General features: G+C 74.3%; 50 protein-coding genes (1 of these 50 running past the window's edge). 35 read left to right on the top strand and 15 right to left on the bottom strand.

What is annotated here, in order from left to right:
- Positions 1-213: 213 nt before the first annotated feature.
- From AB0I21_RS44395 to AB0I21_RS44420, 6 genes are all read right to left on the bottom strand, one after another.
- Positions 214-1329: a winged helix DNA-binding domain-containing protein gene (locus AB0I21_RS44395; protein ID WP_360569983.1), complete on the bottom strand. Its 1116-nt coding sequence runs from the start codon at positions 1327-1329 to the stop codon at positions 214-216.
- A gap of 105 nt (positions 1330-1434) precedes the next feature.
- Positions 1435-2703 (bottom strand): acyltransferase, encoded by a 1269-nt coding sequence (locus tag AB0I21_RS44400; protein WP_360569985.1) that lies wholly within the window; start codon positions 2701-2703, stop codon positions 1435-1437.
- Entirely contained in the window at positions 2700-2978 is a 279-nt protein-coding gene (locus AB0I21_RS44405) for an acyl carrier protein (protein ID WP_360570081.1), read from the bottom strand. The genes AB0I21_RS44400 and AB0I21_RS44405 overlap by 4 nt, the downstream gene beginning before the upstream one ends.
- Positions 2978-3961: a transketolase C-terminal domain-containing protein gene (locus tag AB0I21_RS44410; protein ID WP_360569987.1), complete on the bottom strand. Its 984-nt coding sequence runs from the start codon at positions 3959-3961 to the stop codon at positions 2978-2980. Before AB0I21_RS44410 ends, AB0I21_RS44405 begins: the two co-directional genes overlap by 1 nt.
- Positions 3958-4905 (bottom strand): transketolase, encoded by a 948-nt coding sequence (locus AB0I21_RS44415; protein WP_360569989.1) that lies wholly within the window; start codon positions 4903-4905, stop codon positions 3958-3960. The genes AB0I21_RS44410 and AB0I21_RS44415 overlap by 4 nt, the downstream gene beginning before the upstream one ends.
- Positions 4906-4943: 38 nt before the next feature.
- Positions 4944-6272 carry a DegT/DnrJ/EryC1/StrS family aminotransferase gene (locus tag AB0I21_RS44420; RefSeq protein WP_360569991.1) on the bottom strand — a complete coding sequence of 443 codons (1329 nt, stop codon included), beginning with the start codon at positions 6270-6272 and terminating at the stop codon, positions 4944-4946.
- Between the two features lie 372 nt (positions 6273-6644).
- Between AB0I21_RS44420 and lysW the strand changes: the two genes are divergently transcribed.
- The 27 genes from lysW (at position 6645) to AB0I21_RS44555 (ending at position 40370) form a co-directional block, all read left to right on the top strand.
- Positions 6645-6824 (top strand): lysine biosynthesis protein LysW, encoded by a 180-nt coding sequence (lysW, locus tag AB0I21_RS44425; protein ID WP_344509524.1) that lies wholly within the window; start codon positions 6645-6647, stop codon positions 6822-6824.
- A 98-nt stretch (positions 6825-6922) separates the two neighbouring features.
- A complete protein-coding gene (gene argC / locus AB0I21_RS44430) occupies positions 6923-7903 on the top strand; it encodes an N-acetyl-gamma-glutamyl-phosphate reductase (RefSeq protein WP_360569994.1) in 981 nt (326 codons plus the stop codon).
- Positions 7904-7995: 92 nt separating this feature from the next.
- Positions 7996-8994, top strand: coding sequence for an acetylglutamate kinase (gene argB, locus AB0I21_RS44435; protein ID WP_360569996.1), 999 nt, complete (start codon positions 7996-7998; stop codon positions 8992-8994).
- Positions 8991-10106: a M20/M25/M40 family metallo-hydrolase gene (locus tag AB0I21_RS44440; protein WP_360569998.1), complete on the top strand. Its 1116-nt coding sequence runs from the start codon at positions 8991-8993 to the stop codon at positions 10104-10106. The genes argB and AB0I21_RS44440 overlap by 4 nt, the downstream gene beginning before the upstream one ends.
- The gene (locus tag AB0I21_RS44445; protein WP_360570000.1) at positions 10103-10927 is read left to right on the top strand and encodes an SDR family oxidoreductase; all 825 of its coding nucleotides are present in this window, start codon (positions 10103-10105) and stop codon (positions 10925-10927) included. Before AB0I21_RS44440 ends, AB0I21_RS44445 begins: the two co-directional genes overlap by 4 nt.
- A gap of 48 nt (positions 10928-10975) precedes the next feature.
- On the top strand, positions 10976-15484 hold the full coding sequence (locus AB0I21_RS44450; RefSeq protein WP_360570002.1) for an amino acid adenylation domain-containing protein: 4509 nt from the start codon (positions 10976-10978) through the stop codon (positions 15482-15484).
- A 104-nt stretch (positions 15485-15588) separates the two neighbouring features.
- On the top strand, positions 15589-15813 hold the full coding sequence (locus AB0I21_RS44455) for an MbtH family NRPS accessory protein (RefSeq protein WP_344509536.1): 225 nt from the start codon (positions 15589-15591) through the stop codon (positions 15811-15813).
- Between the two features lies 1 nt (position 15814).
- Positions 15815-21229 (top strand): type I polyketide synthase, encoded by a 5415-nt coding sequence (locus AB0I21_RS44460; protein WP_360570083.1) that lies wholly within the window; start codon positions 15815-15817, stop codon positions 21227-21229.
- Positions 21230-21438: 209 nt separating this feature from the next.
- Positions 21439-22197, top strand: coding sequence for a 2OG-Fe dioxygenase family protein (locus tag AB0I21_RS44465; RefSeq protein ID WP_360570004.1), 759 nt, complete (start codon positions 21439-21441; stop codon positions 22195-22197).
- A gap of 12 nt (positions 22198-22209) precedes the next feature.
- Positions 22210-22857 carry a hypothetical protein gene (locus AB0I21_RS44470; protein ID WP_360570006.1) on the top strand — a complete coding sequence of 216 codons (648 nt, stop codon included), beginning with the start codon at positions 22210-22212 and terminating at the stop codon, positions 22855-22857.
- Positions 22854-23879, top strand: coding sequence for a BtrH N-terminal domain-containing protein (locus tag AB0I21_RS44475; protein ID WP_360570008.1), 1026 nt, complete (start codon positions 22854-22856; stop codon positions 23877-23879). Before AB0I21_RS44470 ends, AB0I21_RS44475 begins: the two co-directional genes overlap by 4 nt.
- Positions 23866-24738, top strand: coding sequence for a lysine biosynthesis protein LysX (lysX, locus tag AB0I21_RS44480; protein WP_360570010.1), 873 nt, complete (start codon positions 23866-23868; stop codon positions 24736-24738). The genes AB0I21_RS44475 and lysX overlap by 14 nt, the downstream gene beginning before the upstream one ends.
- Positions 24735-25445: a hypothetical protein gene (locus tag AB0I21_RS44485; protein WP_360570012.1), complete on the top strand. Its 711-nt coding sequence runs from the start codon at positions 24735-24737 to the stop codon at positions 25443-25445. Before lysX ends, AB0I21_RS44485 begins: the two co-directional genes overlap by 4 nt.
- 98 nt (positions 25446-25543) lie before the next feature.
- Entirely contained in the window at positions 25544-26806 is a 1263-nt protein-coding gene (locus tag AB0I21_RS44490; protein ID WP_360570014.1) for a cytochrome P450, read from the top strand.
- Positions 26803-27552 carry an alpha/beta fold hydrolase gene (locus AB0I21_RS44495; RefSeq protein ID WP_360570016.1) on the top strand — a complete coding sequence of 250 codons (750 nt, stop codon included), beginning with the start codon at positions 26803-26805 and terminating at the stop codon, positions 27550-27552. Before AB0I21_RS44490 ends, AB0I21_RS44495 begins: the two co-directional genes overlap by 4 nt.
- 30 nt (positions 27553-27582) lie before the next feature.
- Complete coding sequence (locus tag AB0I21_RS44500; protein ID WP_360570018.1) at positions 27583-29718, top strand: acyl-CoA dehydrogenase family protein; 2136 nt, start codon at positions 27583-27585, stop codon at positions 29716-29718.
- Between the two features lie 44 nt (positions 29719-29762).
- Entirely contained in the window at positions 29763-30344 is a 582-nt protein-coding gene (locus AB0I21_RS44505; protein WP_360570020.1) for a TetR/AcrR family transcriptional regulator, read from the top strand.
- A 37-nt stretch (positions 30345-30381) separates the two neighbouring features.
- Entirely contained in the window at positions 30382-31272 is an 891-nt protein-coding gene (locus AB0I21_RS44510; RefSeq protein WP_360570022.1) for an alpha/beta fold hydrolase, read from the top strand.
- 81 nt (positions 31273-31353) lie between these two features.
- Positions 31354-32628, top strand: coding sequence for a YqgE/AlgH family protein (locus tag AB0I21_RS44515; RefSeq protein ID WP_360570024.1), 1275 nt, complete (start codon positions 31354-31356; stop codon positions 32626-32628).
- A gap of 4 nt (positions 32629-32632) precedes the next feature.
- Entirely contained in the window at positions 32633-34654 is a 2022-nt protein-coding gene (locus tag AB0I21_RS44520) for a hypothetical protein (RefSeq protein ID WP_360570026.1), read from the top strand.
- 80 nt (positions 34655-34734) lie between these two features.
- Positions 34735-35082: a hypothetical protein gene (locus AB0I21_RS44525; protein ID WP_360570028.1), complete on the top strand. Its 348-nt coding sequence runs from the start codon at positions 34735-34737 to the stop codon at positions 35080-35082.
- A 46-nt stretch (positions 35083-35128) separates the two neighbouring features.
- A complete protein-coding gene (locus AB0I21_RS44530; protein WP_360570030.1) occupies positions 35129-36199 on the top strand; it encodes a radical SAM protein in 1071 nt (356 codons plus the stop codon).
- 261 nt (positions 36200-36460) lie between these two features.
- Positions 36461-36904, top strand: coding sequence for a hypothetical protein (locus tag AB0I21_RS44535; RefSeq protein WP_360570032.1), 444 nt, complete (start codon positions 36461-36463; stop codon positions 36902-36904).
- A complete protein-coding gene (locus AB0I21_RS44540) occupies positions 36856-37644 on the top strand; it encodes an Hsp70 family protein (RefSeq protein WP_360570033.1) in 789 nt (262 codons plus the stop codon). The genes AB0I21_RS44535 and AB0I21_RS44540 overlap by 49 nt, the downstream gene beginning before the upstream one ends.
- Positions 37645-37786: 142 nt before the next feature.
- Complete coding sequence (locus AB0I21_RS44545) at positions 37787-38389, top strand: hypothetical protein (protein ID WP_360570035.1); 603 nt, start codon at positions 37787-37789, stop codon at positions 38387-38389.
- 29 nt (positions 38390-38418) lie between these two features.
- Entirely contained in the window at positions 38419-39282 is an 864-nt protein-coding gene (locus AB0I21_RS44550; RefSeq protein ID WP_360570037.1) for a hypothetical protein, read from the top strand.
- Between the two features lie 152 nt (positions 39283-39434).
- A complete protein-coding gene (locus AB0I21_RS44555) occupies positions 39435-40370 on the top strand; it encodes a GNAT family N-acetyltransferase (protein WP_360570039.1) in 936 nt (311 codons plus the stop codon).
- On the opposite strand, the gene AB0I21_RS44560 is transcribed toward AB0I21_RS44555, so the two are convergent.
- Complete coding sequence (locus tag AB0I21_RS44560) at positions 40367-41563, bottom strand: FAD-dependent monooxygenase (protein ID WP_360570041.1); 1197 nt, start codon at positions 41561-41563, stop codon at positions 40367-40369. The genes AB0I21_RS44555 and AB0I21_RS44560 overlap by 4 nt on opposite strands.
- Before the next feature lie 127 nt (positions 41564-41690).
- Between AB0I21_RS44560 and AB0I21_RS44565 the strand changes: the two genes are divergently transcribed.
- A complete protein-coding gene (locus AB0I21_RS44565; RefSeq protein WP_360570043.1) occupies positions 41691-42626 on the top strand; it encodes a TetR/AcrR family transcriptional regulator C-terminal domain-containing protein in 936 nt (311 codons plus the stop codon).
- 25 nt (positions 42627-42651) lie between these two features.
- Here the strand turns inward: AB0I21_RS44565 and AB0I21_RS44570 are convergent, their stop codons facing one another.
- Positions 42652-44322, bottom strand: coding sequence for an insulinase family protein (locus AB0I21_RS44570; protein WP_360570045.1), 1671 nt, complete (start codon positions 44320-44322; stop codon positions 42652-42654).
- Entirely contained in the window at positions 44319-45269 is a 951-nt protein-coding gene (locus tag AB0I21_RS44575; protein WP_360570047.1) for a hypothetical protein, read from the bottom strand. The genes AB0I21_RS44570 and AB0I21_RS44575 overlap by 4 nt, the downstream gene beginning before the upstream one ends.
- A gap of 216 nt (positions 45270-45485) precedes the next feature.
- Between AB0I21_RS44575 and AB0I21_RS44580 the strand changes: the two genes are divergently transcribed.
- Together AB0I21_RS44580 and AB0I21_RS44585 are read left to right on the top strand one after the other, a co-directional pair.
- Entirely contained in the window at positions 45486-46439 is a 954-nt protein-coding gene (locus tag AB0I21_RS44580; RefSeq protein WP_360570049.1) for an Hsp70 family protein, read from the top strand.
- Positions 46440-46557: 118 nt separating this feature from the next.
- The gene (locus AB0I21_RS44585) at positions 46558-46782 is read left to right on the top strand and encodes a hypothetical protein (RefSeq protein WP_360570051.1); all 225 of its coding nucleotides are present in this window, start codon (positions 46558-46560) and stop codon (positions 46780-46782) included.
- Between the two features lie 49 nt (positions 46783-46831).
- Here AB0I21_RS44585 and AB0I21_RS44590 read toward each other — a convergent pair whose 3' ends face one another.
- From AB0I21_RS44590 to AB0I21_RS44600, 3 genes are all read right to left on the bottom strand, one after another.
- The gene (locus AB0I21_RS44590) at positions 46832-48043 is read right to left on the bottom strand and encodes a rhomboid family intramembrane serine protease (protein ID WP_360570053.1); all 1212 of its coding nucleotides are present in this window, start codon (positions 48041-48043) and stop codon (positions 46832-46834) included.
- Positions 48044-48136: 93 nt separating this feature from the next.
- Complete coding sequence (locus AB0I21_RS44595) at positions 48137-48862, bottom strand: hypothetical protein (RefSeq protein ID WP_360570055.1); 726 nt, start codon at positions 48860-48862, stop codon at positions 48137-48139.
- Between the two features lie 61 nt (positions 48863-48923).
- Positions 48924-49211, bottom strand: a complete 288-nt coding sequence (locus AB0I21_RS44600; protein WP_360570057.1) for a hypothetical protein — start codon at positions 49209-49211, stop codon at positions 48924-48926.
- Positions 49212-49292: 81 nt separating this feature from the next.
- On the opposite strand from AB0I21_RS44600, the gene AB0I21_RS44605 reads away from it, so the two are divergent.
- From AB0I21_RS44605 to AB0I21_RS44620, 4 genes are all read left to right on the top strand, one after another.
- Positions 49293-49838, top strand: a complete 546-nt coding sequence (locus tag AB0I21_RS44605) for a class IV adenylate cyclase (protein WP_360570059.1) — start codon at positions 49293-49295, stop codon at positions 49836-49838.
- An 82-nt stretch (positions 49839-49920) separates the two neighbouring features.
- A complete protein-coding gene (gene eccCb, locus AB0I21_RS44610) occupies positions 49921-52932 on the top strand; it encodes a type VII secretion protein EccCb (RefSeq protein WP_360570061.1) in 3012 nt (1003 codons plus the stop codon).
- A gap of 57 nt (positions 52933-52989) precedes the next feature.
- A complete protein-coding gene (locus AB0I21_RS44615) occupies positions 52990-53517 on the top strand; it encodes a SigE family RNA polymerase sigma factor (protein ID WP_360570063.1) in 528 nt (175 codons plus the stop codon).
- Positions 53517-54317, top strand: a complete 801-nt coding sequence (locus tag AB0I21_RS44620) for a hypothetical protein (RefSeq protein WP_360570065.1) — start codon at positions 53517-53519, stop codon at positions 54315-54317. The genes AB0I21_RS44615 and AB0I21_RS44620 overlap by 1 nt, the downstream gene beginning before the upstream one ends.
- Before the next feature lie 18 nt (positions 54318-54335).
- Here AB0I21_RS44620 and AB0I21_RS44625 read toward each other — a convergent pair whose 3' ends face one another.
- Positions 54336-55430, bottom strand: a complete 1095-nt coding sequence (locus AB0I21_RS44625; RefSeq protein WP_360570067.1) for a tetratricopeptide repeat protein — start codon at positions 55428-55430, stop codon at positions 54336-54338.
- 28 nt (positions 55431-55458) lie between these two features.
- Positions 55459-55620, bottom strand: a complete 162-nt coding sequence (locus tag AB0I21_RS44630) for a hypothetical protein (RefSeq protein ID WP_360570069.1) — start codon at positions 55618-55620, stop codon at positions 55459-55461.
- Between the two features lie 184 nt (positions 55621-55804).
- Between AB0I21_RS44630 and AB0I21_RS44635 the strand changes: the two genes are divergently transcribed.
- On the top strand, positions 55805-56968 hold the full coding sequence (locus tag AB0I21_RS44635) for an MFS transporter (RefSeq protein WP_360570071.1): 1164 nt from the start codon (positions 55805-55807) through the stop codon (positions 56966-56968).
- A gap of 88 nt (positions 56969-57056) precedes the next feature.
- Here AB0I21_RS44635 and AB0I21_RS44640 read toward each other — a convergent pair whose 3' ends face one another.
- Positions 57057-57671, bottom strand: the 3' portion of a protein-coding gene (locus AB0I21_RS44640) for an HAD-IA family hydrolase (RefSeq protein ID WP_360570073.1). Its footprint extends 39 nt past the window's final position; only the last 615 of its 654 coding nucleotides appear in the window; the start codon falls outside the window, past its right edge — the gene reads right to left on this strand; its stop codon occupies positions 57057-57059.

Genomic DNA, 57671 nt, shown 5'->3' on the forward strand with positions numbered 1-57671 from the left:
CCGAGCGCCCGCGCCCGCGCGCCGAGCGCCCGCGCGCCGAGCGCCCGCGCCCGCGCGCCGAGCGCCCGCGCGCCGAGCGCCCGCGCGCCGAACGCCGAGCGCCCGCGCGCCGAACGCCGAGCGTCGAGCGCCGAGCGCCGAGCGGGGAGCGGCGGGCGCCGAGCCGCGGGCGGCGGTGGCGGTCGTGGCGGTCGTGGCGGTGCGGGGTGGGGGTCAGACGACGCGGACCGTCAGGCCGCTGACGCCGTTGGCCTTGCCCACGTGGGTGGCCTCCTTCTGGAGGTCCTTCTCGGGCAGGACGGCGCCGTCGAACGGGGTTACCACGAGGTCCTTGCCCTCGATCTCCCAGACTGCCTCGATCCGGCCGTCGACGACGACGATGGGGGAGATCCAGCCGGCGGTGCGGCTCACCTTGCTGCGGTGCTTGGCGTCCAGCAGCACGTCGTCCTTGGTGCCGGGGCCGAGGATGTACTGGTCGAAGTGGCCGAGCAGCTTGACGCCCTGGCAGTCGGCGGAGCCGGCGAGGTCGTCGGCGTGCTCGGTCAGGATCATCGCCTTGCGGCCCTCGACGTCGACCTCGGTGAGCTTGTCGCCCATGTCGGCGAACCACTTGCGCAGCTTCGGCTTGCTGGTGCTGTTGAGGGTCAGCCAGCGGTCGAACGTGTCGGGGCTCGCCGGGCCGTACGCGCCGAGATATGCCTCGATCGCGATCGGGGCCGCCTCGTCGGGCTCGGGGATGCCCTTCCAGTCCTTGCCGAACTTCTTCGCCGGCGACGTGAACGTGATTTTGTTGCCCTGGTTGGGGCCGTGGCAGAGGGCGCCGCGCCAGGCGAGAGGCTTGAGCACCGAGCCCCACCCGGAGCGCAGCCGCTCCTCCATGCTCGCGAAGCGCTTGTCGGCGATGAGCTTCGTGACCAGCTGGTCGCGGGTGAGCTCCGCGCCGCCCTCGAGGATCTGCGACACCTCGTCGGTCAGCTCGTCCACCTGCTTGGGGCTGACGCCGGACGCCTTCGTCCAGGACGGCTTGAGCCAGCTGCCCGCGGCGGCCATGAGCGACAGGAAGGCGCCGGCGTCCTGCGGGCGCAGCAGGTGCAGCGTGCCGCGCATCGCCCAGGTCTTCAGCAGCGTCAGGTCGGCGACGTCCCGGTCGACGGCGTCACCGTCGGGTGTCGTCTGTCGCAAGGCGACGGCCAGCTCGGCGGCGCTCCACACCTGCGCCTGCACACCACACAGTCTGCCGACGATCTCGCTCGCGCTGGCCTTCGTGCGCGGATGCACGAACTGCCGCTTCATCCGCCAGGTCGCGACCTGTTTCCAGGTGACTTTCACGGTGCCCCCTCTGCAGTCAAATCTCACCCTACCCCGGGCCGAAAGACACTGCACGAAAGGCGACAAGGCCCCCACCCGCTCGGGTGGGAGCCTTGTCGAGGAATCTCAGCCCCGGTCCGCCTGTGCGGCCTCCAGGGTGTCGCGTTTCGCCTTGGGCCGGCTCCAGCGCCGCATGATCGGGCGTTCGACGAGCGTGTAGAGCAGCCACGCGAGCACGAGGCTCGTGACGATCGTCAGCCCCGAATAGGTCAGCACGGTGCCCCATGTGGTGGGTGCGTCGGCCGGGTTCGCGCCCCACGTGGGGGAGTGCCTGCCGATCCAGCCGTAGACGACCACCAGCCAGTGCACCAGGTACAGGGCGAAGGAGATCTCCCCCAGGAACACCATGGTGCGGCTGCCGAAGGAGCTGCCGCGGCCGTCGATGTCGCGGGTGGCGACGGCGCCGACGAGGAACGCGAGCGGCAGCGCGGAGACGGCGACGAAGCCCAGGATCGGCGGCGTGGCACCACCGGCGGCGATGAGCCCGATCGTCGCCACGATCACGGCGACCGGCAGCGGCCAGCGCTTGAGCCAGCGGCCGTTGATGACGATCAGCGCGGTGAAGATGCCCAGCACGAACTCCAGCATCCGCACCGGCGGGAAGAACGTCATGAACCACATGTGCAGCCAGGGCAGCCCGGTGCCGCGGTGGGTCCCGCCGGCGGGCAGCAGCAGCGCCACGAACGGCACGGCGCAGATCGCGGCGAACGTGATCCAGAAGCCGCGCCACAGCCGCTCGGGGCGGACCTTGCGCAGCAGGCTCAGCACGAACGGGAAGACGAGGTAGAACAGCAGCTCGCAGGACAGCGACCAGGTCGGCGTGTTGGACCACAGGTTGAACAGCAGCTGCTGGTCGGGGATCCAGGCGTGCACCAGGAACAGCGTGGCCAGGGTGTCGCGGGTCGACAGCGCGTGCGCGGCGGTGGCCGCGAGCAGGACCGCCGCGACCAGCGTCACCAGGTGGTTCGGGTAGATCTTGAAGAACCGGCGGCGCCAGAACTGCGGCACGGTGTCGATGTCGCGGGCGACCCACGTCAGCACGAACCCGCTGAGGATGAAGAAGAACGACACCCCGACGGAGCCGAAGCCGTAGAACACGTGGATCACGAAGACCTGGTCCTTGGCGACGAACGGCAGCAGGTTGATGCCGACGTGGCACAGCACGACCAGGAACGCGGCGATGAACCGCAGGCCCGTCAGCGAGTGCAGCTTCGCGCTCGACCGGCCGGGCGCGGGCCGGTCGGCGGCGGGGGACACGGACCGTGGCCCGCCACCTCCGGCCAGGTCCACCTCGGTGCTCGCCTCGGTGGCGAGTCCCGCTCTCGGTCGAATCATCGGGCACCTCCGTCTGAGTCGGTGGCGGGCGTCAGCTCGCCGGCGAGTTCGCGGACCACGGTCGCCTGGTAGAAGTTGCGCACCGGCAGGCGGCGGCCCTGTTCGGCCTCGATCAGGTCGATCACTTCCATTGCCGTCAGCGAGGTGCCGCCGAGGGCGAAGAACTCGTCGTCGGGCGTCACCCCCTTGTCGACCTTCAGCACGCGCTGGAACACGCTCTGCACGTAGCGGATCCGGTCCTCGTCGTGGATCAGGGCCGTTCCGGCCATCGTCATCACCTCGTCTTCCGGTCGGTGTTCTGGGTGTGGTCGAGCAGCCGGCCGGCGGCCTCCACGACCGCGTCGGCGCTCACTCCGTGCGCTTCGAGGGCGTCGCGCTGGCCGGCGACCCGCGCGCCGGGCCGGCCGCGCACGGCGACCCGGCGGATGGGCACGGCGAGCTCGGCGGACACCACCTCGGCGACCGCGTCGCCCGCGCCGCCCTGCGGCCGGTGCTCCTCGACGGTCACCACGCCCGCGCGCCCGCGGCAGCCGGCGAGCAGCCCGTCGCGGTCCAGCGGGTGCAGGGTGTGCAGCTCGAGCACCTCCGCATCGATCCCGGCGCCGGCAAGGCGCGAAGCCGCCTCCAGCGCGAACAGCAACGGCATCGCCCCGGTCGCCACGATCGTCATGTCGGTGCCCTCGCGCAGCGTCCGGGCCCGGCCGAGCCGGAAGTCGGGCGCGCTGCCCTGAGGCACCGGTGTCGCCGACCGCCCGAGCCGCAGGTACGCGGGGCCGGGCAGCTCGTGCAGCTGCCGGGTGGCGGCGCCGATCTGCCGGCCGTCGCCGGGGACCACGACGGCGAGGTCCGCGAGCGCCCGGGCGACCGCGAGGTCCTCCAGGGCGAAGTGGGTGGTGCCGAAGTGCGCGGCGGACAGCCCGCCGTGCGTGGCGATCACCCGGACGGGCAGCCGGTTGCCGACCACGTCGACCTTGAGGAACTCGGCGGCCCGCATGGTGGCGAACGTGGCCATCGTGTGCACGTAGGGGATGAAGCCGCGGCGGGCGAGCCCGGCGGCGACGGTCATCAGGTTCGCCTCGGCGATCCCGACGTTGATGTACCGGTCGGGGAACCGCTCCGCGAAGGTGTTCTCCAGGCCGCCGGTGTCGGAGTCCAGGCAGATGACCCGGGGGTCCTCGGCGGCGAGGTCGATCAGCGTGTCGCGGTACGCCGCGCGGGGATCCGGGCCGAGCTCCACCTCGGCGATCGTCTGCGTCACGACGGCTCCCCCTTCGCCGCCCGGGCGAGGGCCGCGAGGGCGCGCTGCACCAGGGCGGGCTTGAGCTTGGCGTAGTGCCCGGCGACCTTGCGCTCCAGGAACGGCACGCCGCGGCCCTTCACGGTCGTGGCGATCACCATGACCGGGCCGTCCGGCGACGGTTGCAGCGCCTCGTGCAGCGCCGCCAGGTCGTGCCCGTCGACGGTGCGCACCTGCCAGCCGAACGCGGCGAACTTCGCGTCGAGCGGCTCGAGCGCGACGCAGCCCTCGGTGCCGCCGGTGATCTGCAGCCCGTTGCGGTCCACGGCCGCGACCAGGTTGGGCAGCTTGCGGTGGCCGGCCAGCAGCGCGGCCTCCCAGACGCTGCCTTCCTGCAGCTCGCCGTCGCCGAGGACGGTGTAGACGCGCCGGTCGCCGCCGCGCAGCAGCTCGGCGAGCGCGAGGCCGATCGACAGGCCGAGCCCGTGGCCGAGCGAGCCGGTGGCGAACTCGACGCCGGGCAGGTCGTGCGCGGGGTGCCCGAAGAGCCGGCTGCCGGGCTGGGCGTAGCTGTCGAGCTCGTCGGCGGGGAGCCGGCCGAGCTGGACCAGCGCGCTGTAGAGCGCCGGCGCGGCGTGGCCCTTGCTGAGCACGAACGCGTCGCCGGGGCGCAGCAGCCGCGCGTGCAGCACGGCCATCAGGTCGGCGCAGGACAGGCTGCCGCCGGCGTGCGCGCCCTCGGGCCCGCCCGCCATCCGGATGACGTCCTGCCGGATCCGTTGCGCCATCGCCGCGACGGGCGCCTCGTCAAAAGCCCCGTCAACAGTCCCGTCAACAGCACCGTCAACGGCGCCGTCAACAGCACCGTCAACGGCGCCGTCAACAGCACCGTCAACGGCGCCGTCAGAAGCGCCGTCCTGAACGGCGGGGGAGTGCGGCGGGCCGGTCGTGGTCGGCGCGGCCATGTCTGGCTCCCTTCGGTGGGTGTGAATGTGTGCGTGGGTCAGCCCTTGCGGAGCGCGTCGCGCCAGCCGGGCGCGGGGCGCGAGCGGGCCATCTGGCGGATCAGGTCGAGGTGCCGCCACACCTTCTCGAAGGCGTCGGCGTAGCGGGCCAGCAGCGGCCCGGCCGCCGGATCGAGGTGGCGGCGTTGCAGGCACAGGGATCCGTCCACGACCGCGGCGGTCACCGGGAAGCGCTCGGCCACCCAGTCGAGGGCGTCGGCCTCGGTCATGCCGGCGGGCCGGAACGCGGGGTGCGCGGGCAGCGGCGCGACCTGGTACTGGGAGACCGGCACGCCCTCGGCGCGCAGCGCCCGGTGCAGGGCGGCGCGCAGCCCGGTGCGGTGCTCCGGCCCGAGCCCGAGCGCCTCCGGCTGCGGCATCAGGCGCAGGATGTGCCAGGCGTGCGTGCGGCCGGCGGGGATCCGCGGCACGCCCAGCCCGGGCAGCTGGGCCAGCCGGTCCAGGAACGCGCGGATGCCCGGCTCGCGCCGGCGGGCGTAGTCGTCGAAGCGGGCCAGCTGCGAGTGGGTGAAGGCGGCCGCCACGGGTGCCATCCGGGCATTGAAGGCGGTGTGATGGCTGATGTACGTGCGAGCCCCGACCGGCGCCCGCTCGCCGAAGTTGCGCAGGCTGACCAGCCGCTCGTGCAGCTCGTCGTCGTCGGTGGTGATGAGCCCGCCCTCGCCGCACGTCGGCAGGTTCTTGTGCGGGTGCAGGCTGAAGCAGCCGGCCGTGCCGAGCGCGCCGGCCCGGCGGCCCTCCAGCCGCGCGCCGTGGGCCTGCGCGGCGTCCTCGACGACCGGCACGTCCAGCCGCTCGGCGAGGCGGCGCAGCGCCGGCATGTCCGCCGGCAGCCCGTGCAGGTGGACGGGCAGCAGCGCCGCGGTGCGGGGACCTGCGGCCGCGGCGGCCGAGCGGGGGTCCAGGTTGTAGGTGCCCGGCTCGATGTCGCCGAACACGGCGGTGCCGCCGGCCGCGTGCACGGCGTGGGCGGTCGCGTTCATCGTCAGGGCCGGCACGACCACCTCGTCGCCGGCGCCGATCCCGCAGCCGCGCAGCGCGAGGTGCAGCGCGACGGTGCCGGAGGCGACGGCGACGCAGTGCCGCGTCCCGGTGGCCTCGGCCCACGCCGCCTCGAGGCGGCCGATCTCGGGCTCGCCGGGCGACGCGGCGTTCAGCGGACCGTCGCGCAGCACCCGGAGGACGGCCCGCTCGTCGTCCGCGGTGACGACCGGCCAGGTGCCGCCGCCGCTGTCCTTCGGCACGGCGCGGTCCCCGCCGAGCAGGGCCAGCTCCGCGGTCAGCAAGGTGTGGGTGGTCTCGGCCATGAACAGGCACCTCCGGACGGTGTGCTCGTCGGGTCGCCGCTCGGGAGGACACGCACGGAGCAGCCTTTGTTGCAGAGTATTCGTCGCCTCATCATGCAGAGTCTGCAACAGTGTCGAGGGTCAGCATCACCCTGTATGCCGCGATCCGCAACTCGATCATCGGTGCTTGTGCGAAGTCCTGTTTGGCAAAACCCGATGTGGGGAAGGGTTACAGAGTCGTCGGCGTGGATATTCCAACGATTTGCCGTGACCTGCGGGATGTCGCCTCGATGTTGCTTCCAAGTCGTCTCTCGAGATGTGCGACCGTGAAGCATGTGTTAGCTTCTGCAGTGTTGGCCAAACAGTAGTCATACAATCTGCAGGAGGCAACTGATGACTGTTGCAACGACCGTGCAGTGCCCGCAGTGCGGTGGCGCGGTGGACGTCTCCGACGAACTCATGGTTGCCGAGATCGTGATCTGCCAGCACTGCTCCAGCGAGCTCGAGGTGGTCACGACCGACCCGGTCGTGCTGGCGCTCGCGCCCGAGGTGGAAGAGGACTGGGGCGAGTAGCCGCCGGCTCGCCGGGGTGGTGGGTGCCTGAGGCGGACCCCACCCCACGGCGGGCACCGAACACGCGACAAAGACTGCAGACGGAAAGGGGCGGCAGGGTGAAGGTGAGCGTCGTCGGCGCGGCCGGCTACACGGGTGGGGAGCTGCTCCGGCTGGTGCACTCGCACCCGGAACTGGACCTGGTGCAGGCCGTCTCCCGCCGGCACGCCGGCCGGCCGGTCGCGGAGGTGCACCCCAACCTGCATCATCTCGGCCTGACGTTCCACCCGCCGCAGGAGCTGGCCCCGGTCGACACCGCTTTCCTGGCGCTGCCCTCGGGAGCCTCGGCGGAGCTGGAGGCCGGCGTCGCCGAGCTGGCCGGCACGATCGTCGACCTGAGCCCGGACTTCCGGGCCGGCGCCAGCTCCGCGTCCGGCGACGTCTACCGGACCGGGCTGCCCGAGCTGTACGCCGACGAACTGCCCGGCGCCGAGCGGATCAGCGTGCCCGGCTGCATGGCGACCGCCGCGATCCTCGCCCTGGCCCCGCTGAGCAAGGCGGGCCTGGTCGCCGGTGACGTGGTGGTCGACGCGCGGACCGGCTCGTCCGGCTCCGGCGCCGAGCCGGGCCCGTCGTCGCATCACGCGGAGCGCGGCAACGCGTTCAGAGTCTACAAACCCGCCGGGCACCGGCACGAGAAGGAGATCGCGGCGCACGCCAAGGTCCGGGCCCGCATGACCGTGACGGCCGTGCCGTCGGTCCGCGGCGCGCAGGTCGTCTGCCACGTCACGCCGCCGGAGCCGGTCGAGCGCCGGGACGTGCTGCGGGTGCTGCAGCGGGAGTACCGCGACCGCCCGTTCGTCCGGGTGGTGGCCCGCAGCCGCGGGGTGCACCGGCTGCCGGACCCGCAGTTCCTGTCCGGCACCAACTTCGTCGACGTCGGCTGCGCGGTCGACGAGGACGGCGGCCGGATCGTCGTGGTCGCCGCCCTGGACAACCTGGTCAAGGGTGCCGCCGGCGGCGGCGTGCAGAGCCTGAACGTGGCGCGCGGCCTGCCGGAGGACGCCGGCCTGGAGTTCCCGGGCCTGCACCCGGCCTGATCCGGCCTGCACCCGGCCTGATCCGGCCTGATCCGGCCTGATCCGGCACTGCACACGAAGCACCGGGCAAGCACAGAGGAGGTGAGCGGGGCATGGCACAGGATGCCGGACACACCCCCGGCGGGGTCATCGTGGTCAAGATCGGCGGCGGCTCCGACCCGGGACCGTTGCTCGACGAGGTCGCGGAGCTGGCCGCGGCCGGCACGCCCACCGTGCTGGTGCACGGCGGCGGCGCCGTCGCCGACCAGCTCGCCGACGAGCTCGGCATCGAACGTGAGGTCATCAGGTCACCCGACGGCACCCAGAGCCGGCGCACCGACCGCACCATGCTCTCGATCATCACCATGGCGCTGCTCGGGCGGGTCAAGCCCGAGCTGGTCAGCGGGCTGCGGGCACGCGGCGCGAGGGCGGTGGGCCTGAGCGGGGCGGACGGCGGGCTGGCGACCGCGTCCCGCAAGCCGGCCATCCGGTCGATCAAGGCCGGCAAGACCGTGCTGATCCGCGACGACCAGTCGGGGCGGATCGAGCACGTCGACCCCGCACCCGTCCGCGCGGTGCTGGAGCGCGGCGACGTCCCCGTGGTGTCCCCGCCGGCCAGCGACGCCGACGGCAATCTGCTCAACGTCGACGCCGACGAGATGGCCGCCCGGCTCGCCGTGGCGCTCGATGCCGACGCGCTGGTCCTGCTCACCGACGTCTCCGGGGTGTACGCCGACCCGGACGACCCGGGCAGCAGGATCGCCGAGGTCGGCCCGCAGCACCTCGACGGCGACACCGTCCGCGGGCGGATGCGGCACAAGGTGCGGGCCGGGCTGCGCGCCAGCCTGACCGTCGCCCGCGTCGTCATCGGCGCCGCGGGACAGCACCGGCCGATCCGCCAGGCCCTCGCCGGCAGCGGCAGCTCCCTGCACGAAGCCGCCAGCGGCAGCTCCCTGCACGAAGCGGCCAGCGGCAACGTTCTGCGCGAAGCCGCCGGCGGCAGCTCCCCGCGCGAAGCCGCCAGCGGCAACGTCCTGCGCGAAGCCGCCGGCGGCAGCTCCCCGCGCGAAGCCGGCAGCGGCAACGTCCTGCGCGAAGGCAGCGCCGCATGACCGCCGGCTGGGCCGTGCGCCGCACCCGCCCCGGAGTCCTGCGCGAGGACTACCCGGCGTGGCTGCTGCGCGCCGCGCTGAGCATCCCGTCGGTGTCCGGGCAGGAGCTGCCGCTCGCGGGGTTCCTGGCGGAGCAGATGGACACGCTCGGCTTCGACGCGCACGTCGACGAGGTCGGCAACGTCCACGGCGTCATCGGCCCCGCCGACGCCCCGACCGTGATGCTGCTCGGGCACATCGACACCGTCCCCGGGCAGGTCCCGGTCTGTCAGGTCGGCGATCTGCTGTACGGGCGCGGCTCGGTGGACGCGAAGGGTGCCTTCGTCACGATGATCTGCGCCGCCGCGCGCAGCCGGGACGTGCGGGTGCACGCCGTCGGCGCGGTCGGCGAGGAGGTCGCCGGCTCGCGGGGGGCACGGCACGTGATGGAGACCGTCCCGCGCCCGGACGCCGTGGTCATCGGCGAGCCGAGCGGCTGGGACGGGGTCTGCCTGGGGTACAAGGGGCGCATCGGCCTCGGGTACGAGATGCACCAGCCGCCGCTGCACACCAGCAGCCCGGAGCCGACCGCGGTGGAGCGCGCCGCCCGCTGGGCCGGCGACGTGCAGGACTACCTGCGCGGGCTGTCGCCGGACCCCGATCCGGACCCGGTCGCGTTCGGCGTCGCCGCCGGCACGCTGATCCGCCTGTGCGGTGACCTCGCCGACGCCGAGGCGTTCCTGACCTGCCGCGTGCCGCCGGGCTTCGACTTCGCCGCCCTGGAGCGCTTCGCCCGCAGCCGCACGCACAGCCGGATCTGGGTCGACGAGCGGGTGCCCGGGGTGACCCGCACCCGGTCCGACCCGGTGGTGAGCCAGCTGCGCGCCGCGATCGCCGCGCAGGGCGCCCGGCCGACGTTCAAGCGCAAGGCCGGCACCTCCGACATGAACACCCTCGACCCGTGGGGCGTGCCGATGGCCGCATACGGCCCCGGCGACGCCCACCTGGACCACACCACCGACGAACACATCCCGATCAGCGAGCTGTACCGCGCGATCGACGTCCTGACCGTCGCCCTGCCCCGGCTCGGGCGCCAGCTGGCCGCGAGAACGCCCGAACTTCTGGAGGCATGATGCTGCTCGACGGGAACGTCGCCATGATCACCGGCGCGGCCCGTGCGCTGGGCCGTTCCCACGCGCTGACCTTCGCCCGGGAGGGCGCCGACCTCATCCTGGTCGACCACTGCGACCCGCAGGCCGGCCCGTACGAGATGTCCGGCCGCCGCGACCTCGAGGAGACCGCCGACAAGTGCCGGCGCTACGGCAGCCGCGTGTTGACCGGCGTCGCCGACGTGCGCGACCAGGCCGGCGTCGACAAGGTCGTCGACGAGGGCATGGAGGAGTTCGGCCAGATCGACGTGCTGCTCAACAACGCCGGCGTGCTCGGCCCCGGCGGTGTACGGGCGCACGAACTGACCGAGGAGCAGTGGCAGCTCTCGCTGGACGTGAACCTCAGCGGCACCTGGCGCTGCTGCCGGGCCGTGCTGCCGCACATGGTGGAGCGCGGCGGCGGACGGATCGTGAACACGGCGTCGACCGGCGGCCGGGTCGCGTTCGAGATGTACGCCAACTACGTCGCGTCCAAGCACGGCGTGGTCGGGCTGACCAAGTCGATCGCTCTCGAGTACGGCCGGCATGGGATCCGCGCCAACGCCGTCAGCCCCAGCACGGTCGCCGACGACGCGGAGCTCGGCACCCGCAGCACCCGCGCGGTCGCCGAGTCGCTGGGCTCGGGCCTGGACGACTACGAGCGCCAGTCGGCGTCGCTGCACGCGCTCGGCCGCCTGGTGACCGCTTCGGAGGTGTCGGCCGCCTGCCTGTGGCTGGCGAGCCCCGACTCCGGCGGCGTCACCGGCACCGAACTGGTGGTCGACGGCGGCTTCACGGCCCGCTGACGCACGACGTCCCCCGAACGGAACCAGACGGACAAGGAGTTGCCTGCCATGGACCAGCAGACCGACGTGCAGACGCGGCCGGACGCCGCGCCGGCCGACCTGGCCGCGCTGCGGTCGAAGCTGGCCGCGCTGCCCGCGCAGAAGCGCCGGCTGGTGGAGCGGATGCTGGCCCGTCAGGGCACGGACCTCGGGATCACCCGCCGCGCCGCCGGCAGCGACGAGGCGCCGTGCTCCTTCGAGCAGGAGCGGCTGTGGTTCATGTACGAACTGCTCACCCGCCGCGAGATCTTCCACGTCCCGGTCGCGCTGCGCATCGACGGCGACCTGCACGCCGAGTCGCTGCGCCGGGCGCTGCAGCAGCTCGCCCTGCGGCACGAGTCGCTGCGCACGGTCTTCCGGCAGCGCGACGGAAAGCCCTACCAGCTGGTCCTGGACCGGATGACGCTGCCGCTCGACGAGGTCGACTGCACGGGCGAGGAGGACCCGGCCGGCACCGCCCGGCGGCTCGCCTCCGGCCTGGTCGTCGAGGACTTCGACCTCGCCGAGGGGCCGCTGGTGCGCTGCACCCTGTTCCGCATCGACGACACCACCCACCTGCTCGCGCTGGTCCAGCACCACATCGTGTCCGACAACTGGTCGCTGGGGATCCTGCTGGACGACCTCGGCCGGCTCTACGCCCGGGAGCGCGGCGTGCCGGTGGAGCTGGCCCCGCTCGACGTGCACTACCCGGACTTCGCCGAGTGGCAGCGGGCCACGGTGGACGGCGCGTCGATGCAGCGGCTGCTGGAGCACTGGCGCGAGCGGCTCGACGGCGCCCCCGAGGCCCTCGACCTGCCCACCGACCGGCCCCGTCCCGCGATCCGCGGCAGCCAGGGACAGTTCCAGTACGTCCGGTTCGGCGCCGACCTCGTCCAGGGGCTGCGCGACCTCGCCAAGCGGCACGACACCACGCTGCTCGGCGCGTTCCTCGCCGGCTACATCGCCTTCCTGTCCCGGCTGGTGCGCTCGGAGTCGCTGGTGGTGGGGGTACCGGTGGCCGGCCGCCCCCGCGCGGAGACGCAGCGGATGATCGGCTACTTCCTGAACTGGCTGCCGATCCACGTCCGGGTCGGGGACCGGCCGGACCTGAACACCCTGGTCCGCCGCACCGGCGCGGCGCTCGGCGAGGCCCTCGGCCACCAGGAGATCCCGTTCGACATGCTCGTCCGGGAGCTGCAGACGTCGCGCCGCCCCGGCGTGACCCCGATCTTCCAGACCTCGTTCTCGCTGCGCGACGGCGCGCCGACCCCGCCGAGGATGCCCGGCGTCGAAGTGTCCTTCGCCGAGCTCGACGGCGGCGCGACGCACTACGACCTGATGGCCGAGCTGTGGTGCGAGGGCGACGAGGTCGTCGGCTACCTGCCCTTCGACGACGAGCTGCTCGACGCGTCCACGGTCGCGCGCTGGGCCCGCTGGCTGGAGACGCTGCTGCGGGCCGGCCTGGCGAACCCGGACGTCCCGGTCGCCGACCTGGAGATCCTCGCCGACGGCGAGCCGGCGGTCATCCCGGCGAAGGGGCTCACCGCCGCTCCCGCGCACGAGACCCTGCACGGCGCGTTCGCCGCCCAGGCCGCGGCGCGGGCCGGCGCGGTCGCCGTCGCCGACGACCAGGACCGGCTGACCTACGCGGAGCTGGCCGGCCGGGCCGACCGGATCGCGGCCGCACTGCGCGAGCGCGGCGAGGGGCCGGGCAGCATCGTCGGCCTCGTCCTCGACCGGAGCGTGGACCTGCCCGCCGCCGTCCTCGGCGTGCTCCAGGCGGGTGCGGCGTACCTGCCGATCGACCCGGACAACCCGGCCGAGCGCACCGCCGACCAGTTCGCCGAGTGCCGGGTGAGCACGGTGATCGTGACGCCCGCGACCGCGAAGGCCGTCGAGGGGCCGCGGCCGCTCGTGCTGGACTGGTCCGAGCTTCCCGAGGCACCCGGGCCGGTCACCGTCGACGTGCCCGCGTCTGCTCCCGCGTACGTGATCTACACGTCCGGCTCCACCGGCAAGCCCAAGGGCGTCCTCGTCGCGCACGGGCACGTGCTGCGGCTGCTGTCCGCCTGCGACGAGCACATGCGCTTCGGACCGGACGACGTGTGGACGCTGTTCCACTCCTACGCGTTCGACTTCTCCGTCTGGGAGCTGTGGGGTGCGCTGCTGCACGGCGGCCGGCTGCTCGTCGTGCCGCAATGGGCGACCCGCGCCCCGGACGTGTTCGCCGAGCTGGTGCAGACCGAGGGCGTCACCGTGCTGAGCCAGACGCCGTCCGCGTTCGGTCAGGTGAGCGCCGCGCTGCTGGAGCGCGGCGGTGAAACCGCCCTGCGGTACGTCGTGTTCGGCGGCGAGGCGCTCAACCACGCCGCGCTGCGCCCCTGGGTCGCCGCGCACGGCGACGCCCAGCCCGAGCTGATCAACATGTACGGCATCACCGAGACCACCGTGCACGTCACCTACCGGCGGGTGCGGGAGGCGGACCTGGCCGAGACCGCGTCGCTGATCGGCCCGCCGCTGCCGGACCTGTCGCTGTACCTCCTCGACGGCTCGCTGCACCCGGTCGGCCCCGGCGTCCCCGGCGAGATCTTCGTCGGCGGCGACGGCGTCACCCACGGGTACGTCGCCAACCCGGCGCTGACCGCGCAGCGCATGCTGCCCGACCCGTTCAGCGGGCGGTCCGGCGCCCGGATGTACCGCAGCGGCGACCTCGCCGTGCACCGCGACGACGGCGAGCTGCTCTACCTCGGCCGCGGCGACGACCAGGTGAAGGTGCGCGGCCACCGGATCGAGCTCGGCGAGGTGCAGGCCGCCCTCGCCGCCCTCGACGACGTCGCCCGGGCCGCCGTCGTCCTCGAACGCGACCGGGTCGGCGCCGCCACCCTCGCCGGGTACGTCGTGCCCGCCGGCGAGGCGAGCCCGAGCGGCTCCGCGATCCGCCGCGCGCTGCTGCGGACCCTGCCGGAGTGGATGGTGCCGGCGACGGTCACCGTGCTGGACGAGCTGCCGCTGACCCGCAACGGCAAGCTCGACCGGCAGGCGCTCGCCGGCCGCCGCGACCAGGGCGCGAGCATCGGCCCGCGCGGCGGGACACCGGCGGACGGGACCGCGAAGGAGCTCGCCGCGATCTGGCAGGACCTGCTCGGCGTGCCCGCGGTCGGCACCGAGGACAACTTCTTCGAGCTCGGCGGCCACTCGCTGATGGTGATGCACATGGTCGCCCGGATCCGCACGTCGCTCGGCGTGGACATGCCGATGGAGACCCTGTTCCGCACGCCGCAGCTGCAGCCTCTCGCCGAGGCCGTCGACGAGGTCCGCGCCGGCACGACCGTGGCCTCCGCCGCCGGTACCGGCGACGACATCGCGACGATGCGCGCCGAGATCGCCGGGCGGGTCGCCGCGATCCCGCGGCCGGGGGAGCGCCCCGCCGCCGACCCCGCCGTCGTGCTGCTCACCGGCGCGACCGGGTTCGTCGGCCGGTTCGTCCTCGCCCGGCTGCTCGACGGCGGCGACTGCGCGCGGGTCGTCTGCCTGGTGCGCGGCGGGGAACGCCGCCGCGACGACCTGGTCGACGGGATGACCGCCCTCGGGCTGTGGCGCCCCGAGCACGCCGCCCGGGTGGAGCTCGTCGACGGCGACATCGCCGCGCCGCGGCTCGGGCTGTCCCACGCCGACCACGACCGGCTCGCCGGCGAGGCGGGGCGCATCGTGCACACCGCCGCGTGGGTCAACCACGTCTACCCGTACGAGCAGCTGGCCGCCGCCAACACGCACAGCCTGGCCGGCCTGCTCGAGCTGGCCGCCGCCGGCCGCCGCGCCGCGCTGACCGTGGTGTCGACCAGCTCGGTGTTCGACTCCGCCGGCTACCCGGCCGGCGGGACCGTGCCGCCCGGCCCGCTGCACACGCTGCCGTCGGCGGCGAACGGCTACGTGCGGTCCAAGGCGGTCGCCGAGCTGTACCTCGAGCACGCCGCCGAGCTGGACGTGCCCGCCGCGGTGGTGCGGATCCCGAGCGTCTTCGGCGACCAGGAGCGCTTCCAGATCAACGCGGCCGACGCCGTGTGGAGCTGGTCGCGGGCGATGATCGAGACCGGTCGGCACCCGGAGAGCTTCGCCCTGGAGGGCAACGAGCTCTTCCAGGCGCTGCCCGCCGACGCCGCCGCGGAGGCGGTGCTGCTGGCCGGCGACGGCCACGTCACGGCGGGCGCCCGCTACGTCGACGCCGTCCCCGCGACCGTCGGCAGCACCCGGGACCTGGTGGACGCGATCCGCGCCGCCGGACACGAGCTGCGGTCCTGCCCGGACCGCGAATGGTACGAGCGGGTGGCGGGCCTGGACCCCGACCGGGTCTGGGTGGCCGGCATCGCCGGTCCGGTCGCCGCCCAGCTGGCGGCGGACCCGTCCGCCGCCGCGCCCCGGACGCTGCGCCGCTGCACCGCCCCTTCCGGTGCGGGCGAGCTGAGCGAGCTGCTGCGGACCCGGGCGCTGCACACCCCGGCGCACCTGGCCGGGTACATCCGGACGCTTGACGCGTCGTGAACTGCCGGCCGGGACCCGTGTCCCGGAACCGGAACACACAGGAACGGACCGGGAGGATGCCCAGCCCCTGCACGGCCGAAACGGACGAGACCGAAACGATGGGAGTGACAGTGAGCACGGACGAGCGCACGTATCTCGTGGTGCGCAACCACGAGGACCAGTACTCGATCTGGCCCGCCGGGCAGGACGTCCCGGACGGCTGGGCCACCGAGGGCTTCGACGGCCCGAAGGACGACTGCCTCGCGCACATCGCCGAGGTATGGACCGACCTGCGCCCGCTGAGCCTGCGCCGCGCGGTCGTCGCCGAAGGAGGTGTTCACGTTGGCTGAGATGGTGCACACGCCGGAGACCACGAACCCCGGAAACACCGAAGAGCCGCTCGCGGTGATCGGCATGAGCTGCCGCTTCGCCCCCGACCTCGACACACCCGGACAGCTGTGGGAGTTCCTGCGGGCCGGGCGCAGCGCCGTCGGCGAGATGCCCGCCCGGCGGTGGGACCCCTACGAGGCCGACCCGAAGAGCCGCGCGATCCTGCGCCAGACGACCCGCAAGGGCTCGTTCATGCAGGACATCGAGGGCTTCGACGCGGAGTTCTTCCAGATCACCCCGCGCGAGGCGGAGTACATCGACCCGCAGCAGCGGATCATGCTGGAGATGGCCTGGGAGGCGCTGTGCGACGCCGGGCTGCCGCCGACCTCGCTCGCCGGCACCGACGCCGGTGTCTACGTGGCCGCGAACACCAACGACTACGGCCGCCGGCTCCTGGAGGACCTGGACCGCACCGGCGCCTGGGCCGTGAACGGCACCACCTTCTACGGCATCGCCAACCGGATCTCGTACTTCCTCGACGCGCACGGGCCGAGCATGGCGGTCGACACCGCGTGCGCCGGGTCGCTGACCGCGCTGCACGTCGCGTGCCAGGCCCTGCGCACCGGCGAGACCAGCGTCGCGATCGTCGGCGGCATCAACATCATGTCGTCGCCGGCGCTCGTGGTGGCGCTCGACGCGGCGTCCGCGACGTCGCCGGACGGGCGCAGCAAGGCGTTCGACAAGGCCGCCGACGGCTACGGCCGCGGTGAGGGCGGCGGCGTCGTCGTCCTCAAGCGCCTCTCCGACGCGGTTCGCGACGACGACCCGATCTACGGGCTCGTCATGGGCAGCGGCGTGTTCCAGGACGGCCGCTCCGACGGCATGATGGCCCCCAACAGCGAGGCCCAGCAGCGGATGCTGCAGGAGACCTACGAGCGGGCCGGCATCGACCCCAACACGGTGCAGTACGTCGAGGCGCACGGCACCGGCACCCAGCTGGGCGACACGGCCGAGGCGAAGGCCATCGGCAGCGTCTTCGGCCCCAGCCGGGACAGCGACGACCCGCTGCTGATCGGCACCCTCAAGCCCAACGTCGGGCACGTCGAGGCCGCCTCCGGCATCGCCGGCGTCATCAAGGTGCTGCTCGGCATGCGGCACGGTGAGCTGCCGCCCAGCCCGCACGAGGAGGTCAACCCCGAGCTGGGCCTGGACGACAACCGGATGCGCCTGGTCGGCGAGCCGACCCCGTGGCGCGCCGGTGCGCACGGCCGCCGCGCCGGTGTCTCCAGCTACGGTGTGGGCGGCTCGATCGCGCACGCCATCCTGCAGCAGGCCCCGGCGACCCGCCCGTCCGCCAACGGCCACGGCGGCGACAGGACCGCCCGCCCGTGGGTCTTCCCGATCTCGGCCGCCTCGGAGCAGGGCGTGCGCGGGCTCGCCGGCGCGGTCGCCGACTGGGTCCGCACCAACCGCGGCGCCGACCTCGACTCGCTCGCCCACACGCTGACCGAGCGCCGCTCGCACCTGGCCCGCCGGGCCGCGGTGGTGGCCGCCGGCACCGACGAGCTCATCGAGGCCCTCGACGCGCTCGCCGACGGCGAGCACACGCCCGACGCCGTCACCGGCGCCGCGCGCACGTTCGGCGACAGCGGCGCCGCCGGGCCCGTCTGGGTGTTCTCCGGGCACGGCGCGCAGTGGGCCGGAATGGGCCAGGAGCTGCTCACCACCGAGCCGGCGTTCGCCCGCGTGATCGACGAGCTGGGCCCGGTCTTCGCCGAGGAGCTGGGCTGGACCCCGCGCGAGGCGATCGACGCCGGCGGCCCGTGGACGGTGACCCGCACCCAGGCGATGACCTACGCGATGCAGGTCGCGCTCGCCGAGGTGTGGTCGGAGCTGGGCCTGGTCCCCGGCGCGATCATCGGGCACTCCGTCGGCGAGATCGCCGCCGCGGTCGCCGCCGGCAGCCTCGACCGGATCGACGCGGCCCGCTTCGCCTGCCGCCGGGCCAAGGCCCTCGAGCAGGTCGCCGGGCAGGGCGCGATGGCGATGGTGCCGATGGCGTTCGCCGACGTCGAGCAGCGGCTGGCCGGCCGCGACGGGGTCGTCGCCGGCATCGCCGCCAGCCCACTGTCCACAGTGGTCTCCGGCGACATCGACGCGGTCGAGGCGTTCGTGGCGGAGCTGTCGGGCGAGGGCATCCAGGCCCGCAAGGTCAACACCGACGTCGCCTTCCACTCCCCGCACGTGCGGGGCGAGGTCCTGGCGGAGGTCGGCCGGGCCGCGGCACAGCTGCACGCCCGCCCGCCGCAGGTGACGCTGTACAGCACGGCGATGGCGGACCCGCGCTCCGGCGCCGCCCGCGAGGGCGACTACTGGGCCACGAACCTGGCCGACCCGGTGCGCTTCCACCAGGCCGTGCGGGCCGCGCTCGACGACGGCGCCCGGGTGTTCCTGGAGGTGTCCTCGCACCCGGTCGTGGCGCACTCGATCAGCGAGACCGCGATCGACGCCGGCGTCTCCGACGCGCAGGTCGCCATCACGCTGCGCCGGGAGCAGCCGGAGCAGCGCACCGTCCTGACCAACCTGGCCCGCCTGCACTGCCTGGGCAGCCCGGTGCGCTGGTCGTACGCGGGCGAGCTCGTCGACGTGCCGGCCGTACGGTGGCAGCACAAGCCGTTCTGGATCTTCCCGGACACGCCGTCCGAGCACGCGGGCGTCGGCCACGACCCGGAGAAGCACACGCTGATCGGCGGGCACACCACCGTCGCCAGCGCCCCCGTGCAGCGGGTCTGGCAGACCGAGCTGAACATGGACAACCGGCCCTACGCGCAGTCGCACAAGGTCGTCGGCGTGGAGACCGTGCCGGCCTCGGTGGTGCTCAACTCGTTCATCGGTGCCGCCGCCGGCGACGGCGACGTGCCCTACGGGCTGCGCGACATCGTGTTCCGCATCCCCCTCGCCGCGCACCCGACCCGCATCGTGCAGGTCGTCATGGAGCAGGACAAGGTCCGGCTCGCCAGCCGCATCAAGCGCGAGGACGGCGCCGGCGGTGCCGGTGGCGGCGTCCGGGACGACGAGTGGCTGACCCACACGACCGCGACCGTCGTGCCGGAGCCCGAGGTCGGCACCACGCCGTTGGAGGACGTGGACACGATCCGCGCCCGCTGCCCGGTGTCGTGGACGTGGGCGAAGGTCGACGGCATCTTCCGCGCGATGGGTGTCGACGGCTACACGTTCCCGTGGGTCGTCGAGGAGCTGCTGCGCGGCGACGACGAGCAGATCGCGACGGTCACCGTCGACCACACGCCGAAGCTGCACCCGTCGAGCTGGACCGCGGTCGTCGACGCCGCCCTCACCGCCAGCGGCGTGCTGGTGATGACCGAGGACTCGACCGTGCTGCGGACCTGCTCGCACCTGGAGTCGTTGCAGTTCAAGGGCGCGCCGCCGGCGCGGATCTTCGTGCACACCACGCGGGACCCGCGCACGCCGGACACCATCAACATGCAGGTGGCCGACGAGACCGGCACCGTCGTGTGCGAGGCCCGCGGGCTGCGCTACGTCAAGGTGCAGGACATCGGCTCCGGCGCGGTCGGCCCGCGCGACCTGGTGCAGGAGCTGACCTGGGAGCCGGTCGAGGTGCGCGCCGACGCGCCGCAGCCGCGGCAGGCGCTGCTTCTCGGGCAGCCTGAAGGCGGTGCCGCGCTCGTCGACGCGCTCAACGCCCGCGGCGTCGAGACCCGCGCGACGACGGACCCGGCCGCGATCGGCGACGGCCTGCTGGCCGGCGGCGACGTGGTGATCGTGGCCCCGCCGGCGCTGCTGCCGGACGAGGCGCCCGAGCAGGCGGCCCGGCGCTGCGCGCAGGCGCTCGTCGACGCCGTCCAGCGGGTCGCCGCGATCGAGGACGAGCAGAAGCGGCCCACCGTCTGGGCGCTGACCCGCGGGGTCCGGCAGGGCGGCACGGAAGGCGCGCTGGCGCACGCCCCGCTGTGGGGCGCGGGCCGGATCGTCGCCGGTGAGCGGCCCGACCTGTGGGGCGGCACCGTCGACGTGGACGGCGGCGTCGATCTGGCGTCGGTCGCCGGCGTCATCGGTGCGCTGCCGCCCAACGAGGACGTGCTGTCCAGCACGGCGGACGGGCTGTTCGCGGCCCGGCTGCGCCGGTTGGAGCGGCCCGCCGAGCGGGAGCCGGTGGACTGCCGTCCCGACGGCACCTACCTGGTCACCGGTGGTCTCGGCGCGCTCGGTCTGGAGGCCGCGCGGTACCTGGTCGAGCAGGGCGCCCGCCGCCTGGTGCTGGTCGGCCGCCGCGGGCTGCCGCCGCGCTCGGAGTGGGACGGCGTGACCGACCCGGCCGTGGCCGCACAGATCGCCGAGGTCGTCGCCCTGGAAGCGGCGGGTGCCACGGTACGGGTGCTGCGGCTGGACATCTCCGACCCTGAGGCGACCGCCAAGGCCCTCGACCCGGGCTCGCTGGACATGCCCGCCGTGCGCGGCATCGTGCACTGCGCCGGCGTGGTCTCCGACGCCCTGGTGGAGAAGACCGGCCCTGAGAACCTGGACACGACCATGGGGCCGAAGGCCGACGGCGCGATGGTCCTGCACCGGCTGTACCCGGCCGGCACGCTGGACTTCTTCACGATGTTCTCCTCGTGCGGGCAGTTCGCCCGGCTCACCGGCCAGGTCAGCTACGCCTCGGCCAACTCGTTCCTGGACGCGCTCGCCGCGCTGCGGCGCTCGCAGGGCGAGATCGGCTCGACCAGCTTCGCGTGGGCGCAGTGGATCGGCCGCGGCATGGGCGAGACCACCGGCAAGGCCACGATCCTCGAGGCCGAGTCGCGCGGCCTGGGCGGCATCACCGTCAGCGAGGCGCTGCGCAGCTGGAGCTACGCGGACCGCTACGCGCTGCCGTACGTCACCGTCATGCGGGTCATGCCCGGCCACACCCTGCCCGTGTTCTCGCAGCTGTCGGTGACCGACGCCGCGGCGGAGAACACCGGCGGCGGCGCGGTGGACTGGGCGACGGTCCCCGCGGACGAGCTGGTGGAGAAGGTGACGGCGGAGACGCACGAGCAGGTCGCCGCCGAGCTGAACCTGGCGCCGGAGGACATCGCGATCGACCGGCCGCTGCTGGAGCTCGGGGTCGACTCGGTGCTCACCGTGGCGCTGCGGGTGCGGCTGCACCGCACGTTCGCGGTGGACCTGCCGCCGACGATCCTGTGGAGCAACCCGACGGTCCGCGCCCTCGCCGAGTTCCTCGCGGGCGAGGTCGGCGGCGCGGCCCAGGAGCCGGCGCAGCAGCAGGAGGCCCAGGACGCGGCTGCCGGGGACGCCTCGGAGACGCCTCCTGCCGAGGGGCCCGGGACCGCCGGGACGCCGAGCCTGACCAGGCAGGTGCCCCCGGTCCGGGCGGAGACCCCGGTAGCCGCCGTATGAGACGGGACCGGGACGGTGATGACCTCGCCGTCCCGGTCCCACCGGGCCCGGGACGGTGCGACCCACCAGTCCCGGGCCCGTCGTATCAGCGAAGATGCTCCGACAGTCAACAAGACACGATGTAGAGTTCATAGTATTCTCTAGGTATTGACTGTAGAGCCCCCGAGTGTGCGTATACGCCCACGTCGACCCATCGAGGGGAGCCACCGATGGACAGTTCCGAGGACCTCCGCGCCGGTGACGTCGCGCGTCACGGTTGGGCACACGGCCGGCTGCCGCTGCCCACCGAGGGAGATGACTGGCAACACTTCACGGCCGCCTGGGACGACCTGGTCCCGGACGCCTACCTCGGCCCCGCGCGGTGCCGCCGCAACCGCCGCTACGGCCGCGTGCTCGCCCACCGCGACGGCACGCTGGAGCCCCTGCTGGGCACCGAGTTCTTCCAGAGCAAGCAGATCAACCGGGCGTTCGGCGACCAGCTGCGCGTGTTCGAGCCGCTGACCGACAAGGCCCTCACCAGCTGCCGCTTCAGCGAGATCCTGCAGGAGTCGGTCGGCCTGGTGAACGAGGCGGCCGGCGACCGCGACTGGGAGCTCGGCGTCCACTTCATCCGGGTGATCGCCGAGCCCGACGAGGGTTCGGAGCCCGCGCCGGAGGGCCGGCACTCCGACGGGCACGAGTACGTGGCGATCCACCTGATCGGCCGGCACCACTGCGTCGGCGGCGAGAGCCAGGTCTTCCGGCGCGGCGAGGAGCGGGTCGAGCACCGCGTCACCATGACCGAGCCGCTCGAGGCGCTGGTGCTGTCCGACACGACGATGGAGCACGCCGTCAGCGAGATCCGCACCGAGGACCGGTCCGTGCCCGGCTGGCGCGACACGATGATCGTCGACTTCAACACCGTGCAGGACCTCGCCGAGGTGAACGGGCGCACGCACAGCTCCCTGCAGGCACTGTCGCTGTTCTGATTGGAGGGTTCGATGAGCAGCCAGGTTTCCAGCGCTCCCGGCCGTGTCGTGCAGCGGCTGCCGGCCTCGACGGCGCGCCCCGAGTTCTGCCTGATCGGCATCGACGACCTGCTCAACAACCGGGCGACGACGAGCGTCGAGGACCTCGGGCTCGGCCGGCTCAACGCGTGGGGCAACTCGTTCCCCGCCGGGGAGCTGCCCGCGCCGCGCACGGTGATCGAGGTCGCCGGCATCCCGTTCGTGTGGCCCGATGCCCACGCCGGCGGCGACAACGTCCGCGCCGAGGGGCAGGTCATCGAGGTCCCGCCGGGCCGCTACGACTGGATCTACCTGCTGGCCGCCTCCGAGCGGCGCAGCGAGGACATCCTCTGGGCGCACTACGAAGACGGATACGCCGACCCGCTGCGGGTGGGAGTCTCGGACTTCCTCGACGGCACGCCCGCGTTCGGCGAGGAGCCCGCGTTCAAGACCGGGAAGATGCACTACCCGCACCACGTACAGCAGGGGCTGCCGACGACGATGTGGCTGTCGCGGATCGGGATGCCGCGCCACGGCGTCGCCACCGCGCTGCGCCTGCCGCGCCTGGTCGCCCTGCACGTCTTCGCGGTCACCCTGGTGACCGGCGTCGACGTCCGGCTCGCGGGCGGTGTCGCCGCATGATGCCGACCCGCACCCTCGACGAGGTCCGGCTGTGGACCCGCGACCTCGGCAGCTGCCTGCACGGCACGCTCGCGACCGTGCTCCTGCACGACGGGCACGACCCGGTCACCGTGCTGGGCGCGCCGTGGGAGTTCCGCCGCAAGGCCGGCGCCTGGACCACCGAGGAGTACTACTACCACGCCGAGCCGGACTCCCTCGCCAAGCGGCTCGCGCTCTTCCACCCCTTCGAGTCGAGCTGGCACAGAAGCCCGGGCCTGGACGAGCTGCGCGACGCGCTCGCCGCCGGGGTGCTGCCGATCGCCGCGGTGGACAACTTCCACCTGCCGTTCCGGCCCGCCTTCCACGACGTGCACGCCGCGCACCTGCTGGTGGTGTGGCGGATCACGGACACCGAGGTGTTCGTGTCCGACGCCCAGCCGCCGGCGTTCCAGGGCCCGATCCCGATCGCGGACTTCATGGCGAGCTGGGGCTCGGCGAACCCCGCCGACGACGGCGACGTGTTCTTCAGCGCCAGCCCCAGCGACCGCCGGTGGCTGCACGCGAGCATGCGGGGACCGGTGCCGGAGCCGGACCGCGCATGGACCGCGGACGTCATCCGGGAGAACGTCGCCCGCTTCCGGCGGCCGTCGGAAGGCGACACCCTGTCCGGGGTGGACGGCCTGCGGGACTACCTCGACGAGCTGTGCGCGCTGCCGCCCGGGTCCGGCGCGGCCGAGGTCGCGCTCAGCGAGCTGTACGTGATCAGCTGGAACATCCAGGCGCAGGCGGGCCTGCACGCGGAATTCCTGCGACGGCAGGGCCTCGCCCTGCGCAGCCTCGACCTCACGGAGGCCGCGGCGCGGGTGAACGCCGTCGCGCACGGCTGGACCGGCGTGCGGATGACCGGCGCCCACTCGCGGGTCTGGGACCGGCACCGCCCCGCGGAGCTGCGCGCCCACAGCAGCGAGCTGGTGCGCCGCCTGGAGGTCGCGCTCGAACAGCTCGAAGTCACCGCGGAAAGGCTGCATCGTGGACATCACTGACATGCCGATCGCCGTCGTCGCCTCCCGGGTCCGCCGGGAGGAACGGCTGATCCTGCAGACCCTGCAGGCGCGCGGGGTCAACCACGAGCACGTGGACCCCCGGAAGCTGACGGTCATGCTCGCCGACGGGCGCCCGCCGTTCCGTGCGGCGCTCATGCGCGAGGTGAGCCACAGCCGCGCCGCGTCGGTCGCGTCCACATTGGACGCGCTCGGCGTGCCGACGCTCAACCGCCCGCCGGTGCTGGAGACGTGCGGCGACAAGCTGCGCACCACCCTCGCCTTCCACAACGCCGGCCTGCCGATCCCGCAGGCGGCCGTCGCCTGGGGTACCGACGCGGCCCTTGAGGCGATGCCGAAGCTCGGCTACCCCCTCGTGGCGAAGCCGGTGACCGGTTCCTGGGGCAACCTGACGGCGCGGGTCCACGACGAGGAGCAGGGCCAGGCGATCCTGGAGCACCGCGCCGCGCTGCCCAACCCGCAGCAGCACGTGTACTACCTGCAGGAGCACATCGACAAGCCGGGCAAGGACATCAAGTCCTACGTCGCCGGCGACCGGGTGGTCTGCGCGATCTACAAGAACGCGGTCGACGACTGGCGCACCAACACCGCGATCGGCGGCGCGCCGACGCCGTGCCCGGTCACCGACGAGCTCAACGCCCTCGCCGTCGCCGCGGCGGACGCGGTCGGCGGCGGCTTCCTCGGCGTCGACATCCTCATCGACCAGGAGGGCCGCCTGTACGCCAACGAGGTGAACCACACGCCGGAGTTCCACGGCGCGATCGACGCCACCGACGTGGACGTCGCCGGGCACATCGTCGACTGGGCGCTCGGCACCATCGAGGAGGTCGAGTCCACATGAGCGGACTGCTCGCCCTGTGGAGCGCGCCGCGCTCCCGGTCCACCGTGTTCTTCCGGATGATGCTGGAGCGCGACGACCTCGTCGCCGTGCACGAGCCGTTCTGCAACATCGCCAACGACGGGCGTACCTCGATCGACGACCGGCCGGTCGACTCCTACGACCAGTTGATGGACGCACTGCTCGACGTTTCGACAAAAGCGACGGTCTTCTTCAAGGACACCACCGACTGCCGCTATGACGAGGTCTTCGCCCGCGAGGACTTCCTCAAGGGCGCCAGGCACGCGTTCCTGCTGCGCGACCCGCGGGAGATCATCCCGTCCTACGCGGCGATCCGGCCCGAGATGGCGCTGCACGAGGTGGGCGTGGAGTACCTGCACCGCATCCACCAAGCCGTGCTCGACGCCGGCGGCGAGCCGATCGTCATCGACTCCGACGACCTCGTCGACCGGACGGAGGCGACGGTCCGGGCCTACTGCGAGACCGTGGGCCTGCCCTTCGACGCCGACATCCTGCGGTGGCAGCCGGGGGAGCGGCAGGAGTGGCGGCAGTCCGCGCGCTGGCACACCGACGTCAGCGAGAGCTCCACGGTCCGGCGCACGGAGCGCGCGTACGAGCGGACGATCGAGACGGATCCCTTGCTGCGCCGCTATTACGAGCACCACCTGCCGCTGTACGAGCAGCTCAGGGATCGGCGTATCCGGATCTGACGGGCGGCGCTCGCGTTGCCGCGTGCAGACTGCGCAGTTACTGTTGCCTTGGGCGACAGTCGACACATACGACACTCCGCCAGCGAAAGGCATGGTTGATGATTATCTCAACGCCGCCGTTCTGTCCGGTGCAGTTCGACGACCCCGATCTGCTCGACTCCGCATTCCACGCCGTGACGGACATGCATGCGCTGTGGGCGCACCTGCGTGAGGTGGCGCCGGTCTACAAGGCGGACCCCGGCGGCGGCCGGGAGCCGTTCTGGGTGGTGACCCGGCACGAGGACGTCACCCGCGTGCTGCGCACCCCGACCGAGTTCTCCTCCCGGCGCGGCACGATCCTCAGCGTCCTGGACCTGAACACGCCCGACATCGCCACCGACGACATGCTCGCCGACACCGACCCGCCGCGCCACGGCGAGCTGCGCAAGCCGCTCAACCCGGCGTTCGCGCCGGAGCTGGTCGAGACGCACGACGAGCTGATCCGCGGGCTGGCCCGCGACGCGATCCGGCGGGCGATCGACAAGGACGTCCACGACATCGCCCACGACACGATGATGTTCGCGATGTCGATCACCGGCACGCTGATGGGGCTGCCCCCGCAGGACTGGGAGCACCTCATGCACGTGGTGATGATGACGATCGCGTACGAGGACCCGACCTACGCCTCCGGCAACGCGATGTCGACGGTCCGGCAGGCCCGGCACCAGATGTTCGAGGCGTTCCGGGAGCAGTTCGCGAAGCGCGAGCGCGGCGCCGAGAACCCCGACGCGATCGGCAGGATGCGCAACATGGACCTGTCGGAGGGTCCGATGTCGGAGCAGCAGGCGATGGTCAACGGGTACGTGCTGCTCATCGGCGCCAACGTGACGACGCCGCACACGCTGTGCACCCTGTTCAACCAGTGGGCCGAGCACCCGGAGCAGTTCGAGCGGCTGCGGGACAACCGCGACGACATCCAGATCGCCCTCGCCGAGGTGCTGCGCTGGGCGTCGCCGGTGACCGCGCTCATGCGCTACGCCATCCAGGACGTGGAGCTGCAGGGGCAGACCATCAAGGCCGGCGACCCGGTCAGCGCGTGGCTCGGCTCCGCCAACCGCGACGAGCGGGTCTTCAAGGACCCGTACACCTTCGACCTGACCCGCCGGCCCAACCGGCACCTCGCGTTCGGTGTCGGCCCGCACTACTGCATCGGTGCCGGGATGGCGAAGGTGACGCTGCAGATCTTCATCGAGGAGATGCTCGACCTGGTCGACACCGTCGAGATCGCCGGCGAGGTCCAGCACGTCGCGTCGCACTTCGTGCCCGGGTACAAGAGCCTGCCGGTGCGCTTCACGCCGCGGAAGGTGGCGGCCGCGCTGTGAGCATCCCGCAGACAACCGCGCCGTGGTTCGACCAGCGGTTCCGGTCGGTCACCGCGACCCACAGCCTCTACTGCTTCCCGTTCGCGGGCGGCTCCGCCACCTACTACGCCGCCTGGGAGAAGTACTTCACCGGGCGGATCGAGCTGGTGCCGGTGCAGCTGCCGGGGCGCGGCGCCCGGATGGCGGAGCAGCCCGTCAGTGACCTGGCCGGCCTCGCCGACGACCTCGCCGAGGTGATCGACGGCGAGCCGACCGAGACCGTGCTCTTCGGGCACAGCATGGGCGCCATCCTCGCCTTCGAGGTCGCCCGCCGGCTCAAGACCGCCGGGCGTCCCGTGCGGCACCTGTTCGTGACGGGCCGGCCCGCGCCGCCGATCGTGCGCCCGCGGGAGCCGGTCAGCGACCTGCCGCGGGCCGAGTTCATCGAGATGCTGCGCGATTACGGCGCCGCCGACAACGCGGTCTTCGAGCACGACGACCTGCTGGACCTGCTGATGCCGATGCTCCGGGCCGACTTCTCGATGATCGAGCGCTACCGGATGGCGCCCGGGCCGCGGCTGTCGTGCCCGGTCACCGCCTGGTGCGGCGACAGCGACCCGGGCGTGCCGCCGTCGGCGATGGCCCCGTGGGGCGAGCAGACGTCGGGGGCGTTCGCGCTCTCGGTCCTGCCCGGCGGGCACTTCTTCCTCACCGAGCACCACGCCCGGATCGTGCGGGAGGTCCACGCCGCACTCCGTGGCGTCTGACGCGTTCTGACGTTGCTAAGGAGCCTGAGCATGGATTTCGATGTTCCCCAGGAGACCGCCGACTTCGCCGCCGAGGTCGAGCGGGTGCTGAGGTCGCCGGAGACGGCGCGGCTGCTGCAGGACGTCCATGCCCGCGCCGACGGTATGGACGGCGACGTCCGCCCGCTCTACCGGCACCTCGGCGCCGCCGGCATCCTCGCGCCCTCATGGCCCGTCGAGTACGGCGGCCGCGGCCTCGACTACACCGCGACCGTGACGCTGCTGGAGCAGCTCGTCGCGCACGGCATCCCGCAGAACCTGTACTGCATCTCGGTGCAGAACGTCGGCTCGCTGATCCTCGCGTCCGGCGACGAGCGGCAGCGCAAGACCCTGCTGCCGGCGATGGCGAGCGCCGAGACGACCGCCTGCATCCTCTTCACCGAGCCGACCAACGGCTCCGACCTCGCCGCGCTGCAGACGACCGCGGTCCGCGACGGTGACGGCTGGGTCATCAACGGGCGCAAGACGTACAACCTCAAGAGCGCCTACGCGGACTTCGCGCTGATCGCGGTGCGCACCGACCCGCAGAGCAGCCAGTACGAGGGCATCACCCTGTTCCTCGTCCCGCTCGACGCGCCGGGTGTGGTGATCCGCCCGATCCCCAGCCTCGCCAACGAGCAGTTCCACGACATCTGGTTCACCGACGTGCGCGTCGGCGACGACGCGGTGTTCGGTAAGCCGGGCGCCGGCTGGTCGCTGATCACGCAGATGTTCGCCGCGGAGCGCACCGGCCTGGACTACTACGCGCGCGGCCGGCACTGGCTCAACATGATCGCCGAGCGGCTCGACGCCGACGGCCGCCGCCCCGGCGACGTCACCCGGGTCGGCCTCGCCAAGCACCGCACCCGCCTCGCGGCCAGCAAGCTGCTCAGCTGCCAGGTGATGCAGAACCTGCAGGACGGCAACGCCGACATCGCCGAGTCGTCGTTCGCGAAGTGGCACTGCAGCGAGACCGGCCAGCGGATCGCCTGGTGGGCCCTGGACGCGCTCGGCCCCGACGTGCTCGTGCCCGGCCCCGGCGCCGGCGACCGCATCCTCGAGGCGGCGCTGCGCGAGTCGCCCGGCGTCACCATCTCCGGCGGGGCGTCCGAGGTCATGATCGACATCCTGAGCAGCGCGCGGGTGTACGACGCCGGCGGTGCCGCCGCACCCGCGCCCGGACCGGCGCTCGACCCGGTGCAGGAGCGGCTGCGGGAGGCGGTCGACGCGGTGCTCACCCGCACCGGCGACCTGTCCGAGCAGCTCGGGACGATCGGCGTGCCGGCCCTCAGTGCGCCCGCGAGCCTCGGCGGCGCCGCGCTCGGCCTCGGCGCCGACATCGTCATCAACGACCGGCTCGGCCACGCGCTGCAGCCCCTCGCCTGCTACCGCGACACCGCGTTCGCCCTCGACCTGCTCGACGGCGCCGACGTGCCGGCCGACATCCTCGGCGGGCTCCTCGACGGCACCAGCCACGGCGTCGTGATCGGCGCCCGCGGCCCGTCCGGCGTGCGGGTGAAGGACGACGGCACGCTGTGGGGCGAGTCGGAGCCGCTGCCGCGCGGCACCGCCGGGCTGTGCGTGGTGCGCACCGACGAGGGGTGGCACCTCGTCCTGCCGGAGCCGGCCACCTGCCTGGTGGAGGCGTTCGAGCACTTCGGCACGCCCGCCACCCGGATCCGCTTCGACGGCGCGCCAGCCGAGCCGCTGCCGGTCACCGAGGAGCGGTGGCGGCGGGCCCTCGACGCGGCCCGGCTCCGGCAGGCGGCGCTGCTGCTCGGCATCGCCGACCGCATCCTCGAGGTGGCCCGCGCGCACGTCAACACCCGCGTCCAGTCCGGCCGGCCGCTGGTGGAGCGGCAGACGGTGGCGCACCGGCTGGCGACGCTGGTGGGGGAGGGCGACGGGTGGCGGCTCGTGCTGCACCGGGCCGCCTGGCAGTTCGACCGCGACGAGGACGCGTCGGCGGCGTCGGTACTGGCGGCGCTGGCCGAACACGCGCAGCTGGCCAGCCGCACGGCGCTCCAGCTCCACGGCGTGCGGGGCATGCTCGCCCATTCGACGACGGCCACCGCGTATCGACAGGTGTCCGTGGAGTCGACCCGGCTCGGCAGCCCCGCCGACCTGTGGCTGGCCGCGGCCGCCTGAGCCGATCGCTTGCGTGATCCGCACGGTCGTGCTTTTCTTGGCGCATGGGGAAGGGTGAGGAGACCCGGCTCGCCGTGCTGGACGAGGCCGCGAGCGTCGCGCGGGCCGTCGGTCTCGGCGGGCTGACCATCGGCACCCTCGCCGAGCGCACGTCCCTGTCCAAGAGCGGGCTCTTCGGGCACTTCAAGTCCAAGGAGTCACTGCAGGTCCAGGTGCTGCAGCACGCGCGGACCCGGTTCGTCGACCACGTGGTGCGCCCCGCGCTGGGCGCGCCCCGCGGCGAGCCGCGCCTGCGCGTGCTGTTCGACGGCTGGCTGCGGTGGGAGGCGACGCCCGGCGGCTGCCTGTTCGTCACCGCCGCCGCCGAGTTCCACCACCAACCCGGCGTCGTGCGCGAGGAGGTCGTGCGCGGCGAGCGCGACATGATCGACATGATCTCCACCATGTTCCGGGCCGGGATCGCCGACGGCGCGTTCCGCGCGGACCTGGACCCCGGCCAGGCCGCGTACGAGTTCAACGGCATCCTGCTCGTCTTCCACCAGGCGTTCCATCTGCTCGAGGACGAGCGCGCCGAGCCGCGTGCCCGGCTCGCCCTCGACACCCTGCTCGACCGCGCCCGTAGCTGACCTTCCCGCCCGTAGCTGACCTTCTCGAGGAGTCGTCATGACCGCTGTTTTGGCCGCACAAAAAAGCACGAACGATCGGTTTTTTCGAGCGCCGCGGCCGCTGCGGCTCGCGTTCGGCTTCCTGGAGCGGGCCGCGCCGTCGGCCGGCGCGCGGTGGGCGGAGCGGATCTGGTTCCGCCTGCCCAGGCAGACCGCGCGGCTGTCCACCGCCGGCAGCCCGTTCACCGTCCACGCCGGCGGCGTCGCCGTCGAGGACGCCACCTGGGGCGCGGGCCCCAACGTGTACCTGCTGCACGGCTGGGCCGGGCACCGCGGCCAGCTGGAGCCCTTCGTGCCGGGGCTCGTCGAGCGCGGCTTCCGGGTGATCGCCTTCGACGCGCCCAGCCACGGCGCGTCGGCACCCGGCAGGTTCGGGCCGCGGTCCTCGTCCATCCCGGAGTTCGCCGACGCCCTGAACGCCGTCGTCGCCGAGCACGGCCCCGCCGAGGCGATCGTCGCCCACTCGCTCGGCTCGGTCGCGGCCGCGGTCGCCCTGTGCGACGGGCTGCGCGCGGGGCGGGTCGCGATGATCGCCCCGATGGCGAGCCCCGCGTCCTACGCCCGCCACTTCGCCCGGGTCCTCGGCTTCGGCGACCGGACCCTGACCCGCCTGTCCCGGCGGGTCGAGCGGCGGGTCGGGGCCCCGATGCACCACTTCGACGTGCCGGCCATCGGCGGCGCCGTACAGATGCCGCAGACGCTCATCGTGCACGACCGAGCGGACCGGACGGTTCCCGTCACTGACGGGATCGCGATCGCCGAGGCGTGGCCGTCGGCGCGGCTGCACGTCACCACCGGGCTCGGGCACCGGCGCGTGCTGGGGGAGCCCGTCATCGTCGCCGCCGTCGTCGACTTCGTCGACGGGAAGGAGCCCGACCTGACGGGATGACGGAGACGGGTGACGCGCACCCAGTGGCGCGGATCATATACTCTCGGTGCCGACGACGAGGGTCTATGAAGGGTCGGTGCCTTGACGCAGCTCTCCGACGCGCGGCGATCGCGCGTGGTGCTCGTCGGGTCCAGCACCTACGACAACTTCCCGGCCATCCCCGCCGTCACCAACAACCTCACCGCCCTGCGGGACGTGCTGATCGACCCGCACCGGTGGGGGCTGGACCCCGACGCGTGCCGCGTCGTGCACAATCCGGAGACCACCCGCGACGTCCACGCCGTGATGCGGCGCGCCGCCGCCGAGGTCGACGTGTCGGGCCTGCTGCTGCTCTACTTCGCCGGCCACGGCGTCATCGACCCCGACACCGGCGTGCTGCACCTCGCGGTCGGGCAGACCATGCCCGACTCCGCGTACTCCAGCGCGGTGCCGTTCGACTGGGTGCGGCGGCTCGTGCAGGGCAGCCGCAGCGCCCACCGGGTCGTCATCCTCGACTGCTGCTACGCCGGACGCGCCATCCCCGGCCTCGGCGCCGACGACGACGCCGCGCTCGCCACCCAGGTCGAGATCGACCGCAGCTGCGTGCTCGTCGCCGCGTCCGGCAACCGGATCGCCCTCGCGCCGCCGGACGAGCCGCTGACCGCGTTCACCGGCGCGCTCGTCGAGCTGCTGCGCGACGGCGTCGCGGGCGGTCCGCCGCTGCTGGACCTCGGCACCCTGCACGACGAGATCCGGCGCGTGCAGCGGGCCCGCGGCCGCCCCATCCCCGAGCTGCGCGCCCGCAACGGCGGCGACCGCATCCCGATCGTCCACAACGCCGCCACGCAGCGTCTTCCCGCTGTACCGCCGGAGCCTCCCGCCCCGGAGACGCCCCGCCTGGACAGCTCGCTCATCGGACGGGTGCTGCGCGGCGCGCCGGGCGCGGCCGATCCTGAGCTGGCGGGCGACGTCGCGATCCTGGCGCACTCGCCGATCGAGGGCGCCATCGGCGTGCGCCTGGACCGGCCCGCGACGCGCTCCCCGGCGCACGTGCTCGGCGAGGAGCTCGCCGGGTCGCTGCACGTCCACGCGGTCCTCGACGGCGGCCCCGTCCGCGACGTGATCCTGCTGCTCGGGCTGCTGCGCCCCGGCTACACCGCGCCCGACGGCTGGCGGGTGCTCGGGCGCGGGCTCGTCGTCGTGCCTCTGGACGCGTACCCGGCGCTCGCCGAGGCCGTGGTCTCCGCCGCGTACCTCTTCGTCGGCTACCTCGGCTGGCGCCCCCAGCAGCTGGAGACCGAGCTCGCCGCGGGCCACCTGGCCGACACCGGAACCGACCTGGTCACCTGGTTCGCCGACCCGCAGCACGCGCGGTGAGCCGATGACGGGAACTGAGCAGAGCCTCGTCAACCGGCTCGTCACCACCATCCGCAAGGGCCGCGACATCACCCTCGTCCTCGGCTCCGGCCTCACCGCGCGGGTGGTGCCCGGGGTGGACCGGATGGTCGACCTCGCCGACGAGTTCGTCGCGCAGGCGCTGCAGAACAGCGACCTGCAGGCCGCCCTCGCCGGCCTGCGCGCCACCCGGCGGGACGCCGCCCTCTACGCCGCCTACCGCAGGACGTTCGCCGAGTGGCTGTCGCCGGTCGAGTTCGACATCGTCGTGCAGCGGGCCACCCTGGAGGCCTACCGGCCGGACCGCGCCACCACGGCGAGCTGGGAGCGCGTCGGCTACCACCGCGGCGTGCAGCTCGAGGAGGACCGCGACGCGTGGTCGCTGCCACCGGGGGTGATCGCCGTCGGCGAGCTCCTCGCCGGGCTGCCCGACCGCTTTCAGCGCCGGGTCATCACCACCAACTTCGACCCGCTGATCGAGATCGCCGTGCGCCGCGCCGGCGGCACCGCCCGCGCGCTGACCCTCAACCGCGACGGGACGTTCGCCGGCCCGCTCGGCCCCGCCGACGGCATCGACGTGCTGCACCTGCACGGGTACTGGCGGCCGACCTCCGAGTCCGACGAACGCGCCCTGCTGCACGACCCCGAGCCGCTGCGCGCCGACGACCCCGTCATCCTGAGCGCGCTGCACGAGGCGCTGCGCGGCGACACGATCTGCGTCGCCGGCTACCCGCCCGGCCGCAACGACGCCCTCACCCGCGCCGTGCACGAGCAGGCCGACGTGCTGTGGGCCCGGCACGACGACGACGCGTCCCCGGCCGGCGCCGCCCTCATCTACACCGGCGTCGACGTCGACCGGCTCTTCCCGGCGGTACGCCGCGGCCTCGCCACCCTGCCGCCCACCCCACCCCCGTCCGCGGCGCCCGCCGCCCCCGCACCGCCGGGCGTCGCGCCCGCCGGGACCGCGCTGCACCGGGTCCACCTGCCGACGCTCGAAGCGGTCCTCGGCACCCGCCCGTCGGCGGTGGAGCTGCTGCGCCAGCTCGACTACGAGTTCCGCTGGCGGCGCTTCGACGACACCCCCGACACCCCGCTCGACCTCGTCTTCTGGCCGGTACGCCTGCGCCAGCCCACCCTCATCTACGCCGTGCAGGCGACCGTCGCGGCGGCGCTGTCCGCGCGCGGCGTCCGGGTCGTGCTGTGCTTCGACGACCTCGCCGGCGACCAGCACACCCGCAGCTGGCGGGCCCGCTTCACCGACGAGGTCGAGCGCTGGTTCGCCCTCGTCGAGGGAGCCCGGCCGCCCGAGGTCGACTCGCTCATGTCGTTCTGCTCGCCCGGCCGGGTCGCCGAGCGCCTCCAGGACCCGGAGCTGCTGCGCCGCCCCACCCACCCGTGGGCGGTGCAGCTGGAGTACTACCGCGGCGACCGGATGATCCTCGACGTCGCCCGCGCCGCGAAGGCGTTCCCCGGCGCCGTCGACCTGGAGATCGACGACGCGATGGCCGGCGCGCAGATCCGCACCACCCGCGCCGAGCGGCTCATGAGCACCCCGGCGATCTGGGCGTACCTGCAGTACCTGCTGCGCGACATCCGCCCCGAGGCGGTCATGACCCTCGGCGGGGAGGACGAGTCGGTCATGTGGGACCAGTGGCACGACACGTTCCCCGACGCCGTCGGGCACCTCTTCCACCCCGTCATGGCCAACGTCCGCCAGGACGCCCGGATGCTCGGCGCCCGCAGCTTCCGCGAGGTCGAGGACCATCTCCGCAAGGCGATGCGCCTGGACAGCTGGGACCGGGAGGACCACTACCTGCACTGGATCGTGCAGCACGCGGTCGTGCTCCACCGGTACCTGCGCAACCGCCCACCGCTGTCCTACGACGGCCGGCTGCTGGACTCGTGGGAGACCATCCGCGCCGCGCTGCTCGACCCCCGCCTGCGGGCCGGCACGGTCAGGCTGCTCGCCCGCGAGGTGGCGGCGTTGCTCATGCACGAGGCGGTCTGACGGCCCGGTGGATGGCGCCTCGCGTGAGTCGGGCTGATCGGCCCATGCGGCGCGGCGCGGGCGAAGGTACCGTCGAGGACATGGGCGCTTCCCCCGCCGACGTCGACGACCTCGCCCTGCTCGACACCGCGGAGCAGGTCTGGGGGCCCGACCTGCTCGCCTACCTGCTCGGCGCCGGCCTCACCGCGCCGCTGCCCGGCTGGTCCGCCGAGGCCGCCCTCCACGACCCCGCGACCCGCCGCCGGCTGCACTGCGTCCTGGAGGTGCAGCGGCTCTTCGACCTGGGCAGCGTCGCCCGGGCGTGGGCCCGCGACCTGCACCCGGCGCTGGGCTTCCGCAGCCCGGCGAGCGTGATCCGCACCGGCGACGACGACGAGCGCCGGGCGGTGCTCGAGCTCGCCGAGCGCGACTCGCTCAAGCCGCGCTGACCGGTTCGGCCACGGACGGCCCCGGGACGATGGCATGATTCGCCGCGTGACCCGGCTCTCCGCACCGGCGCCCGCCGCCCCATCGGCGGCCTCCGCACCGGCCGCGCACGCTTCGGACCTCGGGCTCGCGGCGTCGGACCTTGCGCCCTCCGCCGCGGACCCCGGGCTGTCGGCGTCGGACTTCAAGCTCGACAGCATCGACCTGTACATCACCTCCCGGTGCAACCGGCGCTGCTCCTACTGCTTCCTGCCCGACGCGTACTTCGACCGGACCCAGCACATGACCCCGGCGGCCGTCGCCGCGATCGTCGCCTGGGCGGCCGGCGCCGCCACCGAGATCACCGTCCTGGGCGGCGAGCCGGCCCTGCACCCGCACTTCACCTCGATCGTCCGCGACACCGCCGCCACCCCGATCCGGGTCCGCACCGTCACCAACGGCAGCCGCCAGTTCCGGGCCGCGCTGCCCGAGGTCCGCTCGTCGCTGAGCCGGGTCGCCGTCAGCCTCGACGCGCCGTCCGCCGCCGTCGTCGACCGCCTGCGCGGCCGAGGCGCCTTCGCCGACGCCGTCGCCACCGTCGCCGACCTGCGCGCCGCCGGGGTGCCGTTCGACCTCAACTGCACCGTCCTGGCCGACACCGTGGACCTCGTGCCGGAGATGCTCGCCTACGCCGAGGACTCCGGCGCCGGCCGGCTCAACATGCACTGGTTCTCACCCGTCGGCCGCGGCGCGGCACACGCCGCCGATCAGTCCGTCCCGGCCGCCGCCTGGCGCCGCGAGGTCCTCGACGTGGTCGCCGCCTACCGCCCGGCCCGCCAGTCCTTCACCGTCGACTGCCAGATCGCCTTCGACTTCCCCGTCCCCGGCGCCGACCCCGGCGCGTGCGCCGTCCGGGAGCGCACCAACCTGCAGTTCCTCCCCTCCGGCGCCGTCTTCGCCTGCGGCATGCTCCTGGAGGACGAGACCCTGGCCGCCTACCACTGGCACGACGGCGTGCTCATGCGCCGTTCCGGCGACACGGAGCTGTCCCGCACCGCTGCGGCGTGCGCCGGCTGCCCGCTGCGCCCGTCGGACGGCGACCACCACCCGATCTGCATCTACAACCGCCTCGCCGTCTGAGCCACCTCCGCCCGCTCGGTGGCCTTACCGGCCGGTCGGGTGCATGCCGAGCGCCGGGGCGAGGCCGACCAGAGCCGCCGTGGTCAGTGCGGCACCGCGGTGGGCGCAGAGCCGCTCCAACGGTGTCCCGTCCATTCGCGCAACGTACAGCGCGCACCGGCTGAGGGCCGACGGAGATCCGCGCCGGTAACCGTCTCGCGGGCGTGCAGAACCCGCCGTTCGTCGGAGGACGGCGCGCTGTGTCATCAATACGCTGCGCGGATGGGCGTGCACCTCTCGGTCGACTACGGCACATCGAGCACCGTCGCGCTGCTGGCGTGGCCCGACGGGCGGACCCAGCCGCTGCTGTTCGACTCGTCGCCGCTGCTGTCCTCCGCCGTGTACGCGGAGACGGACGGGCGGCTGCTGACCGGGCGGGACGCCGTGCGGGCGGCCCGGCTCGACCCGAGCAGGTTCGAGCCCAACCCGAAGCGGCGCATCGACGAGCCGGAGGTGCTGCTCGGCGACCGTGAGGTGCCGGTGGCGGAGCTCGTCGCGGCGACCCTGCGCCGGGTGCTGGGCGAGGCCACCCGGGCCGCCGGTGGCCGCCCGGCGTCGGTCACCGTCACGCACCCGGTGACGTGGGGGCCGGCCCGGCGGGCGATCCTGACCGATGCGTGCTCGGAGGCGGGGCTCGGCGACGTCGACCTGTCACGGAGCCGGTAGCGGCCGCCACCAACTTCGCCGCGGGGACGCGGGTCGAGGCGGGTCAGGCCGTCGTCGTGTACGACCTGGGCGCCGGCACGTTCGACGTCAGCGTCGTGCGGCGCACCGGGTCGGCGTTCGAGGCGCTGGCGTACCGCGGCCTCGACGACCTCGGCGGGCTGGACCTCGACGCGCTGGTGGTGGCGCACGCCGCCGGCACCGTGACCGACGGTGAAGCGTCCGCGTGGCGGGGGGTGACCGAGCCGGGCGACGCCGACGGGCGCCGCCAGCACCGGGCGCTCTGGGACGACGCGCGGGAGACCAAGGAGGCGCTGTCGCGCCAGCCGTCGGCCGGGTTCCACGTCACCGCCCTGCGCCGTGACGTGCTGGTCACCCGCGACGAGTTCGAGCGGGCGGCGGGACCGCTGCTGCAGCGCACGGTCGACCTGACGCTGGACACGATCCGCGAGTCCCGCGCCAAGCCGGACCAGATCGCGGGGGGTGTTCCTGGTCGGCGGGGGGAGCCGGACACCGCTGGTGGCGACGCTGCTGCACCGGGCGACCGGGATCGCGCCGACGCTGCTCGAGCAGCCGGAGCTGGTCGTCGCCCAGGGCGCCCTGCCGGCCGCCGCTCCCGCCGCGGGACCGGATGCCGGGCCGGCACCGTCGGACCTCGTCTCGGCGCCGCGTACAGACGCAGCCCCCGCCTCCGCGCCGGTCTCCGCCTCCGCGTTCGCGCCGGTCTCCGCACCACCGTCTGAGCCGGTCTCCGTGCCGCCGTCCGGGCCCGCTTCCGCGCCGCCGTCCGGCCCGGTCTCCGTGCCGCCGTTTGAGCCGGTCTCCGCTCCTGTCACGGCGCCGCTGTCCGGGCCGCTGTCTGGGCCGGTTGGTGCCCCCGCGTCCGTGTCGGCCTCCGCGCCGCTGCCGGTGCCGGCGCCCTCGGCGGCGCCCGCCTCCGTGGCCGGCGACGGGCAGGAGTCGCCGGGGCCACAGGAGCGGCAGGGGCCGCAGGAGCGGCAGGGGCCGCAGGAGCGGCAGGGGCCGCAGGAGCGGCAGGGGCCGCAGGAGCGGCAGGGGCCGCAGGAGCGGCAGGAGCGGCCAGGGCGGCAGGAGCGGCCAGGGCGGCAGGAGCGGCACGGTGCGGGCGTGGGCGACGCCGGACGGGACCGCACCGCGCCGGCCCCGGGCGCCCTGCGTGCGCTCAGCGTCGCCGCCGGCGTCGCGTCGATCATCGTGTGCTGGGTGATCGTCAACCAGTACTCGACGCTGCGCACCCCGACGATGATGCTGGTGTACACCGTCCCGCTGCTGCTCGCGGCCGTCGCGGCGTTCACCTGGGCGGCCCGGCTCATCGGCCCGGTCGCCGGCGCCGTCTGCTGCGTGGTGACGGCGATGGGTGTCGCCACGAACTTCGGACCCAGGTTCGACCCGGCGGTCACCGCGTACTACTCGCTGCTCGTCGTGCCGGCCGCGCTGCTCGCCATCGGCATCCGCAAGAAGGCGTGATCAGCAGCTGGAGGTATCTTTCACAGATCATGAAGACGGTGACGCGGCGGCTGGCGGTGCGGCGGGCGGACCTGGACGCCGGCGTCTTCGACGTGCCTGAGGAGTGCGTCGAGGCGCTGCGGCACATGGTCACCGTCCCCGTCGCGCTGGAGCACAAGGCCAAGGGGATCACGACCGCCAGGCAGGTGTTCTGCGCGCCGCTCCAGCAGGACATCGGCTGGCAGTTCGGCGGGATCGAGTGGCCCGAGGACGTGCGGCCCGGGGTGTTCGTCACGCTGATCTGGCGGGCGGCGAAGGACGAGGTCGTCCTGCGCACCGCGCCGCTCGCCGAGCCGATGCGGGTCGACAACGCCGTCTACTACCACGAGTACGACCCGAAGGTCGTCACCCGCGACTACAAGCCCGGCGCCGCGAACTGGTCGAAGGTCCTGCACACCATCCGGCACCTCGGGCACGTCCTCGACGACGGCAGCGCCGTGTTCGCCGAGGCGGACCTGCCCAGGCGCAGCGGCCTCGGCAAGGGGTCGCGGGGCACGTTCCTGCTGCGCAACGCCGTCGACCAGCTGCTCCGCGAAGGCTACGTCACCAGGGTCGACGGCAGCGTCGACGCGACCGGCCACCCGTCCTACCCGGCGCTGGACGGCGACGAGCCCGCGGAGATGCTCCTGTACGCGCCGCTGGTCGAGCCCGCCCCGCACCCCGACGAGCCCGGCGAGCCCAGCGACCGCCGCGAGCACTGGGTCAACGGCTTCCTCCGCCGCCTCCCACCCGGCGCCCACGCCTCAGAGCGGCAGCTCTCCCTGCACCAGCAGACCGTCGAGCAGGAGGAGCTCGACGAGGCGGAGCTGCCGCCGGGGTACACCTTCGTGAAGAAGCACCACCGCAACGGCTGAGCACGTCACCGCGGGGTGAGGACGCCCTCCGGGTCGGCGGGCACCGCCCACGGCACGTGGCGGGCGTCCATCGCAATCCGTACCAGTCGCGTCGCCATGCCCCGACCCTGAGCCGGCGGCAATCCGGTTGCGGGGGTGCGTACGGTGGGGCAGTGACCGACTTCTCTGTGCGCCCGTACGCGGCCGACGACGCGGCGGCGGTCGCGGAGCTGATCAACCTGCTGTCGGAGGCCGGTGGCGGGCACGCCGGGCACGTCGCCGCCGAGATCGAGGACTGCGTCAACAACGAGGTCAGGGACGCCGCCCTGGACACCCGGGTGGTGACCGACGGCGCCGGGCGCCTCGTCGCGGTCGCGCTGGTGCCGCTGCCGCCGGAGGGCGGCGACCGGCTGGAGCTGATCGGCGGGGTGCACCCGGACCGGCGCGGCGCCGGCCTCGGCCGGGAGCTGCTCGCCTGGCAGCTGGAGCGGGCCGCCGCCCGGCACGCCGAGCTCGCGCCGGACGCGCCGTGGCAGGCGCAGGTCATCGCGGGCGACGGCGACCCGTCCCCGACCCGCCTCTACGAACGGTTCGGCTTCACCCCGTCCCGCTACTTCCTGGAGATGTCGGCGCCGACGTCAGAGGCGCCGGCCGTGTCGCCGCCGCCGGGGGTGGAGCTCGCGCCGTACGACGCCGCGAGAGACCACGAGCTGCACGCCGTGCACACCGCGGCGTTCCGCGACCTGTGGGGCTACCAGGAGCGCACCTTCGACACGTGGGCGCCGCTGACCGTGCGGTCCGAGGCGTTCCTGCCGGAGCTGTCCAGGTTCGCGCTCGCGGGCGACGAGATCGCGGGCTACGTCCTCGCGTACAACAGCGAAACACCCGGCGGGATCTACATCGGGCAGGTCGGCACCGCCGTGTCGTGGCGCCGCAAGGGCGTCGCGGGCGCGCTGCTCGCCGGCGTGCTCGGCGACGCGGGGCGGGCCGGGCACACGACCGCCGGGCTCGACACCGACGCCGACAACCCGACCGGCGCCGCCGGCGTCTACGCGAAGGCGGGGTTCGTCGTCGACCAGCGGGTCGTCGCGTTCCGGCGGCCGGTCTAGACCGGCACCGCCGGGCCGAACGCGGGGAGCTCGAACGCGCCTGCCTTCGCGAACTGGGCGGCGAGCATCTGCTTCATCGGCCAGCGGGTCATCATCCGCATCGACATGGCCCGCAGGCGGATCATCGTGGCGGAGTTCGGCGCGTACGCGCGGATACCGCCGGGCGGCAGTTCGGTGCCGGCGTCCACGTACCGCTGCAGCCGGCGCTGGTAGGCGAGGCACGCGGCCCGCGCGTCGCCGCCGGACGCCGCCAGCTCGCCGGCGAGGACGTAGGCGCCGACGAGGGCCATGCTGGTGCCCAGGCCGGCGAGGGGCGAGCCGCAGTAGCCGGCGTCGCCGAGCAGGACCACGCTGCCGCGCGACCACTGCTCCACGCGCACCTGGCACAGCGCGTCGAAGACGAAGTCCCGCGCGTGCGGCATCGCCTGGAGCAGCGCCGGCACCCGCCAGCCGACGTGCGCCAGCCGCTCGTCGAGCAGGCGCTGCTGGTCGGCGACCGGGAGCCGTTCGAGGCCGCGCTCGGCGGACCTGAAGCTCAGGTACGCCTTCGCCGTCCCGCCGTTCTCCGGGCGGATGCCGGCCGCGATGCCGCCGGGCGCGTTGTACATGAGGTACCAGTGCCGCAGGTCGCCCGGGTCGGGGATGCTGAAGAACGCGGTGTAGCCGCCGAGCGGCCGCACGAAGTCGGTCTCGGGGCCGAACGCGAGCGCCCGCACCCCGGAGCGCACCCCGTCGGCGCCGACGACCAGGTCGAACTCCTCGGCGCCGCCGCTCGCGAACCCGGCCTCGACCCGCGGCCCGTCCTGGCGCAGCGACGTGATCCGGTCGCCGAAGCGGTAGTCGACGTCGTCGCGGGTCGCCTCGTGCAGCACCCGGGCGAGGTCGCCGCGCGGCAGCTCGATCTCCGCGACCATGCCCTCGCCGCCGAACGCGTCCGCCGCCATCGTCGAGGTCCACCGGCCGGCGGCGTCGACGGTGGCGATGCCGCGCTCGTCGACCCGCTCGGCCCTCACCCTGGCCATCAGGCCCATCCGCTCGACGACGTCCTTCGCGGCGCCGCGGATGTCGACGGCCTGGCCGCCCGGGCGCGGCGCCGCGGCCCGCTCGACGACGGTCGCGGCGATCCCGTGCCGGTGCAGCCAGAACGCCAGCGCCGGCCCCGCGATCCCGGCCCCGGAGATGAGCACACGCATTCTTCGCTCCGTTTCCGCTTGTGTACTGCGTACGCAGCGACGCTAAACGGACCGCTCGCCGTGCGGCAATCGCTACTAGTACACCGGCACCCTCCGGCTCGGCTCCGGCGTCTGGTGTACTAGTACCGTGGCCGACCTGGAACCGCCGTATCGCCGCATCGCGGCCGACATCCGCCGCCGCATCGGCAGCGGGGAGCTCTCGCCCGGCGACCCCGTGCCGTCCGCCCGGCAGATCACCCGCGACTGGGGCGTCGCGATCGCGACCGCGACCAAGGCCCTCGGCGTGCTCCGGGAGGAGGGCCTCACCATGGTCCGGCCCGGCATCGGCACGGTCGTCACCGGCCGGACCGCGGGCGCCCGCCCCGGCCGGACCGCGCACCGGCGCGCCGCACCGGACCGCGGCGTCCCCGAGCTGACCCGGTCCAGGATCGTGGCGACCGCGATCGGCATCGCCGAGGCCGAGGGGATCGCGGAGGTGTCGATGCGCCGCGTCGCCGCCGAGCTCGGCGTGGCGACGATGGCGCTCTACCGGCACGTGCGCGGCAAGGACGAGCTCACGCTGTACATGATCGACGCCGCCTTCGGCGCCGTGCCGCTGCCCGCCGTGCCGCCCCCGGGCTGGCGGCCGCGCCTGGAGCTGGCCGCCAGGCTGCTGTGGCAGCTCTTCCGCCGGCACGTGTGGCTGGCGCCGACGATGTCGCTGACCCGCCCCCAGCCCGCGATGAACGGGCTCCGCTTCACCGAATGGGTCCTCGCCTCCCTCGACGGCACCCCGCTGTCGCTCACCGACCGGCTCCACGTCCACCTGCTGCTGTTCGGCTACGTCCGCGGCCTCGCCACCACCCTCGAACCAGAGGCCGAGGCCGAACGCGAGACCGGCATGACCGGCAACGAGTGGATGGACCTCGGCTTCGGCGGCGCCGCCGTCCCCTCCGGCGTCCCCGTCTTCGAGCGCCTCATCGAGATCGACGACTTCGACCTGGACCTGGACCGCCTGTTCGTCTTCGGCCTGGACCGCCTCCTCGACGGCCTCGCCGTCTTCATCGACACCCGTCGAGGCTGATGTGTCGCCGCCCGCGCCGTGAGCGTCAGGGGCGGTAGCGGCGCCACATGCGGACGCCGACGACGACGGCGGCGGCCAGGAACGACCAGGACCGCAGGGCGATGGCCAGGATGATCGCGGCGGCGCCGGCGAGGCCCAACACGACGGTCACCACGACCCGGCCGGTGCCCCCGCTGGGCAGCAGGGTGAAGCCGGCCAGCCGGGCGCGCAGGCGAAGCCGGGCCCGGCGCCAGCGCAGCCGCAGGCCGGTGGTCCGGGACAGGCGCGGGATCTCGCCGGGGGCGCGGGCCGGCAGGTCGACGTGGCGCTCCGCGGGGACCGCCGACTCGATCGCGGCGGTGACGGACGGCGGCAGGGGGAACAGCGTCGGTTCGATGTGGACGCTCATGCCGTCGGCGCCGAGCAGGCGGCGGGCGCCGTCGGGCCAGCGCAGGAGGGCGACGCATTCCTCGTACAACACCGTGGAAGCGCCGGGCGGGGTGGTGAAGCTGACCCCGTCGGCGGCGTGCACCAGCGCGACCTCCGGGTCCACTTTGGACCGCAGGCGCTTGCCGACGACGCTGAACCGCGACAGTTGCGGCGCCGCCTCGAACCCGGTGGGTGGGCGCTCGACGCCGCGCGGCAGCATGAGCAGCGCCGAGTCGTGCACGGCGCGGGCGACCTCGCGGACGTCGGCGGCGGTGACCCGGCGCAGCTCGTCGGCGACCTCGGCCATGCTGCTGGAGGGGAAGCCGGTGAGCAGGTCGAGGGCCCGGCGGGGGAGGCGCTTCGCTTCCGCGTCCGGGGCGTCCGCGCCCTCCAGCGCGAGGGCGCGGATCGCGTCCAGCTCGCCGGCGTCGAGGTCGACGTCCCGCAGGCGGCGCAGCTGCGCGGTGAAGTGCTCGGCGACGGCGGCGGCCTCACCGTTGCGGGAGTCGGCGACGGCGGTGATGGTGGCGGTCGGGCGCCCGTCGACGCCGTAGTCGGTGGCCGTCGTGTACGACAGCCCGCGTTCCTGCCGCAGCTCCCGGAACAGGGCCCGGCCCAGCGCCTGTGTGTAGACGCCCGCGGCGGCGGTCCGCGGCGCCACGGCGTCCAGCACCATCGCGGCCGAGCCGCCGGCGAACGCCGCGGGCTGCAGCGGCAGCGCCGACGACGCGGCCGGCAGCGGGCGGCGCGGGCCGTCGGGCAGATCGAGCCGCAGCCCGTCGGGCAGCTCGTCGGCGGTGAGCCACAGCACCGCGTTGCCGCGGGTGAAGTGCGCGGCGGCCCACTCGGTGACCCGCGCCGCGGTGGCGGTGTGGATGCCGTGCTCGGCGATGCCGACGAGACCGTAGTCGCGGGCGCCGTGCCGCCACAGCGGCATCAGCAGGTTGACCGGGTCGGAGCGCCCCGCCGCCTCGGTCTCGATGAGCTTGCACTCCACCGGCAGCCGGTCCACCGGCAGCGCGCGCAGCCCGGCGCACACCCCGTGCAGGAAGGCGACCACCGCCTCGGGCGTGCCCTGCGTGACGAACTGGGTCGTGGTCGCGCCGGTCATGCCGTTGTAGTGGTAGTCCGCGACGCCGAGGCGGTGCAGCGCCAGATGCTCGACGAGATGGGTGATCCCGGCGGTGGCCGCGGTCTCGTCGGCGACACCGACGCGGAACATCAGCCCCGCCCGCAGCGGCCCGGGCGCCGCGCCGAGCAGCACCGGCACCCCGTCGACGTCGGTCATCGTGCGGCCGCCTTGCTCCGCGCGGCCCGGAAGTCCGACTTCCAGCTGTCGCTCATCATGTCCCATCCGTACGGTCGCACGAGGTTGCCCAGCGCCGCGAAGTGCCGCGCGGACCGGGGAAGGTCGCCACCCTGGAAGAGGGCGAAGGCGAACGCGCTGTGCGCCGCCACCCACCCGTGGCCGGGCTCGTAGTCGGTGTGCAGCACCGTCCGCGCCGCGGCGGCGCCGAGCTGGTCGCGGACCTTGCGCTGGCCGAGGTAGTCGCGGATCCGGCTGATCCGGTCACTGGTGAACGCGTGCTCGATGTGCGCGTCGGCCACCACCGCACCGGCGAGCGTGCCGGGCGGCCCGGCTTTCAGGCACTCCTGCGCGAAGTCGTGCATCGCCTTCGTCGACCCGCCCCACTTCGGCGCCAGGTTCTGGATGAGCCGTCCCTGCGCGCGGTACGGGACGTCGCAGTGCTCGGCCGCCTTGTCGTACCGGCGGCGCGCCTCGGCCGGCTCGAAGCCCAGCGCCCGTGCGGTGACGATCCGCTCCGTCCACGCCGCGGCGTTGCCGGGGTCGATGGCGACGGCGTCGGTGAGGAGCCGCTCGGCCCGGCCGAGGTGGTCGTAGAAGACCCGCCACTGCGCCTGGCTCACGTTTGCGGCCCGCGACGTGGTCCGGGCCTCCCAGCCCAGCACCACGCACCTGCTCCCCAGCAACGTCCGCGCGAGCGACGAGTCCCGCTCGGTGTCGACGGCCCGCTGCAGGAACCGCTCGCTGCCCGGCACCTCGGCGGCGACCTCCACCGCCAGCGCACGGTCAGCGCGCGGCGGCAGCCCGTCGAAGTACGCCACGACCGCCGCCCAGTCCGCCGCCCGCACCGCCCGGCGCACCACCCCCAGATCGGGCGAGTGCGCGAAGTCCCTGGTGCGCAACGGTTTCAGCGAATCGATCATCAACACGGCCGAGATCATACGGCCGGCGCTCAGACCTGTCCGCCCCTATTCCGAGGCGGTGCTCCGTGCCGTCTGACACCATGTGACGGCTTCGTTCCTCCCGTCGACATACGGGCCGTGGAAACTCAATCACCGGCAGGACAGTGCGGTGGTCCGCGCCGCCGATCTCCGTGAGCCGATCGGACGAGCCGCGCCGGGGCCCGGCTCATTAGCCTCGATGCCGTGACGGCACAGCAGTCCGGGCTGAGCATCGACTTCGGCACCTCGCACACCGTCGGGATGCTGCTCGGCACGCACGAGGTGCCGGTCGCCGACGCGGTGGCGGCGGTCCTCGACCGGGTCCGGTCCGAGGCGGAGCGCACGCTGGGCGGCCCGGCCGGCGAGGTCGTGCTCACCCACCCGGCCAGCTGGGCGCCGATCCGCCGCACCCTGCTGGCCGACGCCGCCCGCGCCGCCGGGCTCGGCACGCCCGTCCTCGTCCCCGAGCCGGTCGCGGCCGCCACCTGCTTCACCGCCGTGCTGTCGCACCGCGTCGACCCCGGCGCGGCCGTCGTCGTGTACGACCTCGGCGGCGGCACCTTCGACGTCAGCGTCGTGCGCCGCACCGCGACCAGCTGGGACGTGGTGGCCAGCGACGGGTTCGAGGACGTCGGCGGTGTCGACCTGGACGCGGCCGTCGTGGGGTGGGTCGGTCGCACCGCCGGCGGCGCCGACCCGCAGCGCTGGCAGCGGCTCGCCGCCCCGGAGACGACCGCCGACCGCCGGCTGCGCCGGGAGCTGCAGGAGGACGCCCGGATCGCCAAGGAGCAGCTGAGCCGGGCGAACCAGACGGGCCTGCCGGTGCCGCTGCTCGACGTCGACGTACACCTGACGCGAGGTGAGCTCGAGGACCTGGCCCGGCCCATGCTCGACCGCACCGTCGCGCGTCACGGCCGCCCTGACCCAGCACGTCAGGACCACTGCCCGCTGAGCCACCGGGCCGGGCGGACGTCGTTGGTACGGTTGTCGACGAGGGCTCCCAGCGGCGTCTTCGAAGGCGTGCTCGCGCCGACACCGGGCGGGCCGCCGCCCCGCTTTCCGCGACCTCCGGGCAGGCGACGGGCGGGCGACGAACGGGGTGGGCCGGGCATACCTGCTAGCAGGTATACGAGGGTGCGGAAACCAGCAGTCGGATAGTCCCGCTGGCGCCGAGGCTGTCACACAGCGGTACGAGGAACGTGGGATGTAGACCTTCCGCACCCCCCTTGAACAGGTGATCCCCATGACGACTTGCCCGGTCGATCCAGTCCTGAGCATGGCACTGTTCGTCTCCGACGCCTCCGCCTCCCGCGACCTGGACGACGCCACCGTCCGCGAGACCGTCCACCGCACGCTCGACCAGCTCGGGCCGGACGAGTGCTACGCGCGGGCCGCCGAGGTGTTCGGCGACCGTCCCGAGGTCGCGCTCAGCCGTATCCAGTGGGCGCGCGAGCTGTGCGCCCGCGCGCTGGCCCCGGTCCTCGCCGGCGCGGCCGCCTGACCACCAGGCCCGGCACCGCGAGCCGAATTCCCGAGCACATGGCCGCTCCCTACCCGGCAGGATCGCGCGGTACACCACCGGCGCGGCTGAGCACGGTCGCGATGCGCGGCTGGTCCGCCGGGCCGGTGAGCAGCACGAGGACCGCCCGGCCCGCCGGCACACCGCGGGCCGCCTGCTCCACCACGGCGTCGGAGAGCCCGGCGTCGTGCACCCCGGCCACGGCTGCCGCCGCCACGGCACCGACGGCCAGCCCCGCCGTCGGCCAGCCGGCGAGCGTGCCGAGCACGATGCCCCACGCGGCCCCGGCGAGCGCGCCGTCGAGGACCCCCAGGTCGCGGGTCTGCAGCTCATGCATCCGGTAAGGACGGCCGCCATCGGCGCCGGGTGCGTCGGACCAGGCGACCACGGCGTCGTCGAGGCGAATCAGCTGCTGCTCCCGCAGACGCAGCACGGAGACCAGCGCGTCCTGAGCCTGCTGCGCCGTGCCGAAGACGTAGAGCGCGGGCCGGTCGGTGCGCTGCGCGCCCGGCCGGCGCAGCCGTCCGGCGAGCGGACGGTGCCGTAGCTGCCAGCCCGCCAGCAGCCCGATCAGGGTCGACAGCAGATGCCCGAGGCTGGTGAAGGTCCTGCTGTCGGCGAACGGCAGCACCACGAGGAGCAGCACCGCGGGCACCAGCACCCGCCGGGCCCGCCGCACCGGCAGGCTGCAGGCCAGGGCGGCGGCGACGGCGTGCGCGCCGTAGCTGGTCCCGACGTCGGCGGCCCAGGCCACCTCCTGGTCGAGCCAGCCGTGTCGCAGACCGACCCGCAGCACCGCGTAGACCAGGCAGCTCGCGATCACGTGGGTCAGCAGGAACACCTCGGCCAGCCGGCGGCGCCCCCACACCAGCTCCGCCGCCCCGGTGAGCAGCAGCAGCGCCACGACCTGCACCGGCTCGATCCCGCCACCCAGCACGAACGCGCTGGTGAACAGCGTCCACAGTCGATGTTGCTCCAGGTTGGCCACGTTGGTGGAGTTCGCAGCGACGATCCCCGCCCGGGCCTGCGGTCCGGCGAACGCGTCGATGCCGAGGCTGACCCCGACCACCGCCGCCACGTACAGGGGCGCCAGCCGTAACCCGGCCACCGCCGCCAGCAGCACCCGTGCCTTCGCCGCCGGCCCCACGCTCGCGGCGAGCTCCGCGGCGAGGTCGCCGCCGGGCAGGTACCGGGCCGACACGAGGCCGGGCTGGTTCGTGTGCCGCCAGCTCCGGTGGATCATGACCCGGCGGCGGGACCCGGCCGCCGGGCCGTCAACCCTGCGCCCGGTTGCGGTCCGTCCGCCATCGGCGCCGGGCGCGCGGGGCATCGCCCGTCACCGCCGGCGCCGCCGCGGTGGTGGGTGCGCTCCTGGCGGGCCCGGCGGGTCGCCTGCCGCGGCGAGGATGCCGGCGAACCACCGGTCGGGGATCAGCGCCAGCAGGACACCGGTCAGTGTGGCGACGAGATGCTCGCGGGAAGGCAGTCCGCCCACGACGACGACCTCGGTGGCGTGGTATGCCGGGAGCACCGCCGCCAGCCACCCGATGCGCAGGCGGACCGCGGCGTACGCCAGCACCGCCACCACCGCGGCCGACGGGCCGGCATCGGCGAGGTGGGCGTCCTGCATGCCGAGCCCCACCGGCGGCCTGGCGTCGATCCACAGCGCCGCGGACAGCGTGGCGGCGCTGTGCCCGGCGACCGCGACAAGGACGGCCCGGACCGTGCCCAGCACCGCCTGGGTCAGGCTGAACACGAGCAGCACCTGCATCACCGCGAACCAGAACGGCAGCAGCGCCGCCGGCGCGAACAGCGACAGCGGCAGCCGCAGCAGGACGGCCGGTAGCGGATCGCCGGGATGCGTGACGGCATACCGGCTGATCACCGGATGCCCGGGCTGGGTCCGCGCGGCGATCGCCAGCGCCGTCACCAGCACCGCGACGGCCGGACCCAGCCACAACCGGCCATACCTGCGCAGCCGGAGTGCGTCGTACACCGGCCCGAACAGTGCCTGCCCCTGCGCGGTGAACCGCCGCAGGATCGGCTGTGCGCCAGCCACCATCCGCGCGGGCTACCCGGCCGGTCCGGCCTGCAACCCTCTCCGAGCGACCGGCACGAGCCGCTCAGCCGGCGGCGTGCTCCAACCCTTCGACGAGCGAGGCGAGCGCCGGCCGGTTGGCGGCGGCGGTGATGAACCCGACGAACCCGCTGCCCTCGAACGCCAGCGTGACCTGGACGAGGTGTTCCTTCTCGCGCCCGAACAGGCTGACCCGCCGCTCGATGTCGTTCCACTGCGCCCCGCGGAACGTCGACGCCGGGTTGCGGGTGACGGGCCGCCCGCCGCGCTGCTTCTCGAACCACGCACCGTCCAGGACGAGCCGCTCGTTGGACTGCCCTTCCACCACGATCATGCGCGCAGGATAAGGGACACCGGTCGGCAGCGGAACGGCCGGCGGGACGCTGAAACGGGCGCCGCCGGTACCATGGAGCGCGTGGCCGGCGGGGTGGACGAGGTCGAGAGCAAGCACCCCGTGCCGGACCCCGGGGCGCTCATGACCCGGCTCGAAGCGCTCGGCTTCCGGGCCGCGCCGCCGCAGGAGCAGCTCGACGAGTACTACGACACCCCCGACGGCCGGCTGCGCGCGCAGGACCTCGTCGCCCGGTTGCGGGTCACCGGCGCCACCGCGACGGCCGGCTTCAAGGGCCCCCGCACGCAGGCCGGTGACGGCACCAACCACCGCATCGAGGTGGAGTTCCCGTCGCCGGATCCAGGTGGTGTACGGGCAGCCTTCGCCGACCAGGGCCTGATCCTCGTGTGGCGCCTCGCGAAGCGCCGCCGCGAGTTCCACCGTGCGGCGCTGGTCGTCGCGGTCGACGAGCTGCCCCGCCTGGGGACGTATGCGGAGTTCGAGGGCCCACCGCCCCAGATCGCGGCCGCCCGCGACCAGGTCGCGGACCTGATCGGCCCGGCGGAGCCCCGCAACTACGCGGAGCTGGCGGCGGCCGTCCACCCGGACGCCCGCGAGCTGCTCTTCTGAGCCCGCGCACCGGCGGGGCGGTGCCCGGCGGATCCGAGGGCTACGGTGACGCTGTGCCTGCGCCTCCCGCTGTGGTGACACGGTGACCGCCGCCTGGGCGGGTGCGCCGGCCGGGGCCGAGCTGCTCGCCGCCGCCCGGCTCGAGCTGCCGGCCGGGTCCCTGGAGCTGGCCTGCCACGCCGCCGTCCCGGTCGCCGTGGACGCCGGCCTGCTGCGCCGCATCCGTGACGCGTTCCCCGCTCTGGCACTGCCGCCCGGAGGTGAGGAGCGGCTGCTGCGGTCCGCGCTCTTCGCCGGTACCGGCGACGGCCGCCACGAGATCGACCCGCGGCTGCGGGCGTCGCTGCAGTCGGCACTGGCCGCCCGGTTCGGGCCCGACCGTCCCCGGCAGGTGGCGGCGCTGGCGGGGGCTTCGCTGATCGAGCCCGGGCCCGCGCCGGCGGACCGGCTCGCCGCGGCGTGGGAGGCGCTCGACCTCCGGTACCCCGTGGAGGACGCGCTGCGGGCGGTCCACGAGCTGGGGGAGCTCGCGCTGCTGCCCGGCAGCGACCTGCGCGCCATCGCGCGGGCGCTGACCGGCGCCGCCGAGTTCGGGCCCGGCGAGGTGGTGGCCGCCGCGCGGTCCGTGCTGGACGCCGTCACCCGGCTGGTGCCCGCCCCGGCGGCCGCGGACGAGGACCGGAGCGGGCGGGTGCGGTTCGAGGAGCTGTTCGGCCTCGGCGACCCCGGCGCCTTCGACCCCGCGGCCACCTGGCCGGCGCGACAGGACGGCGACCGGCTCCGCGTGCCGATCGGCGTGGGGACCGACGGCGCACCGGTCGAGCTCGACTTCGCGTCGGGCCGGCACGGCATGATCGTGGGCGCCCCCGGGTCGGGCAAGTCGGAGCTGCTGCGCTCGGTCATCCTAGCCCTCGCCGTCACGCACTCCCCGGCGGATCTCAACTTCGTCTTCGTCGACTGGCACGGCGGCGGCACCTTCCGCCCGTTCGAGCACCTGCCGCACGTCGCGGCGATGATCACCGGCGTCGGCGAGTCACCGGACCTCGTCGAGCGCTTCTTCGACACCGTCGCCGGCGAGCTCGACCGGCGGGCGCGGGACCGGACCGTCCCGGCGCCGAGCCTGTTCGTCGTCATCGACGAGTTCACCGAGCTGCTCACCGGACGGCCCGACCTCATCGACCTGTTCGTGCAGATCGGGCGGGTCGGCCGGTCGCTCGGCGTGCACCAACTGCTGGCGGCGCAGCGGCTCGAGGAGGGCCGGCTGCGCGGCCTGGACAACTACCTGCCGGTGCGGGTCGCGATGCGCACGTTCAGCGGGCAGGAGAGCCGCGCCGTGATCGGCGTGCCCGACGCCTACGACCTGCCCATGACGCCCGGCGTCGGCTACCTGCGGGCCGGGTCCGGCGCGCCGGTCCGGTTCCTCGCGCCGGTCACGTTCCACCGCTACCTGCCGCCCGGCGGGGGCTGGGACAGCGTCCTGCGCGGCCTCGACCCGTGGGCGCCGCCGAGCGTGGCGGAGGTCCTCACCGACCGGATGCGCGCCGCCGCCCCGCCCGCGACCCAGCTGTGGCTGCCGCCCCTCACCGCGTCGCCGGCGCTCGGGGAGCTGCTCGGCCCGCTCACGACGACCCCCGACCGCGGGCTGACGGCGCCGCGGCGGCCCGGCGGGGTGGCGGTCGCCCGCCTCGACCGGCCGTTCGAGCGGCGCTACGACGTCCTCGACGTCCCGCCGGACGGCGGCAACATCGTGATCGTCGGCGGGCCGCGCAGCGGGAAGTCGACCGCGCTGCAGACGCTCGCGCTCGGGCTGGCCCTGACGTACACCCCGGCCGAGGCGCACCTGTACGCACTGGACTCCGGCGGCGGCCTGGCCCTGGCCTCGCTGGCCGGGCTGCCGCACACCGCCGCCGTCGCGGACCGCCACCGGCGCGACCTGGTGCCACGGATCCTCGGCGAGCTGCACGCCCGCCTCGACCGCGAGCCCACGTGCCGCCGGTTCCTGCTCGTCGACGACTGGGGCGCGGCCCGCGACGACCTCGAGGACTTCGAGTGGATGCTGCACGACCTCGCCCAGCGGGGGCCGGCCCACGGCATCCGTCTCGCGGTCACGGTCCGGCGCTGGGCGCAGCTGCGCCCGGCCGTCCGCGACACCTTCACCACCAGGATCGAGCTGCGCCTGGGCGACCCCGCCGAGTCGGAGATCGACCGGCGGGCCGCCGCCCGGGTCCCGCACGACGTGCCCGGCCGCGGGATCACCGCCGACCGCCTGCAGCTGCTGGTGGCCCGGCCGCGGCTGACCGAGGACGGCGACCTGGCCGCCGCGGTGGCGGACATCCGCGCGGCGTGGCCGTCCGAGCCGGCGCCGCCCGTCGAGCCGCTGCCCGAGCGGCTGCCACCCGAATCGCTGCCCGAGCCGCGGCGCGGCCGGATCCCGATCGGCGTCGAGCAGCTCGGCCTCGGACCGGTCGTCGCCGACCTCGACGCCGACCCGCACCTGATCGTCCTGGGCGGCGAGGGGTCCGGCAAGACCGCGTTCCTGCGCGGCCTGGCCCGTTCGATCGAGCGCGCGCACCGGCCGGAGGAGGCCCGGACCGTCGTCGTCGACTACCGCCGCCGGCTTGCCGGCGCGGCCGGCCCCGCCCACCTGCTCGGGCACTGCACCGGCCCCCAGTCCGCCGACCACGTGCTGCGCGAGGTCGCCACCGCGCTCACCGAGCGGCTGCGCGACTCCGGCCGGTGGCGCGGCCCCGAGGTGTACCTCCTCGTCGACGACTACGACCTCGTCGCCACCGCCACCAACCCCCTCGCCGCCCTCGTGGACCTCCTGCCGCACGCCGCCGGCATCGGGCTGCACGTCGTCGTCGCCCGCCGGACCAGCGGCGCGGCGCGGGCGATGTACGAGCCGGTCCTGCTCCGCCTGCGGGACCTGTCCGCCCAGGCGCTGGTGCTGTCCGGCGCCCGCGAGGACGGGCCGCTGCTCGCCGGCATCACGCCACGGCCCCTGCCGCCCGGCCGTGGCTGGCACGCGACCCGGCGGCACGGCCGGCAGCTCGTCCAGCTGGCCTGGCACCCACCGGAGCCCGGAGGTTTCTGAACCGGGGCAACCCGCCCGGCCACCGCACCTGTCCAGGTGTGGTGAAGGGAGGTACCCGTGACCGGAGACATCGAGTCCGACCTGCACGAGTACGTCGAAACCCGATACGTGCACCTGCGCCGCACGGCGTTCCTGCTGTGCGGCGAGTGGCACCGCGCCGAGGACCTCGTGCAGACCGCGCTGGCCAAGGTGGTGACCGCGGCGCGGCGCGGGCGGGTCGAGCACCTCGACGCGTACGCCCGCCAGGTGCTGCTGCGGGTGTACCTGGACGACAACCAGCGCGGCTCGCGGCGCCGCGAGCGGACCTGGGCGGACCCCGCCGGCGCGGCCGAGCCGCCCGCGGTGGCCGGCGACCGCGCCACCGCACTCACCGTGCTGGCGGCGCTGCGGGCCCTGCCCGCCAGGCAGCGCGCGACGGTCGTGCTGCGCTACTGGGAAGACCGCAGCGTCGAGGACACCGCGGTGGTGCTCGGGGTCAGCGAAGGAACGGTGAAGAGCCAGTCGGCGAAGGCGCTGGCGACGCTGCGGCAGCTGCTCGCCGGCAGCGTGGGAGAGCTCATGTTCAGCGATGGAGGGATGGTCTGATGCCGCTCGACGAACTGCGCACGGCGCTGCAGGCGGCCGTGGAGGCCGACGAGCCGCCGGCCGGCGCCGGCCCGGCCGCGGTGTTCGCCCGGGCCGACCGGGCCCGGACCCGGCAACGGCTCACGATGCTGGTCGGCGGGGTCGCCGTGCTGGGCGTCGCGGTCGGCACCGCCGCGTTCGCGCTGGACCGCTCGGGCGGCGCGGCCACGACCGCCCAGCCGCCGGCGGTCGCGACGTCCGCCCCGGCCACATCCGCGGCCCCGCCGGCCACATCCGCGGCACCGCCGGCCGCGTCCGGCGCCCCGCGGCCCGAGGTGCCGCCCGACGCCATGCTCGCCACCCTGCGGCGGCTGCTCCCGGCCGGCCTGGCCACGTCGGAGCCGTTCAGCCAGCCGGGCTTCGCGGAGCTGATCCTCACCGACCGGGCCGGCCGCGGCAAGGTCCAGGTCAACGTGCAACCCGACTACCGCCGCGCCGTCCCGCCCGGCCACGTCTCCGGCGACGACCCGATGGACTTGTTCACCTGCGCGAAGCGGAAGAACCCGCCCGGCACCCACTGCGTCGACTCGACGCTGCCGGACGGCACGCTGCTCGTGCTGACCGACGGCCCGTCGGAGGACGCCGGACACGACCGGATCACCCTCCGCATGGCCGACGTGCTCCGGCCGGACGGCGTCCGCATCGCGGTCGGCACCTGGAACGCCGTCCGGGAGAAGACCAACACCGAGACCCGCCCCGAGCCGCCCCTGACCGGCCAGCAGCTGCAGGCGATCGCCACCGACCCCACCTGGCCGGTCTGACCCCGGCCCGGCCGGGCGCTACGCCGCCGCCCCGACCGGCTGGTCGGCGCCGCGCACCGTGAGGTACGCCGTCACCGACGCCAGGGCGGGGTGGGTGGCGGCGACCTGCGGGGCGAGGATCCGGTGCGCCTCCACGGCCAGGGTCCGGGCCGTGTCGTGGTCGTCCCGGGCAGCGGCGAGCGCGGCCAGGTTGGTCAGCGTCAGCGCGACCTCCGGATGCGACGCGCCGTACGTGCGGCGCTTCCCGGCCAGCACGACCGTGTACAGCGCCGCGGCGGCGGCCGGGTCGCGGGCGGCGAGGACGGCGGCGAGGTTGTGCCGGTTGGTGAGGACGTCGGGGTGGTCGGGGCCGTGCCGGGCGGTGAAGTACGCGATCGCCCGGCGCAGCAACGGCTCCGCCTCCGCGGGCTCGCCCCGGGCCTGCAGGATCGCGGCGAGGTGGGCCTCGTCGGCGACGACGGCCGGGTGGCCGGGCGGAAGGCACGCGCGGTGCAGGGCGAGGGAGCGCCGCGCGTACGCCTCGCCGGCCGTCAGGTCGCCGCGGCTGTGGGCGAGGCCGGCGAGGTTGTGCCAGACGGCGGCGAGCGCGGGATGGTCCGGGCCGTGGGCCGCCTCCAGCGCCGTGCGGACCGCGGTGTACTGGGCCTGAGCGTCGTCGTGGCGGCCCGCGAACTTGTACAGCACGCCGAGCTCGTTGCGCAGCGGCACCAGCTCCAGGTCGGTGAAGCGGGGCGCCGCGTCGTCGCACGCGGCCCGCAGCAGCCGCTCCGCCGCGGCGTAGCGGCCCTGGCGGCGCAGGTTGCCGGCCAGGGCGACGGTCGCCTGGACGCGCAGCCGCAGCAGGACCTCCGGCCGGGACGGCAGCGCGGCCATGACGGCGGTGGCGCGGCGGTGGTAGGCCTCGGCGGCCGCGTGCTTGCCGAGCTCGTCGAGGGCGCTGCCGAGCAGGGTGAGCACGTTGGCGGTGTCGGGGCTGCCGGCGCCGGCGTGCGCCTCGAGGATGCCGAGGGCACGCCGGCACAGGTCGATGCTCCGCGGGTAGCGGTGCTCGTCCCAGGCGGACAGCGCCAGGTCGTGCAGGGCGACCGCCTCGTCGACGGGATCAGGTGTCATGACCGGCTCCGCCACCCGCTGCCGTGGCTCAGGCGATCCGGGCGACGGCCTGGCTGTGGTTGGTCGTCAGGCCTCCCGCCGGAAGCGCCGGGGCGGCGGGCGTGGCGACGGCCTGGCTGTGGTTGGTGGCGAGACCGCCGCCCCGGACCTGCGTGCGGACCACGGGCGTGGCGACGACAGAACGCTGCATGGGAGTGCTCCTTCGGATTCGTGGTTTCGTGTGCCCCGTGAGCGTGGCCGCCACCGCTTGGCCCGTACTTGTGGCGGACTTGGAGCGCCCGCGCCGCCCGCCGGAGCGTCCGCGCTCAAGTGGACGGCAAGCGCGCCCGCACACACTGCCGCCGACACCGGCCGCGACCGTACGGGAGCGAACCATGCAGGACACGAAGACGCGCACCATGCCGGCGGCGCTGCGGCGGCTGCTGTTCGGCGACGTCGTGTCGGCCGCCGGGATCGGGCTCACCCAGCCGTACCTGGTGATCCTGCTGCACTCCGGCAAGGGCATCCCGCTCGCGGCGGCCACCGCGATGACCGCGCTGCTCGCCCTCGCCAGCTTCCCCGGCAACTGGCTCAGCGGCGTCCTCACCGACCGGCACGGCGGGCGCCTCGCCATGACCGCCGGCCTCGCCACGACCGTCTGCGGCCTGGTCCTCGTCGCCACCGGCAGCCATCCGCTGCTGCTCGGGTGCGCCGTCGCAGCGGTCGGGTTCGGGTGGGCGGTGACGCTGCCCGCGTACGCGACGCTGATCGCCGGGCTCGTCCCGGAGGAGGCGCACGGCCGGACGTTCACGCTGCAGTTCGCCCTGTTCAACGCGGGCATGGGCGCGGGCTCCGCGGTGGCCGTCCTCGTCGCCGACCTCACCCGGCTGTGGTGGGCGGCCGCGGGCACGTGCCTGGTCGCGATCGTGGCCGTGCGCTGGTCGTACACCGGCGGACAACGAACGACGAGCACCCTGACGGGCCCGGGCTACCGCGCGCTGCTCACCGACCGGCGGCTGCTGCGCGTGCTGCTCGTCGCCGCGCTGACCTCGGCCGCCGGATACGGCGTCTACACCGCGGGCCTGCCCGTCCTGGCGATCCACAGTGGACGGCCGGACCTCATGTCGTGGGCGGGCGTCGCCAACTGCCTCACGATCGTCGCCGGACTCCCGTTGGCCTTGCGCGCCGGTGTACGACTGGCGCCACCGCGACTCGTCGCCGCCGCTGCCGCGGTCTGGTCGGCCGGCTGGCTGCTGTGCGCCACCGTCACCACCCCTGCCTGGGCCGTGCTCCCGCTCGCCGCCGTGCTCATGGGCGCCGGCGAGCTGCTGCTGTCCGGCGCGCTGCCCGCGATGGTCAACGCCCTCGCCCCCGACGCCCTCCGCGGCCGCTACAACGCCGCCCTGACCTTCGCGATGACGGCGGGCATGTGGGCCGGCCCGCTGCTCGCCGCGGCGGCCACGGCCCTCGGCCTGCTGCGGCTGCTGTTCGCCGCCGCCGTAGCCCTGCTCGCCGTCGCCACCGCCCTGGTACACCGGATCGACCCCGCGCCACGGTGACACCCGCCGGCGACGGTCACCCGCCCGTGGCCGAGAACAGCGCGACGAGCCTGTTGAAGGCACTCCCTGGGCCCTCGCCCGCCAGGCGTCAACTACGAAGCCAATCTTGAATGAACGGCTTCGCGGCGGTGAGGCTGCTGACGACGTGATGGGCGTGGGTCAACTGATCGGCGGAATGGGTGGTGGTCAGCCCGATCACGGTCATCGCCGCGGCCCGGGCCGCTTCGACTCCAGCGGGAGCGTCCTCGATGACCAGGCACCGCTCGGCTGGTGTCCGGAGCAGTCCGGCTGCGCGGAGATAGCCCTCCGGGTGGGGTTTGCCCTGCGCGACGTGGCTGTTGTCCACCAGCACCGGAGGGTCGGGCAGCCCGCCGGCGCGGAGCCGCTGCCGGACGGTCTGGGCACGGCCAGAGGTGACCACGCCCCACCGTGCAGCGTGAAGCACCTGCAGGACCGCTGCGGCATCAGGGTAGACCGGGAACGCGTCGCCTTCCTCGGCCACGAAGTCACGGACGAGTCGGTACTCGGCTTCGGGGTCGAGGCGGGGTGCGACGACGGCGATGGTGTCCACCGCCCGCATGCCGTGGGTGTGAGACCAGACGGTCGTCGGGTCCAAGCCTCGGTGCAAGGCCCAGCGAGTCCAGATCCGCCGGTATGCGGCGTAGGAGTCGACCAGCACGCCGTCGGCGTCGAACAGCACGGC

The organism is Dactylosporangium sp. NPDC050588, assembly GCF_040654975.1.
GTDB lineage: Bacteria > Actinomycetota > Actinomycetes > Mycobacteriales > Micromonosporaceae > Dactylosporangium > Dactylosporangium maewongense.

What these genes read in the sequence shown, in the direction of transcription:
- AB0I21_RS44400 (WP_360569985.1), bottom strand. Translation starts at nt 2,703, where the DNA reads ATGATTCGACCGAGAGCGGGACTCGCCACCGAGGCGAGCACCGAGGTG.
- AB0I21_RS44405 (WP_360570081.1), bottom strand. Translation starts at nt 2,978, where the DNA reads ATGACGATGGCCGGAACGGCCCTGATCCACGACGAGGACCGGATCCGC.
- AB0I21_RS44415 (WP_360569989.1), bottom strand. Translation starts at nt 4,905, where the DNA reads ATGGCCGCGCCGACCACGACCGGCCCGCCGCACTCCCCCGCCGTTCAG.
- AB0I21_RS44420 (WP_360569991.1), bottom strand. Translation starts at nt 6,272, where the DNA reads ATGGCCGAGACCACCCACACCTTGCTGACCGCGGAGCTGGCCCTGCTC.
- lysW (WP_344509524.1), top strand. Translation starts at nt 6,645, where the DNA reads ATGACTGTTGCAACGACCGTGCAGTGCCCGCAGTGCGGTGGCGCGGTG.
- argB (WP_360569996.1), top strand. Translation starts at nt 7,996, where the DNA reads ATGGCACAGGATGCCGGACACACCCCCGGCGGGGTCATCGTGGTCAAG.
- AB0I21_RS44440 (WP_360569998.1), top strand. Translation starts at nt 8,991, where the DNA reads ATGACCGCCGGCTGGGCCGTGCGCCGCACCCGCCCCGGAGTCCTGCGC.
- AB0I21_RS44445 (WP_360570000.1), top strand. Translation starts at nt 10,103, where the DNA reads ATGATGCTGCTCGACGGGAACGTCGCCATGATCACCGGCGCGGCCCGT.
- AB0I21_RS44450 (WP_360570002.1), top strand. Translation starts at nt 10,976, where the DNA reads ATGGACCAGCAGACCGACGTGCAGACGCGGCCGGACGCCGCGCCGGCC.
- AB0I21_RS44460 (WP_360570083.1), top strand. Translation starts at nt 15,815, where the DNA reads ATGGTGCACACGCCGGAGACCACGAACCCCGGAAACACCGAAGAGCCG.
- AB0I21_RS44465 (WP_360570004.1), top strand. Translation starts at nt 21,439, where the DNA reads ATGGACAGTTCCGAGGACCTCCGCGCCGGTGACGTCGCGCGTCACGGT.
- AB0I21_RS44470 (WP_360570006.1), top strand. Translation starts at nt 22,210, where the DNA reads ATGAGCAGCCAGGTTTCCAGCGCTCCCGGCCGTGTCGTGCAGCGGCTG.
- AB0I21_RS44475 (WP_360570008.1), top strand. Translation starts at nt 22,854, where the DNA reads ATGATGCCGACCCGCACCCTCGACGAGGTCCGGCTGTGGACCCGCGAC.
- AB0I21_RS44485 (WP_360570012.1), top strand. Translation starts at nt 24,735, where the DNA reads ATGAGCGGACTGCTCGCCCTGTGGAGCGCGCCGCGCTCCCGGTCCACC.
- AB0I21_RS44490 (WP_360570014.1), top strand. Translation starts at nt 25,544, where the DNA reads ATGATTATCTCAACGCCGCCGTTCTGTCCGGTGCAGTTCGACGACCCC.
- AB0I21_RS44500 (WP_360570018.1), top strand. Translation starts at nt 27,583, where the DNA reads ATGGATTTCGATGTTCCCCAGGAGACCGCCGACTTCGCCGCCGAGGTC.
- AB0I21_RS44505 (WP_360570020.1), top strand. Translation starts at nt 29,763, where the DNA reads ATGGGGAAGGGTGAGGAGACCCGGCTCGCCGTGCTGGACGAGGCCGCG.
- AB0I21_RS44510 (WP_360570022.1), top strand. Translation starts at nt 30,382, where the DNA reads ATGACCGCTGTTTTGGCCGCACAAAAAAGCACGAACGATCGGTTTTTT.
- AB0I21_RS44520 (WP_360570026.1), top strand. Translation starts at nt 32,633, where the DNA reads ATGACGGGAACTGAGCAGAGCCTCGTCAACCGGCTCGTCACCACCATC.
- AB0I21_RS44525 (WP_360570028.1), top strand. Translation starts at nt 34,735, where the DNA reads ATGGGCGCTTCCCCCGCCGACGTCGACGACCTCGCCCTGCTCGACACC.
- AB0I21_RS44535 (WP_360570032.1), top strand. Translation starts at nt 36,461, where the DNA reads ATGGGCGTGCACCTCTCGGTCGACTACGGCACATCGAGCACCGTCGCG.
- AB0I21_RS44550 (WP_360570037.1), top strand. Translation starts at nt 38,419, where the DNA reads ATGAAGACGGTGACGCGGCGGCTGGCGGTGCGGCGGGCGGACCTGGAC.
- AB0I21_RS44560 (WP_360570041.1), bottom strand. Translation starts at nt 41,563, where the DNA reads ATGCGTGTGCTCATCTCCGGGGCCGGGATCGCGGGGCCGGCGCTGGCG.
- AB0I21_RS44570 (WP_360570045.1), bottom strand. Translation starts at nt 44,322, where the DNA reads ATGACCGACGTCGACGGGGTGCCGGTGCTGCTCGGCGCGGCGCCCGGG.
- AB0I21_RS44585 (WP_360570051.1), top strand. Translation starts at nt 46,558, where the DNA reads ATGGCACTGTTCGTCTCCGACGCCTCCGCCTCCCGCGACCTGGACGAC.
- AB0I21_RS44590 (WP_360570053.1), bottom strand. Translation starts at nt 48,043, where the DNA reads ATGATCCACCGGAGCTGGCGGCACACGAACCAGCCCGGCCTCGTGTCG.
- AB0I21_RS44595 (WP_360570055.1), bottom strand. Translation starts at nt 48,862, where the DNA reads ATGGTGGCTGGCGCACAGCCGATCCTGCGGCGGTTCACCGCGCAGGGG.
- AB0I21_RS44600 (WP_360570057.1), bottom strand. Translation starts at nt 49,211, where the DNA reads ATGATCGTGGTGGAAGGGCAGTCCAACGAGCGGCTCGTCCTGGACGGT.
- AB0I21_RS44620 (WP_360570065.1), top strand. Translation starts at nt 53,517, where the DNA reads ATGCCGCTCGACGAACTGCGCACGGCGCTGCAGGCGGCCGTGGAGGCC.
- AB0I21_RS44625 (WP_360570067.1), bottom strand. Translation starts at nt 55,430, where the DNA reads ATGACACCTGATCCCGTCGACGAGGCGGTCGCCCTGCACGACCTGGCG.
- AB0I21_RS44630 (WP_360570069.1), bottom strand. Translation starts at nt 55,620, where the DNA reads ATGCAGCGTTCTGTCGTCGCCACGCCCGTGGTCCGCACGCAGGTCCGG.
- AB0I21_RS44635 (WP_360570071.1), top strand. Translation starts at nt 55,805, where the DNA reads ATGCAGGACACGAAGACGCGCACCATGCCGGCGGCGCTGCGGCGGCTG.